Source organism: Candidatus Methylospira mobilis (assembly GCF_009498235.1).
Lineage (GTDB): Bacteria > Pseudomonadota > Gammaproteobacteria > Methylococcales > Methylococcaceae > Methylospira > Methylospira mobilis.
Window position 1 is genome coordinate 1493389 of sequence record NZ_CP044205.1, and the last position, 57671, is coordinate 1551059.

A 57671-nucleotide genomic window follows, 5' to 3' on the forward strand; every position below is an offset into this window, starting at 1 on the left:
TTAAGCCCTGAAACGTTGCAGTCCATTACAGGCGATTTTAAACAGTTTGTAATGAGCGCCTATGATGCCGACGAGTTTAATTTCTACGCTGAAGCGCACTTGCCTAAAATAAAAAGCTATATCAGCAAGAAGACCGGCGATTTTATAGAGCGCAAGCCGCACATTCATATCGTTATCCCGGAAAAAAACCTATTGAGCGGACAACGCTTGAATCCGTTAGGGCGGGTTGCGTATCAGACAAAATTCCTTGAGGCCTTCCAGGAGCATGCCAATGCAAAATACGGGCTGGCAAGCCCAAAGGACAACCGCCGCTGTGAATTCACCGGTGAGAGCGAGATAATCAGCCGTTACAAGGGTGATTTATTTAAAGGCAACGCTCAGGCATTAAAAGAGCGTATATTGTCTGCTGTGTTGGAACGGAAAATAACAGACTACGCTACGTTTAAATCCATGCTCACTGAGCACGGCGCAACACGTACCAGAAATGCGGGAACTGATCGTGAATATGAAAATATAAAGCCCCCTGAACATATCAAAGGCGTCAATCTAAAAGATTACGTGTTTAGCCCTGAGTTCATACAGAAGTCGCATGCCGATAAACTTAAATTAATTACCGATGAAATCATTAATCGGTATCATAGTCAGCAACATACGCGCGATACCGAGCAAAAATATATAGACACCCTGAACGAATGGCGCGATGTTCGAGCGCCGGAAATCAAATACATCAACAGCGGACAGCGCAAGCTTTACACCGCGTTCAAAAAAGCAAATATCGATGAAAAGCGCGTAATTCTTGCAGAACGCGCGGCTAAATTTTACAAAAAGCACAGGCCAGAACAAAATCTAACGATTCACGAGAAGGAAATAACCAATGAGCGACCAGACTACGAACGCATCAACGCCGACCGAATTAGAAACGGGCAACGAGCCGCCCTTGTATATCAGTCCGGTCTTGATGCAGCTCGACGACAAGCACCGCCCCAAGCCCTCGCCGGCGTGCGCAACCTGTCCAGCGGCCATATGGTACATACAGGAAACGAAACTCCACTGCTATTGCAAGCAAATGCACGCGATAGTCTGGCGCAAGGTCGATCAACCGATATTGAAATGCGACGGGCGCGAGCTGGCTATTCTGGCAATGCTGGAGAGCAAGAGGTAGCGCATACAGCGAACAGGGGTGCTGACGGCGTTATAAACCAGCTTCAATACGAGCGCCAAGAATTATTACGTGCCGACCTGGACGAATTCCGGCAGATCAAGCTCGAATTAGACGCGCAGCAATTACTCGATCATTTGAGCCAGACGCACGGCGTTATCCCAGAAAAGTATGAGATTACCCAAGGCAATGACGGCGGCGACCGCATCAAGGCCGGTTCACGCAATCTGAACGTATCCGATTTTCTCACCAGGGAAATGCACCTTTCCTTCGCCGAGGCCGCGCCGATCCTTAAACGCGAATACGAACGACAACAAGCCCAGAAAACAGACAAACCTTTGCCCGCGCGTGAACTGCCAGCGGCTCGGGATCGGCAGCGTCAGATCGAGCAGCCCATAAAGACCGGAAAGACCGGGCATGCCGTGCAGCAAGCCATAGCCGAAGACAAAGAGCAGAACACTTTGACGGCGAATAGTAAAACTTCCCAGCGGGATAAGGACTATCTTGTTTACAGAGCGCAACAGCGCGACGAAACGGCGCTGGCGGAGTTGCGTCGGCAAAGTATTGCCAGGCGCACAACTCAACTTAACGGTATCAAGGAGGGAGTAAAACGTGATAGTGAAGACGAAGAGGCGGAAGCGCTGGCCGCGCCAATTCTGCGCCGTATCCCATTCACGGTCGATCAACACGGCAACGTGACGTATTACGCTGACGAGGCCAAACAACGGGCGCTGGTCATTGACAGCGCCGAACACGTTGGCGTTAAAGATACCGAGGACACCCGCGCAATTAAAATCGCTTTGCGGCTGGCCGTGCAGAAATGGGGGGCAAACATTGAGGCTATCGGTAGCGATGAATTCAAGGAACGTTGCGCCCGCGTGGCCGCTGACATGGGGCTGGATATCAAATTTAAAGAGGAAATCGCCGACACTGACATTGCACAGAGTAAAACAGGGCCGGAACCGGTTGCACCTGATGTAACAAAGGACGATCAAACCAATGACGATGATGATTCTCCACGAATGTAAATTCGTGGATATACCCACTTTGGCAGTCTCATGGAGGTCAGAAACTTAGGCGGGATTTTGATCTTGGATGCCATAAAAAATCGTTGGAATGTAGCGTTAATTAGTACACTTCACAGTGCTGTTGCTAATATACGCATTCTTTAATAACATGCTTTAAATTATATGCATGCGAAATATTTTCATAAACGATGAATTACAAGCGGTGCCTCGTCATTATTTAGCAATATCTTTTAAATCATTATGTTGAAAAATTATGGGCGTCAAGACATAACCGCTTCCAGTAGCAATAATAACTGGAATGTAGTAGTAATTAATTGAACTGACACCGCAGTCAAGTCGCTGCGGGATTGGGCTTAACAGGGTGGTGAAAAACTCCAAAAACACACCTTATCTTGTATGAAGTTACTGATAAACACACAATGTGTGGTATGAAAATCGAGTTTTTCACCACCCTGTTAAGGAGTTGTCGCAATGCCTCGTACAAAACAAAAACTGCAAGTGTCGCCGTCCGTACGCACCGAGGCCGAGTTGGAGAGCAGGAAGGCAGCGGCGCTGTCCGCTGCCTTCCCCAATATTCCCCGCGAGCAACTGGTCGAGCAGCGGCGTTTCACCGTGCGCCTTGGTCACGAAACACATGAGTTCGACAGCGCTGCCCAGTGGGAGAAGGCTGGCCGCGCGGATGTAATCGTGCTTCATAGTGGACGGCCGTTGGCCGTACTGGAACTCAAGCGAGAGGATCTTGCGCTGACTCATGCTGACTATGAGCAAGCGCAAAGCTACGCGAACCAGTTGACGCCACGACCTCCTCTTGTCGTTGTCACGAATGGGCGGGATACCCGCATCTACGACGCCAATACAGGTCAACTTTGGTCCGGCGAGCAAGATGCCGCCAATGCGGTAGCCCGTCTGCTTGCCAATGCCGCCACGTTGGCGGCGGCGGATATGCGGTGGGCGACTGAAGCTTTGATGGGGAGGGAAACCGGAGTCTGGGTTCCCATCGTGCGATCTGCAACTGCAAAGCTCCTGGCCGAAATGACAGATCCACCCAGCCAGTCCGATCGCGCCTTCGCCGAGCTTCTGCTGTTCCCTCGTCTCAGTACCTTTGCCGCAATCAAATCAGCGCAAGCCGGGACGACCTTCACGATCGTCGAAGGTGCAGCACAGAGCGGCAAGAGCAGTTGTCTGCGTGAACTCGCCTTGCTCACTCGGGACGGTGAAGACTTGGCCGTCCTGATGTTGCGAGGCTCAGGGCCGGGACTGTTTCAGTCGCTGGCCAACCTGTTCGCCATCGAGCTTGAATGGAATCTCACCGCGAACGATGCCAGCCAGTGGCTGCGGCGGATGTCTACCGGGCCAGTGGGGCCGGCACTATTGCTTGCCATCGACGACGTGGAGCCAGGAACGTCAATGGCGGCCGATCTGGAGGAGCTGGCGACTCTGCGACCTGGCAACACGCTCAATGTCATTCTGACTACTAATCGCGCGGTACGGCTGATCAAGGCTCAAAACGGTCGCACGCAGACGGCGGTGGGAGATCGAGCAAAGGTCATCGAGATCGGCCCCTTGAGGTTGGAAGAGTTTCAAAGTGCGCAGCGCGCTCTTGCCAATCACAAAATTCACTTCCAGCAAGGCGCGGAGTACGCAGTGGACTACCGTGCGCCTTGGGTACTTCGCACGATTTACGACGATGCAGCCAGTAACCCACGGTACCAAGACCCTGACAGCGCCATGCTTCTTCCTCCGATGCTTGGCTTGGAGCTTGTGCAAGCTGCGCGCCGGAGCTACGCCCATCAGGCGGACCTGCTTCGCGGCTATCGGGTGCTCGCGCGTTGCACTCTTGCCGATGAGGGCGCCCGTTCGGCCGAACTGGCCTTGGCAGCATCGAATGGGTTCGTCGTGCGACAAGATGCTCTTTCCGACGAAGCTCGCCATGCGGTGGCCGAACTCAAATCCCAAGGTGCCGTGCGCACCTATCGTCACGCAGGCAGTGAAGATGTCGTGGTACCGACCATTCCTGCCGCATTCCTTTCGGAACTTGCCGATGCCGCAGGCGACGAACTTGCGCACCGCGCCGCAGTAGACCCGCAGGAAGCCGGCACTTGGCTTGGCAACCGCTTGGCCGCTGTTTATCTCGGGGACTTGATTGGTGCGCAGGCGATTCGCTGCATGGCGGAGAAAACAGGTGGATTCAGTTCTGGAATCATCGACGGCCTTCTTGCCATCGAGCCCACGGAGGTGCCCGTCGAAAATGCGCTGGTCGCGACGGCTGCACCGGACGGTCGGTTGATTCATCTGAAGGTAGAAGGTGAAAAGGCCTGGCTGTCCAATCGCCATGGCGACGTTATGGGCGAATCCATCGATCTCGGAGAGGAGCGTCCGCACATGCTTGGTAACACGGCGGCTTGGATGATCCTTGGACAACTTGCTAGGCTTCCCGCAACGGCGGTTGGCGATGACAGCCAACGCATAGACGCGTTTGTTTTGCTGAACATCGGCCAGTGTCCATTTCCATTGTTACGCGCAAACGAAGAGGGACTGGGCCATCTTGTGCACGACCTCGGCGACCACGGTCGCGTCCTTTGCCACGATCAAGGCCCCGTCGAGACAGCAACACACGCGATGGCCGATTTATTTTCACGTCCGTGGACACACGCAGACGAGTGGGTGGATGCCGCGATCGAAACCGGGTCTCTACCACTTTTGCATCGTTTGACTATTGCGCTGCGCACCGTGCAACTGCGCACCATACCTGATCTTTCCGAATGGGCCGATGTGACGCTCAAGGAGCGCGTTCTCCCCACGCTCACCGCCGCCCTTCGAGCGTCAGTCGGCGGCGAAGACGTAGGCGTACATTGACCACAAGCATATATGCCCCTGGACGCCCTGGCGTTTCGCCGTCGGACTTACCGGCTGCGCGAGTTCGAGTATCTGGTGGCGAAATTCCTCCGGTATGGAAGTCTGGATTTGGGCATGGTGAACACCTTGTTTTTGAAGGATGGGGAGACCACGGAAACGGGGCAGTTTCAATCTCGATTTATGACTGCCAGGTGCTTGTAATCTATGCGTGCGATGTTGCTCTCTGAATTTCCAATTTCTGTGCTCGAACTCCATACTTGGTCGTGCTGGCGAAGGTTTTGGAAGCGGCCGCCAGCGCTTGTACGGAAGCGGTGTGAAGCTTGGTGCGAGCTATTGGGACTCAAGGAGGCGGAAAAAAATGTGCGCCTCAACACTCCGAAATCAAAGATTTTTGAGGACTCACGCCGTCGATGGGACATTCTGGACGGTCTTGATCGCGGCAACTTTACTTTGCGGAGCCGCTTTCCGGTCGCAGCCTGGGGCGCTAAGGAGGCTTTCCATAGTCCTTATGGATCGCTAGTGCAAGTGACGATGGTGCCTCACTTTGAATGCGATGCAAGCGATATAGAGGGAATCTCCTCAAGTAAATCGGCAGACATGCCGCACGAAAGTGTGGATGTCTTTGGTGCCTACTATATTGATGAGCAGAATCGATATGCTAGAAAAGGAAAGCCCCCGCTCAGACTGGATGATGCGAGCTTAAAAGAGCTTTGTTCACATGGCGAAATCCGGCTACTGCACGGACGTGGCTCCGACACGTTTAGCGTGCGAGCTTGGGATGGCCGTTTGTTCATTGACAACAGTGGCGGATCTCACCATCTCGCGGGTGCCGTGCATGTCGCCAAACGTATTGGCGCGCGCATTCCCCTCTCCTCGAAACTCTACCTCTACCAGCTCAACCATTTGTCTGTGCAATGGCTGCTCGATGGATTTTATCTGGTATTGCTCCCCAATGATTTGGCCAGACAGATGCTATGGACTGTGAAGAGCCTGGTAGGTTCTGGTTCAAACATGGAGTTCCCATCTGTACTGGCCGAAGGCACGCTTTTGGCATTTCCTCGGGGTTCGCAAATAGCCGAGTGCGTGATGGCAGAACTATTGAGTCAGGGTCACCATGATTTAGGCAATGATTTGAGGGAGGCGCTGACTGCTCAACAGCGGTACTTGACTGAATCGACGACTCCATGGACAAAACTATTTTCATCCCCAACCTGCTGACGATGCTCTAAATGCGTGTGGTCACATCGTTAACCGCCGAGCACCTGATCGGTAACATTGTCGGCTCATACTGGCACCGCCTCGGCAAGAACAGTCGCCCGGTATTTCTCTGGCAGGGCTTTCGGGGTCAGCACGTTCACCGGCACACCGAGTTGTGCAAGCCTTATTGGTGTTTGTTATCCGCACTAAAAAGCAATAAGCCCCGTTATAAATACGGTATATTTTACGGTATGAATATAATATAAAAAAATAAAATATAGTAAACTCAATGTGCTTATATATTAATTCGATTCCGACCCTCGCCGATAACCCGCAAGAAGGTAAGGCTTGCGGGTTTTTTATTTCCTCACGCTGTATTAAACCTCAAAACACCAGCATGATGCTGATACCACATCAACAGCTCAGCAATGATGCGCTGCAAGGCGTAATCGAGGAATTCGTGACGCGCGACGGTATTGATTACGGCGAGTTTGAGACCCCGCTGGCGATCAAGGTCGCTCATGTAAAAATGCAGCTCGATCAGGGGGGGCTGGTCATTATCTTTAACGAGGATGAAGAAAGCATTACTATTGTTTCCCGAAAACAACTACCGCCTTTTTTGACGGAAAACTGAAAGTTCTGGCTCAGCATGCATGTTTGCCGGACGTTGATGGCGACATGAAGCTTTTAAGCGGCGCATGCCAATCAAAACCCTGCAAAAACCTGAACCGGCGGGATTATGCGTGTCTGGAGCGATTTAAAAAAACTTTTAACGGGCGGTGGTCTTCTGCTTTTGTCGATGGCTGCATGCGTGGCGTGTACTCCTGCGTTTCATCGGACGGATGCAGCGGTCATGCCTGCAAGCCTGAAATCTTCTCATTTTTCCGCCAAAGATCAAGCTGTGCTGCCGGTTCGCCGCTGGTTGCCGGAAAACGGGCAAATTAAAGCAGTGATAGTGGCGGTTCACGGCTTTAACGATTACAGCAATTTTTTTGATAGCGCAGGCCGTTACCTCAGTCAACGAGGTATCGCCTGTTACGCTTACGACCAACGCGGCTTCGGTTTCGCGCCCGGTTGGGGGTTGTGGGCCGGCGCTGATGCCTATGGCGACGATCTGACGGACTTTAGCAGGGAGGTTCGTAAACATCACCCCGATGTTCCGCTTTATGTGCTCGGAGAAAGCATGGGAGGAGCGGTGGTCATCGCATCGATGACGAGCTGGAATCCGCCCGATGCCGATGGCGTTATCCTGGTGGCTCCGGCAGTCTGGGGAAGAAAAACCATGCCCTGGTACCAAAGCCGTTTATTATCCGTTGCGACAGCCGTCATGCCCGAGCTTCGTTTGACAGGTGAAGGTTTGCGCATCATGCCGTCCGACAATATCGATATGCTGAGAAAATTCAGCCGCGACCCCAAGGTGATCAAAGCCACCCGTATCGATACGATCAGCGGGCTCACTGATTTAATGGATGCCGCGCTGGATAGGGCGGGCGATATAAAATTTCCTGCCATGGTTTTATATGGCGAGAAAGATCAGCTGATTCCAAAAGAGCCGATGACGATGATGCTGGAAAAAATGCCGCCAGGCACGCAAGTGCGGATTTATCCGCAAGGCTATCATATGCTGTTGCGCGATCTTCATGCGGATATTCCCTTGGCAGATATTCTGGCTTGGATCGAGCGGCGTCAGCCTCTAAATTCCACGATGCATTAAACTGGATAATCGGGGCTGTCCGGCCGGTGAATAATTGGTGAGCGGCTAACAATAAAACCCTGGCAATTTTCGCATGGTTTTTTTATTGACGCGAAGGGCTGCGTTCGAGTTCGGCGGCGTTTTCCGTTTTGTGTTCTAACCCCACTGCGGAAGCCGGTTGTAAATCGCGTATTCATCGGTGTAAACCTGTGTGTCTGGCGCAATGGTCGCCTGGATGATGGGCTGAATTGAGGTTTGCCGAACATTTTCCATCATCCGTATTACGACTTCGCCACTGCGTTGAATCATTACGAAAACCGGCGGCTTTTCACTCGCCAATGTGCCGCGTCCGCGAGCGCCTTGCAACGGGCGACGCCGGCCTGACCGGCCCGCCCTGAGTACCGCATCGGGATGGCCTTTGTGGCCTGCCGCGATATAGACCTCATCGCACTCCACTTCACCTGATAACGTTACCGGCGTTTTTTTAATCAACCCTTCCCCGTAACCGGCTGGTCATTGACTGAACATCGTCTTTATTCAAATCCGGTTCTTTGGCTATCTGCTGGTTGGATAGATTTAACCACATGAAGTATAAGTATAAAATCCATGTTTTTAACGGTTGATGATGGCCCTCTAAAATCGTTCCGGTTAAATAGTAGAGCATATGTCCACCTATAGAGAACTGCAGAAACAAATCGCCGTACTCACCGCACAAGCTGAGGCAATGAAAGCAAAGGTGTTGGCCGAAATAATTGCCGTTCTCAAAGAGACAATACAGAAATACGGCATTACTGCCGCTCAATTGGGTTTTCGTGCGGAAGATCGCAAGTCCTCGTCCGTTTTTTAGCGGCGCAGTTCTGCGGTCCAGGAACCGACGCTACCAGGGGCGGTGCCGGGCGACCGCCAAAGTGGTTACAGCATTACTTGCAGCTTGGCCGTAGCAAAGAGGAGTTCAAAATTTAGTCAACAATATGAAAATAATATGCACCAATTCTGTGCGTTGACAGCCGGCTCCCTGTTTAGCCCCCCGTTTTTATTTTTGTGCTCTACAGGACGCATTAATGCTGGAGCCATGTACTACGGCCTGTAGCGCACTCCCTGCGCTAGAGCTTGAAAAGGCCTGAATCCTGTTCGGGGGTTCCGGCCTTTTTGCATAGGGCTATTCAAACAGGGATTATCATGCTCCGAGGGGGATGGTGCGGAACATGGCACCGTTCTGCGGTTTTACCTGGGAACGAGGTCTCAGCCAACCATGATTGCAATGACTTCAAATGCCGTGGTTTCAGTGCCTGCGTTGCCATAACTGGCTGCACTTTATTGGTGCGTATAATTGTGGCGCATTTGATGGCAAATATGCCAATCGCTTAATACATGTCTGATTTATAGTGTGGTCTGCTTATTGCATCACTGCCGGGTATGAGCCATCAACATCGTGTTTTTTTCCTGCGACGCATACTGGACAACCTGACGGATGCCGTTTTGTTGTTTGATGCCTCGCTGTCGCTTGTGTATATCAATACGCCTGGCGAAGTGCTGTTTGCCGTCAGCGCCAGACAGATTCTCGGACTCAAGGCGCAGCAGGTATTTTTGTTTAGCAATCAGGGAATAGAGAGCGACCTGCTGCGAGCGATGGAAAGCGGCGTTACATTGACGCGCCGCAATATTCTGCTGTCCCTGCCGGTGCATTCGGTCACGGTAAATGCCAGTATGACGCCGGTATTGGACGATACTGCACCGTCCCTTTTGGTGCAATTGCAGCAGGTGGACCGGCATCTGCGTATTTCAATGGAAGAGCAGCTTGTCGCGCAGCAGAACGCCTCGAAAATGCTGTTGCGTGGGCTGGCGCATGAAATAAAAAACCCGCTTGGCGGTTTACGCGGTGCCGCGCAGTTGCTGGACGGCGAATTGATTGATGCGGAGTTGCGAGAGTATACGCGCATTATTATCGATGAATCCGATCGCTTGCAGTCCCTGGTCGATCGCATGCTGGCGTCCAACAAGCCCGCCTTGAAGAGCTTGCTGAACATACATAAGGTACTGGAGCGCGTAAGGCAACTGGTTCAGGTCGAGGTGGCGTCCACCGTGAAATTGATTCGGGATTACGACCCCAGTATTCCTTTGGTGTATGGCGATAGCGATCAACTTATTCAGGCGATACTTAACGTTGTGCGTAACGCGGCCCAGGCGGTCATGAGTCATGGAGAAATTATTATCCGTACGCGCGTATGCCGTCAGGTTACGTTGAATAACAAACGCCACCCTTTGGCGGCGAAAATCGACGTGATCGATAACGGCCCCGGTGTCAAGCCGGAGCTGCTGAACCAGATTTTCTATCCGATGGTAACCGGACGCGCCGAGGGTACCGGGCTGGGATTATCCATAGCGCAGACGCTGATCAGTCAGCATGGGGGGCTGATCGAGTGTGCAAGTAATCCAGGGCACACTATCTTTTCCGTTTTTCTTCCTGTGGAGACGCAACATGAGTAATTCAGGCCAAGTCTGGGTTGTGGATGATGACCGTTCCATACGCTGGGTGCTGGAGCGGGCGTTACAGAAAGCGGGCATACTGCCGCGCTGTTTTTCGAGTGCGGGTCAGTTGCTTGACGCCCTGGAAACTTCCACCCCCGATGCCATTTTGACCGATATACGCATGCCCGGCATAGATGGTCTGGCGCTGTTGGAACGGCTTAAAGCCTCTTATCCCGCCATCCCGGTTATCATCATGACGGCGCACTCCGATCTCGAGAGCGCTGTTTCCGCCTTCCATGGCGGTGCTTTTGAATATCTGCCCAAACCATTCGATCTGGACGACGCGGTCGATCTGATCCGCCGCGCCTGCAGCCAGGGCCGGCGGCAGCGTCAGGAGCGCAGCGAGATTTCGGATCTGGCCCCAGCCAAAACCCCGGAAATTATCGGCGAGGCGCCGGCGATGCAGGAAGTATTCCGCGCTATCGCGCGTCTGGCGCGTTCGCATATCACGGTGTTGATCAACGGCGAGTCCGGCACCGGCAAGGAGTTGGTGGCAAGGGCTCTGCACCGGCACAGTCCGCGCGCCAACAAGGCGTTTATCGCGCTGAATATGGCCGCGATACCGCGCGACCTGCTGGAGTCTGAGCTGTTCGGGCATGAGCGCGGCGCATTCACCGGCGCGCAATCGCGGCGCGCCGGGCGTTTCGAGCAGGCCGACGGCGGCACGCTGTTTCTGGATGAAATCGGCGACATGCCCGCCGAGCTGCAAACGCGTTTATTGCGCGTGCTGGCGGACGGCGAATTCTTTTCGGTGGGCGCGCATACGCCGACGCGCGTCGACGTGCGCATCATCGCCGCCACGCATCAAAACCTCGAAACCCTGGTTGCACAGGGACGTTTCCGCGAGGATTTGTTTCACCGCCTGAACGTGATACGCGTGCATATTCCGCCGATGCGCGAACGGCGCCAGGATATCCCGTTGCTGCTCAGGCACTTCCTGCTGGAAGCCAGCCGGGAGCTGGGCGTGGACGCAAAGGTACTATTGCCCGACGTCGAAGAATACCTGTGCCGGCTCGATTGGCCTGGTAACGTCAGACAGCTCGAGAACACCTGCCGCTGGATTACGGTGATGGCGGCGGGGCGCGAGGTGCATCTCGACGACCTTCCACCCGAATTGCTGCAGATCCGGCAGCATGAAACCGTTGCATTGGCGGAGGGCGGCTGGGAAGCAGCTTTCAAGCGCTGGGTATACGACAGTCTGAGCCGGGGCGGACACAATGTCGCCAAGGACGCCATAGACGTTTCGGAGGGTATACTGATTACTACCGCGCTACAGTTTACGCGCGGGCGCAGACAGGAGGCGGCAAAGCTGCTGGGCTACGGCAGGAATACGCTGACGCGAAAAATCAGCGAATTGAAACTGGATGTATGACCGTCAGCCGGCCGTCATGTTTATGACCTGGTTGGCGTTCACACTAATGTGACAATGATATGCTATAAATAAATAAACCCAAACTGCTGCGCGGTCCGGTTTAGCCGGATGGAACATGCGGGTGTAAATATTTGGTAACTATTCAACTCAATTGGCCCTGCATGGAGAAAAATCAGTCATGCTGGCGGGAGAGTGCCGGTATTCTGTCGACAAGGGCGTTAACTCTGATGCCGGCCATGGGGTGGTCCGGGTTCCCCGGCAATCCCTGCCGGAACGACGCGTTGTCCAAGTCAACACGGTTGCTGAATAGTTGCAAGTTTGTTTGTTGAGTATTTCAAGTAACTAATCTGTACGCATTTATCAGGAAAGCAAAATGCCCATTAGAACATTGATCAAGAGCCAACCGAAAGCCAATTTTACCGACATACGCCCGTTGGGCAAAGACGCCAAAAATATGGCGGCGGACATACACCGTTATTTCAACTATACGCTGGGCCGCGACAAGTACTGCAAGTCAGCTCATTATACCTATAATGCGCTGGCGCTTGCAGTCAGGGACCGCCTGATGGAGGGCTGGAAAAAAACGCATTACGCTTATCGCGGCGAGAGTCCGCGTCAAACATTTTATCTGTCCATGGAATTTTTAATGGGGCGCACCCTGGGCAACGCCATGCTGAACCTGGGTTTGGAAGAGCCGATACACAAGGCCTTGCATAAGTTCGGACTCGATCTCGAAGAGCTCGCCGAAGTCGAGCATGACGCCGGGTTGGGTAATGGCGGTCTGGGGCGGCTGGCCGCCTGTTTTATCGATAGCTGCGCGACGCTGCAGTTGCCGGTAATCGGCTACGGCCTGCGTTACGAATACGGCATGTTTCGTCAGCGTATCGATAACGGATACCAGGCTGAAGAACCCGATCACTGGTTGCGCGCCGGTAACGTCTGGGAACTGGAACGGCCTGAGTTAACGGTCCGTGTCCATTTCTACGGACACACGGAAACCTATGCCGATCACGCGCATCACCGGCGGTTGCGCTGGGTGGAAACGCAGGATGTCCTGGTTGTCCCCTATGATATTCCGGTACCCGGATACCGCAACGATACGGTTAATACCTTGCGCTTGTGGAAAACGGTCGCGACCGACGAATTTGATTTGAACGAATTTAACGCCGGTGATTATGCCGGTTCCGTTGCCGGCAAAAACAGCGCTGAAAATATCTCCATGGTGCTGTATCCGAACGACGCCAGCGAATGCGGTAAGGAATTGCGTTTGCGCCAGCAATACGTGCTGGCGTCGGCCAGTTTGCAGGATGTCGTGCGTAAGTGGGTGATTCGCCATGGGCATGGTGAGGATTTTACTCATTTTGCAGAACAAAACTGTTTTCAGTTGAATGATACCCACCCCAGTATCGCAGTAGCTGAGCTGATGCGCATCCTGATGGATGAACACCTGTTGTCCTGGGATGCCGCCTGGAAAATCACGACATCAACCATGGCTTACACCAATCATACCTTGCTCCCCGAAGCGCTGGAAAAATGGTCGGTCGGTTTGATGCGTTATCTGTTGCCGCGCCTTATGGAAATAATTTTTGAAATCAATGCGCGGTTCCTGGCCGAGGTTGCGCAGAATTGGCCGGGCGACAGCGAACGTCTGGCGCGCATGTCTCTGATAGAGGAAGATGGTGATCAAAAGGTGCGCATGGCCTATCTGGCTATCGTTGGCAGTTATTCCGTCAATGGCGTGGCCGAGTTGCATTCCAACCTGCTTAAACAGGGATTGTTCAAGGATTTTTATGAGTTGTGGCCTGACAAGTTCAATAATAAAACCAATGGAATAACGCCGCGGCGCTGGCTGGGTGGATGCAACCCCAAGCTGGCGGAATTGATAACGGCCAACATCGGCGATGGCTGGACGCACGATCTGACGGAGTTGAAGAAACTGGCTCCGCTGGTCGACGACGCGGCGTTCCGCGAGCGTTGGCGCACGGTTAAACGCGTCAACAAACAACGGTTGCTGGAGACTATCCATGCCAGTTTCGAGACGGTGGATGCAGCGAGCGGTGCTTCGGCACGCAGCAGCTCGGGAGAATGGGAGGATAGCGGCAGCTTGGGTTTGCATCTGACTGTCGGGGTGGACGCCATGTTCGATGTTCAGGTCAAACGCATACATGAGTATAAACGCCAACTCCTGAATGTTTTGCATGTGATCCACTTATACGATCGCATCAAGCACGGCGAGATTGCGAACTGGACGCCGCGGTTGGTGCTGTTTGGCGGCAAGGCGGCGCCCGGCTACGCCATGGCCAAAAAAATTATCAAGCTCATTAATAATGTTGCGCATATTGTGAACCACGATCCGGCGACAGCGGGTTTGTTGAGCGTCGTGTTTTTGCCGAATTACCGTGTGTCCGCCATGGAGGTAATCGCCGCCGCCGCCGATCTTTCCGAGCAGATATCGACTGCGGGCAAGGAAGCGTCGGGTACCGGTAATATGAAGTTCATGATGAACGGCGCGTTAACCATGGGAACGCTGGACGGCGCCAATATTGAGATACTCGAGGAAGTGGGAGGTGATAATTTCTTTTTATTTGGATTGACTGCGCAGCAGGTTGAAAAACTGAGGCCGCATTACGATCCCAGGCATATCATTGCCGACGATGACGATTTTTCACGCGTCATGCATTTGCTGGAGTCCAGTTATTTCAACCAGTTCGAGCCGGGGATTTTCGATGACATTATTAATGTGATCAAGAGTCCGAAGGATCCGTGGATGACTGCGGCCGATTTTCCCGCTTACGTTCAGGCGCAACGCCATGCGGCGGAAGCATTTCTGGATGTAGATCGCTGGACGCAGATGAGCATACTCAATTGCGCCGCCAGCGGGAAATTCTCTTCCGATCGCACGATTGCCGAATACAACCGGGACATCTGGAAATTGACGCCGGTGAAACCGGTTGGAGATCAGGAAATCTGATTTTTACACCGTCGTAGTTTTTTGTGTTCGACATAATTCTGTACGAGCCGGAGATACCTCCGAATACCGGAAATATCATCCGGCTCGCCGCCAATATGGGGGCCGGACTTCATCTGATTCAGCCGCTCGCCTTCGAGCTTGATGACAAGAAGTTAAGGCGGGCAGGGCTGGATTATAGAGAGTGGGCGAGAGTCCGGGTGCATGCCGGTCTGGATGCCTGTCTGCAGACGCTGGAAGCTGTCCAGTTGTTTGCATTGACCACCAAGGCTGCAAGATGTTATTCCGACGCGTCGTTTGTATCGGGAGCGGCGTTTTTATTCGGTCCGGAATCGAGAGGCTTGCCCGGCAGGGTATTGGAGGCTATGCCTGAGTCCTCGCGATTACGGGTTCCAATGGTTGCTGAAAGCCGTAGCCTGAATCTTTCCAATACGGTTGCAGTAGTGCTTTACGAAGCCTGGAGACAGAATGGGTTTGCAGGCGGGGTTTAAGCAGCGGACGATTCGGCTGGTGGAATGAATCAGCGCTTTCCTGACTCGTCCATCCGCTCTTGGATCGACCTCGCACAAAATCCTCGGCTGAAACTTTGTAGGTGCGCGGACTACGGCGCCTGAATAGTTTTGGGGTTTTGTCAGGGTTGAGGTGCAGGTACAGCGTAGACAGCTTTAAATTGGATATATATGCTTTTTCTGTTCGCTTTTCGGTAAACTCGGGGCGAACGGGTTTCATTATCCCGACAGCATGACGGTCGGTCCAGCGGTCAGCCTCTCAATTTGTTCTCAGGTTTCTGCTCTCTCATCAATAAGTTATGCGCCGCCTCTCTGGGGGTAAGGCCTTCGTGCAACACCTTGTAAACCTGTTCGGTGATTGGCATTTCCACGCCATGCTGTTGCGCAAGCCGGTAAATGCCGGCGCTGGCGTCTATGCCTTCGATTTCCTGACCGATGCTTCGAATCACGTCGTCAAAAGGCAGTCCCTTGCCGACGCCCAAGCCGAAACGCCGGTTTCTTGACTGGTTGTCGGTGCAGGTAAGAATAAGATCGCCAACGCCGGCCAGTCCCATCAGCGTTTCCGGTCTCGCGCCCAGGGCCAATCCCAACGGCATCATTTCCGCCAGTCCGCGCGTAATCAGTGCGGAACGGGCATTGGCTCCGAATCCCAGCCCCTCGGCCATGCCTACAGCGATGGCCAGCACATTTTTGATTGCGCCGCCGAGTTGCGCGCCTATCATATCGGTGGTGGTGTAAGCGCGAAAGGCCGGCCCATGCAGCATCGAAGCGAGTTCCATGGCAAAGCTTTCATTTTCCGAGGCTACCGTCGCTGCGGTGGGTTGATCGTTTGCAACTTCTCTGGCGAATGTAGGGCCGGAGATAAAGGCAAAATCTCTGCCCTTTCCCAATTCTTCCCTGGCGACGATGTGCAGAAGTTTTCCGCTCGACAGCTCGATGCCTTTGGTCGCCCAGGCAACACGGGTAATATCGCCGATCAGTGGGGCAATGGCTTGCAGGGTTTCACGGAAAGAACGGCTGGGAACGACTATCAGTATGGTGTGGTTGCAGGAAGCCGCTACAGCGAGATCGGATGTAACGGTCAGGTTGTCGGGAAACGCCGATTGCGGCAGGTAACGTTCGTTGCTGCGGTCTTTATGCAGTTGATCCATGTGCGTTTGCTGGTGTCCCCACAGCGTAACCTTCAGGCCGTTGCGCGCCAGCAAAAGCGCGAGCGCGGTTCCCCACGAACCCGCCCCGAGTACCGTAATGCTGTTGTTATCCGGATCCGAGCGGCAGATTCTGTCAGCCTCGCCTGCAACCTCTATATATGGTCTATTGTGCATGATATATGCCGTTGATCCGGGCAGGCTGCCCCTTCATCAGTTAAGCGTTTTGTTGTGAAAGGCCGCCGTATTCCCTGCCTGCCCTTCTTCCTGAAGCTTTTGCATGTGCTGCATGTAAAGCGCATCAAAATTAACCGGCGCCAACAGCATCGGCGGAAAGCCTCCTTTGGTAACGAGATCCGATACGACCTCGCGTCCATAGGGGAATAGAATGTTGGGGCAATAGCTGCCGACCATCTGCGACAATTCCTGCTGGTCGAATCCGGAAAGCGTAAATACGCCGGCCTGGGTGATTTCGGCAAGGTAGGCGGTAGCTTCCGCTATTTTGACGGTAACCGTGATGGTTAACGCGACTTCGAACAGGTTCTCCTGTAATATCTGGGCGTTGCTGGCAAGACTGACCTCTACTTCCGGCTCCCATGCATGGGTGAAAATGGCAGGAGAATTGGGTGTCTCGAAAGAAATGTCCTTGATATACAGTTTCTGCAATGCAAAATTTTTTTCTTCATCGGCCATAATTTGTCGGTGTCCTTGGGTTGTGGCGGCTGTATAGCCGGGTTATTTTTTACGTTTCCTGTTGATCGGAAGTTTGGCGTCCTCCCATGCGAGCATACCGCCTTTCATGTCGTAAACCTGTGTAAATCCTGCCTTATGCAGTTTTTTGCAGGCACTGGCGGAGCGGGTGCCCTGCTGGCAGGTAATGATAACCGGAGTCTGTTTATGAGGTTCCAACTCGAAGAGTTTTCCGTCCAAAGACGACAGTGGTATATGCAGAGCGTTTTCGATGTGTCCCTTGGCAAACTCGGCAGTTTCCCTGACATCAATAATAATGGCATCGTCGCTATTCAGCAGCGCTACGGCGCCGTTAGGCGTCGTAGTCCGGTAGCGGCGGGTAAGGCTGTCGAAAATATCCTGTACCAACAGCAGGGTGACTATAAGCAGGCCGCCTGCGAGCATCCAGTGATTGCCGGCAAATTCCAGTATTCTTTCTATATTCATGGTTTATTTTTGTTTGTGGGTATTCGGATGCTTTCCGGGACCGGCGGCTTTTCCTGGTCTAATTCTTGCAAAACAGCTCTTTGAGTAGTTGTATTAGCCTGAGGGTTCCGGGGTCCTTGATAAAATAAAAAACCTTGTTGGCGTCCTTGCGCGTGGAGAGTATGCCTCGTCCACGCAACACTCCCAGGTGCTGGGAAATATTGCTTTGCGATGTACCCACCTTATCGACGATGTCCAGAACACTGAGCTCGTCTTTACCCAAGGTGCATAGAATTTTCAGCCTGAGCGGGTGCGACATGCTTTTCAAGCATAGGGCCGCTTCCTCTACATCGGCATCATTGGTAATGATGGGTATGCTGGGCATGTTCACGTCGGGCAGATCAGGTATTATAGTATAACAGAGTAGGTTGCGATGAGTCAGGCTTCGGAAGCGGGGCTCTGCAAGATTACCGCTGCAGTTAAAAAAGCATTATACTTGAACGCTATAACTGACGGAAATAAATGCTACTGATTTTAAGGGCAACTATTCTGATCGCGCTTATGCATGCGCCTGCCGCATTTGCAGGCGAGGGCGGTCTGCTCGACCGGGTAAAGTCCAAAATCAGTGAGTTGCGATCCTTGCTTCGAGGCGCTGAATCCGACGAAAGTCCTTCGGTGGCTCAATTGAGAGATATCGAGCGCCGCTACGGCGACGCAGCGCGTTTATCGGCCGAGCTGAAGACCAAACTGGATATGCAGACTGAAACCTTGCGTATGCTCAGGCAAAAAAAAACGCGTTTGGGCGGCAAAGTGCTGGAGCACGACCGCGAATTGATGGTTCAGGCGCGCGCCGCCTATCGTTTGGGAAAACACGAACAGCTTAAATTGTTGTTGGGGCAGCAGGACTTCTCCGTGTACGGACGCATGTTGGGGTATTATGCCGCATTGACACAGGCGCGTATGCGTGAAGTGCAAAAGCTTAAGGATATGCTGGTCAAAGCCGATGCGCTGGAAACGGCGATTGTAGCGGATACCGGCAGATTAGAGGAAACGCGCTTCCAGCTCCATGCTCAGATCGAACAGTTGCAACAGATTAAAATAGCACGGCAGGAAATCGTTGCGCGCCTGCACAAGGACCCGGCAAACAGGGCTCGGGCCGAGGAACTGGCGACCAGCGGTAAGCGTCTGCAATCCGTGCTGGGCGACATAAAACCCGGCGAGACCGCGGAAGCAGCGCCGGGCGCGGGCTGGCCTGTAAATGGCCGCATATTGGCAAACTATGGCGCACAGCGCGACGGCGGGCGCTGGGATGGCGTATTGATTGGCGCGCCGGAAGGCAGCCCGGTGCGCGCGGTTTCCAATGGGCAGGTGGTTTATTCCGACTGGTTGCGCGGTTACGGCTTGCTGATTATCGTAGATCACGGCAACCGCTACATGAGTTTGTACGCGTTTAATCAGACGCTCTACAAAAAAGTGGGCGAGCAGGTGCGCAAGGGCGACGTACTGGCGCTGGTTGGAAACAGCGGTGGAAATGAAAGCCCCGGTCTGTATTTCGGCTTGCGTCAAAACGGCCGTCCGGTTGACCCGTTGCAATGGTGCGCGCAGAATTAAGCTGAATAATATGGTTAGGATATGGTCGAGAATAACTTCCCGGTTCGTGGTGAGCTTGTCGAACCATGAACGGCCCTTCGATAGATTCAGGGCAATGCCCTTCGACAGGCTCAGGGCGAACGGAGTTGATGGCTGATTCCGGAGGTTATTTTTTACCATATCCTTTAAGAGTTTTCTTTCGATGAGTTTATTGACGAGAATTATGTTGATGCCGAACACAAAGAGTGTGCGTTTGATTGGATTGGGAATGGCGCTTGGCGTTGCGGTTACCTGCGCAGGGTTAACTTTTGCCGACGATCCCGCCGACAGTAATTTACCTTTTGAAGGCTTGAAAACCTTTTCCGAGGTGTATGGAAGAATACGCCAGGATTATGTCGAAGCCGTTCCCGACAGTAAACTGCTGGAAAATGCGATTCGAGGCATGCTGGAGGGGCTGGATCCGCATTCCACTTACCTGGATCAGGAGCAATACAACGAATTAAAGGTCGGTACCACCGGGCAGTTTGGCGGTCTGGGCATTGAAGTCGGCATGGAGAACGGTTTTGTGAAGGTCATTTCGCCGATAGACGACACACCGGCGCAAAAGGCGGGCATCAAGGCGGGCGACCTGATCATTCGTCTGGATGACAAGCCGGTGAAGGGCTTGAGTCTGAACGACGCGGTTAAACTCATGCGCGGCGAGCCGGGCTCAAAAATTGTTTTAACCGTGGTGCGCGAAGGGCTGGAGCAACCGCTTAAAATCGACATAATACGCGACATTATCAAGGTTAAAAGCGTCAAAAGCCGAATGCTGGAAAAAGGCTACGGCTATGTGCGCATCAGCAGTTTCCAGGCTAAAACCGGAGAAAACGTAGAAGACGCGGTTGAAGACTTGAAAAAGGACGGGCCAATGAGCGGGTTGGTGCTCGATCTGCGCAACAACCCGGGCGGGGTATTAAATGCCGCCGTATCGGTCAGTGACGCATTTTTGAACGACGGACTGATCGTCTATACCGATGGGCGCATCGAAGACGCCAAGATGAAGTTCAACGCCACTCCGGGCGATATACTCAATGGCGCGCCGATCGTGGTGTTGACCAACGCCGGTTCGGCTTCGGCTTCAGAAATTGTGGCAGGAGCGTTGCAGGATCATAAACGCGCCATCATCATGGGCGAGAAAACCTTCGGCAAGGGCTCGGTGCAGACGGTATTGCCTACCAGTAACGGCGGCGCGGTCAAGTTGACCACAGCGCGTTATTACACGCCATCGGGACGCTCGATTCAGGCTGAAGGGATTACGCCGGATGTTCCTATTTCCAAGGTCAAGCTGGAAATGGCGCAGCAATCCGAATTTGGTCCGCTGAAAGAGGCAGATTTGCACAATCACCTTGGCAATGAAAAAGCGGTCAAAAAAGACGGAGTAAAAGCCGACGACAAAACCGAGGATGCATTGGCGGTACAGGATTATCCGCTGAATGAGGCGCTTAACCTGCTGAAAGGAATTAATATCGTGCGCCAGCACTGATTCCTGAGGGGATTCATTTTTGAACCCGTCTCCTTGCAGGGATAGGGATTTACAAAAGTCCTTTCCCCCAATGGCGTAGACGGATTATTGCAAGGCATGCCTTGCGCGGCCCGTAGCCGGACTGTGTGCAACACGGTCCGGATGCGCGGGGCTTGTTGGGGAACGAGAGGGTTGCAAAAACAATCGCCTGTGGAGTTGTGTAGATGCCTATGGCTTGCAGGAGATGTGGCGAGTGTTCCTTAAGATGTTTTCTTGATCCAGCTCAACTTCCTTTTAGTCAGCTAACGGCATACTGTTCGCCTGCATGCCTTTATGCAGACCACTCACACAATAATGAGGAGAGCAAGCTATGTCACTGATTACTTGGACGAAAGAGCAGTTTGGCACCAATGTTACCGTAGCTGACGACCAGCATAAGGTTCTTTTTGGCATGTTGAACGATCTGGATGCGGCCGTAGGCGCAGGCGATCGTTCCGTCATAGGCGCCAAGCTGGATGTCCTGCTCAAATTTGTAGTCGATCATTTTGCCGAGGAAGAGCGCTTGATGCAATCAACTTCTTATCCTGATTTCACTGCGCATAAGGCCGAGCATACCAAGCTGCTGGGAACCTGCGGCGATGTGGCTGCAAAGTTCAACCGTGGCGAGTTGCAAATTACTCACGACACCACTACGTTTGTAAAAGACTGGCTGGTGAATCATATCCCTGCTGTTGATATGAAGTATGGACCGCATTTGAATAGCAAAGGCATTAACTGATAGGCGTGTTTTAGCGCATTGCTTGGCCCGCTCTCGCCCCTTCGTCGTCGGGGCGAGCGCGGGCAATCGCTCACTGACCCGCGGTGTTCGGCGCGTTGCTTTCCACCCGATTTACAGCCCGATGCAATACGGCTTCCAGGTTGTCCAGGCCAACATCAGCCCAATGGACGGGCATTCCCAGCTTTCCTCCGATTTCCTGCGCCTGCGTAGTGAAATCTCCGGAGCAGGGCGTGCGTAAACATAATAAGTACTTGCTGCTGATCTGAAATATTTCGCGCACCACATCGGGCTTGCCGCCGAAGGTCTCGCCTATTACCTCGTCCCAGCGCAAAGCCCAGTCTTCCATCAGGAAAAATGCGCCTTTGGACAATTCATCCATAAACATTGCTCTGCCCAGCAACATTTCCACGCAGTTTTGCCCTTCGGTGCGAAAAGCGTGTGCGGCTTCCAGCAGATTTTCCATGCGCGGATGACAACAACCGTAAAATACGGCGATGTCGCGCCCCTTGTTGCGTTCGAAACCTCGTTGCAGCGCATACTCCAGGCGCTCGAAATTGACATGCAGGGAAGAATCGAGAAAATCCGTATCCACCAGCCAGTCGTTTTTTTCAATCAGAAATCGAATTTCTCGCTGCAGGATACCGCAACCGAGCAACACGCTGTTTTTGTTATTCATGGCGCCACATAATCCGCACGGCCAAATTCTTTTGCCGCCGCGATCATCGCCATAATGTTTTTCTCTGGAATGCCATATGGCATCACTACCGTGCCAAAAAAGAACTTGTGTCCCGTCCGTAAGCCGCCCTGCACGATACGCTTCACTTCGGCGCGAATCTCGTCCGGAGACCAGTCGATCAGTCTGATATCGTTAATCACCCCGGCGCACAACCCGCGCCCATTGATGATGCGCATGGATTCGCCGATGTCTTCGAGCGGGCCGGGGTAATAGGTTTGTATTCCTACCTCGCGTATCACCTGGTCAGCCACGCTGTTAAGGCGTGCGCCGCCGACGTAATAGACCACGCCGTCAACTCCGCCCGGTTCGAGGTCGCGCCGCATCCATTTGAGCGACAAATCCTGAAACAGCCGCATCGAAATGATATCGGTCGAACCGTAAGGATCTGCATACACCAGAACGTCGGCTCCGGCCTGACGATAGGCCTCGATTTCCTTGCGGAAAAAATCCGAGCATTTTTCCAGCAGCAGATCGCGTACGTCCTTATCGCCTATCATCAGCAGTTCCATCCACTTTTCCATGCTCATCAGAATGGCGGGGAGCGACATTGATGCGGTGAGATAGGCGCAGATGGGTACTTTTCCGCCCACTTCGCGCTTCAGGATATTCAGGCATCTGGCGGTTTCGGCGAAAGCCGGAAGCACGCTGATGTCATCCGGCACCTGCAGTCTGGCTATGTCGTCATAAGACTTGATGATAAAGTCTTCCACATTGGGCGGACCGTCCTGTGCGTAGCGGATTTTTTCGCATCCGAGCAGTTCAGCCTCCTTGCCCACGTAAAACAGACTCCAGACGTTGTCGTGGCCGAATTTTTCCAGCATTTTGAGCTGCGCTTCCGCTACGTTTTCGCCGCTGGAAAAGTATTCCTCAATCGACAAGCCCAATTCGCGCGCGCCCTGGTCAAGCAGGTTGCAGAATACCGGGATATGATCGATGATTTTGCCGTTGACCGCCGCTAGCAGTCTCTCCATGCTAGTTGTCATTGCGCTTAACCTCTTCGATGCAATCCATAATGATCCTGGAGGCCGATACGCCGTTTTCGGCCCAGCCATCGGCCTCTACGAACTTGTATAAGTTCGTATCGTAGCGAAAAGGGGCACCGCCCACCACCAATTTGATTTTAGGTTCCAGTCCGCGCTCCCTTAGCAGTCTGCGTACTTTGAGCGCGCCGTTTTCTCCCCGGGCGGTATGCACCATCATAGCGGATACACCGATTACCTGCGCATTGCGGGCTATGGCCTCATCGACAAACTTTTCTGCCGGCACATTCACGCCCAGATCGATCACCGATATCATCTGCGCCTTCAGACAGCCGATAACTATGCGCTTGCCCAAAGTATGCAGATCGCCCGACGCCGTGCCTATAACTACACAACCAATGGGTTCGGGCGGTGTTTTGAACAGAAGCAGCATTTTTTCGGTAACATCCGCCGCAATTTGGGAAGTCATGAAGTGCTGGGCCAGGTTGGTGTCGAACCCTTCACTGATGGCCTTGACCATCAGATCCATACCGGGAATGACGACCTTGAAGACAATCTCCTCCGGGCTCACGCCTTGCGCAACCGCCTCCGTTACTACCTGCAGCGCGCGAACACGATCCGTATCGAACACGGCCTCATTGTAGGCCTTGATTACCTCGTCCAGCATCTCAATCAACTCCCGAGTCATGATGCGTCCCGCATGGGTTGAAGATAAAGGTTTTCCACGAACAAATGTTCGAAAGCCGCATCTTCCGCCAGATTGTGTATCCTGGCAAGCGATTGCACAGTTTGCAACAACTCCTCCGCTGCGTCGGACACAAGCAGCGCCTCGCAACCCGCCAGGACGATATTGCCTTCGAGCATCACTTTGTCTGCGGCTATGCCGGGTATCAGCCCTATTTCCCGCGCATTGCCCACATCCAGCAAACGTCCGAACGCGCCGCAAACGGTCACGCGTTCCAACTCCGAAGGCCTGATGCCCGACAGCTCGCAAAGCCAGCGGATGCCGGCGGCTATCGCCGCCTTGGCGCGCTGAAACGCATCGATATCCCGCTTTCTCAGCATTATCGGCTCGTCAATATCGCTCAGTACATAACCTTCATCGATACCGTCCCGGAAACGTCCGACCTTGTCCAATTTACCGGTACGACGCAGCCAGGCTATGATGTCCACCAACCCTGAACCGCACACCCCCGCAGGCTGGACATCGCCCAGCACACTCATAGCCAGGGTTCCATTGTCATCCTGCCAGACGCGGTAAATTGCGCCGGTTTCGCCCGGCATGCCGCAGCTGATACCGCAACCTTCGAACGCAGGTCCGCCGGCTGTTGATGTCACATGGAGCAAGCGCCCGTCCCATAATGCTATCTCGGAGTTGGTGCCGAAATCGATCAGCAACGAATAAGCCGGCTGCGCGATGAGATGTGTGGCGATTACTCCCGCCAGCAAATCGGAACCGATGAAGCCGCCCAGGGGCGGCACAAAGCGGATGACGGCCGGCCCTGATACTTGCCAGACTGCGCGCAAAAAATCAACATCATCGGGCTGACAATCTATCCTTCGCGTCCAGTATTCAGTCTGTAATAGCAAATCGTAATTTTTTCCGGCCAGCAGGCTCAGCATGGCGGTATTCCCTACTATCGCAAGCTTGCCGATAGCATTGAGCCGGATGGCCGCAACGGACGCCATTTCCGCCAATGCTGCGCCGATAGCCTGTTGCGCCAGAGCGCCGATTGCCTGTGCCTGAGATAATGAATGGGAGGCTGCGGTCAAGCGCGCCAATACGTCCGTTCCGTAACCAATTTGTGGATTCAGGCCGACACGTCCGGCTATGCGTTTACCTTCTGCAAGACTCCACAGGCTAAGACGTATATGCGTCGTACCCAGATCGATCGCGACGCCGTAGGGCGCATCGCTATCGCTGCTTTGCTGCACGGGTGGATAAGCGGTCGGGGTGTATTCGTCTTCACGCAGGGCTCGCCATTGTGTCTGTGCAACGGGGGGCGCCAGAATCACGTGAAGTCCTGCGTCCGGCCTGATCTGGCAGGCCAGTCGCAAACCTTCGCCGCGATGCGGATAGGAAAGACACAAGAGTTCGCCAGTGGTGAACGGGATAGCGGCGCTTTCCGTCAATATGACCCGGCACAGTCCGCAGAGGGCCTTGCCGTCGCATGCCGACGGCAAGGGTATGCCGGCGGAAATCAGTATATCCCGCAGTGTCGGGCCGGCGCAAAATGGAATGCGATGTTCGCCATCGGCCATCTGCACCGCGATGACCGGTAACGCAGTATCGTCAGTCTGGGCGTTTCGCATATTGATGTTCATTGTAAATCTTTTCGCCGCGTGCTGGAAATCCGCGCAATGCAATAAAAGTTGCGGGGTAGGGCTGAAAAGCAGTATGGCCCTTGGCGGGGTGTTTTTTGTTCCTGGGGCGCTGCGCAGCTGACCAGGCCGGAAGATTGGCTACGCGCCCAATTTGGCGCATTAAATCTTTACCGCTACGATTTAAGATAAAAAACGCGCGCCACTCTTGCGATATTAATAGTTGGCCAGATCAACCGGCGCTTGCGGCACCTGCCAGATCTCATCGCAATATTCGCGGATAGCCCGGTCGGAAGAGAACTTGCCGGATCGGGCGGTATTGAGTATGGACATGCGCGTCCAATGATCGGCATCGTTCCACGCGGCGCCGACTCTGTCCTGGCAGGCCATATAATCGGCATAATCGGCCAGCACCAGGAAAGGGTCGGAATTGAGCAAATTTTCATACACGGAGCGGAAGATTTCCTTATCGCCATTGCTGAAGTGTCCGGACGCGATCAACTGTAAAATCTCGGCCAACTGCGGGTTGCTCTCGACAAAAGATGCCGGACGATAGCCCTCGCGCTTCACTTTTTCCACTTCGTGTACCGTCAGACCGAACAGAAAGAAATTTTCAGGTCCCGCTTCTTCCCGTATCTCGACGTTGGCGCCGTCCAGCGTCCCGATGGTGATCGCGCCGTTCATCATGAACTTCATGTTGCCGGTGCCGGAGGCTTCCTTGCCTGCAGTGGAAATTTGCTCGGATACATCGGCAGCCGGGTAGATTAACTGGGAGTTTTTTACGTTGAAATCAGGGATGAAAGCTACGCGCAGGAATCGCCGGGCAATGGGATCGTTATTCACCTGTTCCGCAACCGAGTTGATAAGTTTGATCATGCGTTTGGCCATGAAATAACCGGGCGCCGCTTTCCCGCCGAAAATGAATGCACGCTGCGGGATAATGAGCTGCGGATTTTTCTTCAGACGGCAATACAGTGAAATGATATGCAGGATGTTGAGATGCTGACGCTTATACTCATGGATGCGTTTGACATGGACATCGAACAGCCATCCGGGATCGAGTTCGATATGGGTATTTTTCCAGACGTAGTAGGCCAGACGCTCCTTGTTCTCCTGCTTGACGGCGCGCCAGTCCTTGCAAAACGCCACATCTTCCGCATAGGCTTCGAGTTTTCCGAGTTCAACCAGGCTGGTAGTCCAGCCATCGCCGATGGTGCGTGTAATCAGGCCACCGAGCTTCGGATTGGATAGCTGCAGGAAACGGCGCGGCGTGACGCCGTTGGTCTTATTGCTGAAGCGCTCCGGCCATATCTCGTAGAAGTCTTTCAAAACGCTGGTTTTCAGCAATTCGGTATGCAGCGCCGCTACGCCGTTAATGGCGTGACTGCCCACAGCCGCCAGATGGGCCATACGTACATGCTTATCGCCATACGGATCGATCAGGGACATGCGCGAGATTATGTTTTCATCACCGGGAAAACGTTGCCGAACCTGTTCCAGAAAGCGCGCATTGATTTCATAAATGATTTCCAGGTGCCTCGGCAACAGTTCGGCCAGCAAAGGCACCGACCAGGTTTCCAGCGCTTCCGGCAGCAATGTATGGTTGGTGTAGCCGAAACAGCGTTGCGTGATATCCCAGGCCTCGTTCCAGGAAAGCTGGCGCTCATCGACCAGCAGCCGCATCATTTCAGGCACGGCCAGCGAAGGGTGCGTGTCGTTAAGCTGGAAAATGAAGTACGCGGGGAAATCCCGCACCATGATATGTCCCAAATCGAGCAGGCTCAGGCGATCCTGCAGCGAGCAGGAAACCAGGAAGTATTGTTGCTCCAGGCGCAGCCGCTTGCCGACATCCGCCTCATCGTTCGGATAAAGCACCTTGGTGATGGTTTCGGAGGTAATTTTATCGTTCACCGCCCGATAATAGTCTCCATGGTTAAAAGCCTGAAAATCGAATGAGTCTATCGCCTCGGCGCCCCACAGTCGCAACGTGTTGCAGGTATTTACCCGGTAACCGAGTATAGGCGTGTCATAGGCAATTCCCCTCACCACGCGATGCGGCACCCAGCGTTTACGCAGCGGTTCCTTTCCGTCTCCGGGGTAGTTTTCGGTATGGCCGCCGAAGCCGACGATAAAGGAAACTTCAGGTTTGGCGATTTCCCAGGGATTTCCATGACGCAACCATTTATCGGTGATTTCGACCTGCCAGCCGTCCTTGATGAGCTGTTCGAAAATACCGAACTCATAGCGGATGCCATAGCCGATGGCAGGCCGCTCCAGCGTGGCCAGCGACTCCAGGTAGCAGGCGGCAAGCCTGCCCAAGCCGCCATTTCCAAGTCCGGGCTCGGCATCCAGAGCCACCAGCTCATCGTAATCCAGGCCGAGAGATACGATCGCTTCACGCACTGCCTGCTCTATCCCCAGGTTGAGCAGGTTGTTGCCAAGGTGCGGTCCCAGCAAAAACTCCGCAGACAGGTAGCAAACCATTTTCAGGCCGGGCTTGTGGTTGACATAGGTGCGCATGGAACTCAGCCAGCGATGCTGCAGCCTGTCGCGTATCGCGTAGGAAAGCGCTTTGTAATAATCGTGTTTGTCCGCGACTTCAGGCATGCGTCCGATGGAATAAATCAGATGTTCGACTATTCCGCGCTTCAGACTTCCCGTGTTCAATTCGGTACGGCTGGCTTCATCGCGTTCCGCAACCATCTCTTCCAGGTGGTTGCGGAGACGGTCTACTTCCAGATGGGTGCGAACGCGGGCAAGCAGTTCTTCGCGTTGATAGGGCTTGGTGACAAAATCCACTGCTCCCAATCCGAAGCCTTGCACTTTTTCCTCTGTTTCGGATAGTGCGCTGATGAATATTACCGGCACGTCACGGGTTTTAGGGTGCGATTTGAGTCTGTCGCATACCTCGAAGCCATTCATATCCGGCATGCGAATATCGAGCAGTACGAGCTCGGGCGGATTGCTGACGGCGGATTTCAAGGCCAGTTCCCCGTTAATCGCGGAACGCACTTCATAACCTTCATCCTTGAGCAAATCCGACAGCAGCTTTAGAGATGCCGGTGTATCATCCACGGCGAGAATGTTGCCTTTGCTTGCCATATCGACCTAATCTCCCTTAGTTGGTATCCAGCACCTTTATAATCGCAGGATAATCGAAGTTTTCCACGATACGAGCCAGCGCTTTTTGCAGTTTCGTGTCGTAAGACGCAACTTGTTCAATGACGAGCGCAATGCGTTCGCTTTCCAGGCTTTCCAGGGCGTTCTTCAACTCCTGCCGTAACGCCTTGGGTAGTATGGATAAGCTTTCCCGTGTTAGCTTCGGGACGTTTATGGTCTCGGTGCCGGGTATGTCCTTGTAAATGTATTTTACCCCTAACTGTTTGGACAGGCACTCGTAGATTTCGTTAAAGCGGTAAGGCTTGCGCACAAAATCGTCCATGCCCGCATTGAGCAGTTCGGCGCGTTGTTCCTTAAATGCCGACGCTGTAACAGCGGCAATTTTCACCTCCCTGCCGCCCGGAAGCGCGCGAATAATCTGCATTGCTTTCAGCCCGTCCATCACCGGCATTTGGCGATCCATCCAGATAAAATGCGGCCGCCAGCTCTGAAACAGCGCCACGCCCTGCTCACCGTTATCGGCCGCCTTGACCTTGAAGCCGACGGATTCCAGCAGTTTGACCAGCAGCAACTGATTCTCGACCTGATCTTCGACGATCAATATGCGGTATTCGGTCTGCCCCGGAGCCAAGCCCACCACGTCGCCTTTCTCCGCCTTCGGTTTGGCGATATCGGCTTTCGTAACTTCCGTCAACGGTAACTCGACATGAAACAGCGTACCTATGCCCGGCGTGCTTACCAGGCTGAGGTTGCCACCCATGAGTTGCACGAACTGGCGGGTAATGGTCAGCCCCAGTCCGGTCCCCTTGTTGTCGCCTCGTTCCGCCAGTTGCACGAAGGGTTCGAAGATGCGCTGCTGATCTTCCGCAGCGATGCCGGGACCGGAGTCCTCTACTTCGATTATCAGATGCGAAATCCTGTTGCTTTTCGTACCCAGGCGGATGGTCACGCCTCCCTCATGGGTAAACTTGATGGCGTTTCCTACCAGATTGATCAACACTTGACGCAAGCGGGCTTCGTCTCCGGATATATAGCGCGGAAAGCATGACGATTGGTCGATCAGCAGGCGCAGGCCTTTTTCACGTGCGCGCAGGTTCATCATGTCCGTTACTTCACGCACCATGCCGCCCAAATCGAACGGCGCGTTTTCCAGTTGCACGCGGCCGGCTTCGATCTTGGCCATTTCCAGGACATCGTTGATCAGCGTCAGCAGATGCCCGCCGCTACGGTTGATGATATCGAGGTTCTGCCGCTGGTATTCCGGAGTACGGGGATCCTTGCGCATGATGCCGGAAAACCCGAGGATGGCGTTCAGCGGCGTGCGCAGTTCGTGGCTCATATTGGCCAAAAATACGCTTTTTGCCTGATTGGCCGCTTCCGCTGCATTGCGCGCCAATACCAGATCCGCTGTGCGCTGCTGCACTTCGTCCTCAAGGTGGTCCTTATAGCGCCTCAGTTCTTCCTCGTTCCTTTTGCGCGCGGTAATGTCCGTCCTCAGAAAAAGAAAACTGGAAATATTGCCCTCATCGTCATAGATCGGCGAAGCGCTGATGAATTCCCAATATAGCGCGCCGTCTTTATGGCGGTTCTGCACCATCCCGTTCCATTGTTTGCCCGCCTCCAAACGCTTGCGGATTTCATTGAACTCGTCATCGCCGATATCGGTCGAAATCAGTTCTCGTTGCGTCTTGCCGTAAGCTTCGACGAATGCGTGGCCGGTAATTTGTGTATAGGCCTGATTGGTATAAATCAGCCTGCCTTGCAAATCGGTGATAAGCATCCCTGTAGGATTCTGTTCCACGGCCTGGGCCAGCCGGTTGATTTCGGTTTCGAACAGGTGATGATCGGTAACGTCGCGGTTGCTTACGCGCTGCCCCCGGTAGCTTCCGTCAGACCCAAACACCGGTTGGCAACAATGCGCTATCCAGCGGATTTCTCCGTCGCGACGGATGATGCGGAAATCCGCTCTGCCCGGTTCTTTGTTCGAAGCGTCGTGGCGATGGTTTTTCATCGGCAGCTTGTCGTCGGGATGGGTGATGCGTGTCAGCAGATCCGGTGTGGTGATAAATTCGTCCGGGGCGTAGCCGGTTACCCGCTCGCACGACGGCGACATATAAAGCATTTCATGGCTATTCCCCTCCCAGTACTCCCAATCGTAGGTATAGTCGGCGACGGTATGGAACCTTTCCTCTTCTTGCGCCAGCTTTTTCATTGCGTTCATTTGGCGCAGCCAAATACGGGTGAGCAAGTATGATGCGCCGGGGAAAAATAAGATGAGAAGGATCGCTGCCAAATTCTGCGCCGCGGCATCGGCATGATTCTGGAGCGAGTTAAGGCTTCGATATAGTGTAAACGCCACGGCGGCAATGACCAGCAGGTTGGTCAGGACGACGCCGGCGATCAAACGCCTGATATGGCAGGCTGCATATAAGGCGGCCCCGTTTGCATGGGCTATGTTCGGCACGTTTGATCAGCCCTCGCGGTTCTACCTGGAATGATTGACATTAGGAAGTAGAGTATGCCCATTTTCGCAATATTATCAGGCATTTGATGTGCCAGATTACGGCAATGACAGGTGTTAGTATACCTGAAAGCGTGCGGAAAATTCCGATGACGTGATTTCAAAACCGCGTTGGCTTTATTTGCCTGTCATCACTACTGCAACGCCGGTGGGAAGTAAGGCGCCTCCTTCAGGTAATTTCAGGCAATCAAGATAGGATCGATCTACAAAGCATCATGAAACGTAAGCGCTCATATTGTGATGCAATCGGTTTCCGGACCTGCGCCGTTGGCATAAGCTGTTCGTAGCTGGCCTGTCGATGAGTGAATGAACCGGGTGGGGTTGCCCGTTGTCCTTCGGCTCCGGGTCTACAGGTATGTCTGTCGAGACGCGCGGAAGCGTGTCGGTAAGTCAACTGCTCCGCGCATCCTTACCTGTAGCCCCTTTTTCAACTTCACGCCCGGCGGTGCTGAGTAGTTATAAAAATACATTAATCAACGGCACTGCCCTTCAGACCACGCCAAAAATCTTGCAGGCTAGTTCGGGTGTCTTGAGGTCGTCAATCAGGGCGTCTATAAACCTTTCGGCATATCTTTTTTCTTCTTTCCGCAGGCTCCAGTAGATACGTTCGTATGCCTGGTTGAAGTGGAGAATTTCATTAAAACCATAAGGCCGCTCAAGCTTGTAAAAAAAAGCCTGTAATTCGGTAAACTCTGGGGAATAGACCGGCAACGCTCTGATTTCATACATGGCAACCGCTCCTTAATCTAAGGTTTGAGTGACTTAAGAGGTACCGCCGAATTTGCTGGGTTCAACGGGGCTGTGCGTGCGTAGTCGGCGGGATGCAGTAATCAGGATGAGGCGGGCGTTCCGGACCGCCGCCCCCTGCCTTAAAACCGGTAGCTGAATAGTTACCGGTCATGTTTCTATTGTTAATGAGGACTCCTGACTACAACATAACCCATTTGGAGTAAATTGTTTGACAATTATAATAATACATACGGGACTGTGCCGCTGTCCGTGCGGCAGCGCGCATAGGGGCGCAACGCTTTGTAAATCGGACGTTCATGCTGTAAACGGTTACCGTGCACATCGCGAAGCGAACAGCCAACCGCCTCTCCCGCTGGGAGACGCCGGGTGAGGGAAACCGGGCATGGCGCATGCGTTTGCATGATACGGGGCGATGCTTGCGCCATGACCGGTTAAGCGGACAGCATTGGTTTTCGAGGTTACAGAAGTAAAAGGAAAGATCACAAGGATATACACATCGGAGCCGACGGGGAGTAATGAGCGGCTGTTCGGTCTACGTCTTAGCATTGCATGGCGGGCCCGCTCAAAATCAACCTTACCAGATCAGTTTGGCTATGCGTATTGGTTTTCCTGAATGCCTGTTTCAATTGCACCCGGATCGTATTGACGCTTCTACGATGCTCTTTGGCAATCGAGTCCACCGTTGACCCCATTGCCAGACCTCTGGCGATTTGAGCCTCGGCCAACGACAAGCCATACAGATTGGCCAATACCGTACTGGATAAGCGTGTGTTATTTTCAGGATCGCAGATAAACAGCACGGCGCAAGGTATTTCATAAAACGAAAGCTGCCCGCTGGGCAACGGTGTGATATGTATCCATAACGGATGTTCGGAGCCTGAGCGCGTCAATTTCATTACCGTGCCCATGCCTTGCCCCAATACCGTAGACTTGAGCTTTTTACCTCGCCGTTCCGGGAGGCTATGCCGGAATCCATATTCTTTGACCTGTTCCGGGCGTGGCGTGAAGGATAGTTTTGCAGTCATGTTGCTTACTAACTCGCTCGGCACCTTGTTTTGTGCGCAGCCGTCAGGATCCTGCCCTTTGTCGGCTGGATACGGGCTACCCATAGCGCCGCCATGCGGGCTTGAGTCGACAGCTTTGGCTTCGCCCTGACCTGGCCTGGTTTTGATGGAATCCCTGATCAGTTTTTGCAGGGCTTTCGTCTCTCGCACTGATCCTGCTGCGATTGAACCTGATCCTTTGGCATCCAGGCTGAAGCCGTCATTTCTTTCGAGTATGCTTTCTGCCGCTCTGTTGTAGAACAGAACCTTACCGTTCTGATTCAGCAGAATGGCTCCCATAGGGAGTGCGTTCAGCGTTTCCAGAGAGCAGTCGCGCAGCGTCTGCGCTTCGACCCGCTTTATATACAAATTGCAGGCCCGATGCAGGTGAGGAATTAACTTCTGGTAACATTTCGGGTCCAATTGTTCCAGAAATTCGGACCAATATACCGGTGTTTCCTCTTCGCCGTAGATTTTTTCGATGAACTGTAGTAAATCTGACTCTTTCATATTGACGACTCTCCGGCTGATTTAAGGCCTTGTTAGTCTTGATTATTCATCTTCGAGGAAACTACACAGCAGTATGCCCGCTGCCTGGACCCTCACCCGGAATTGTCATCTTGGAATGCAGGAAGAGGCAACGGTTAAAATCGAAGTAATATTTGGTATGAAATGGATATTGGAAATACCCATTATGCTTGACGGAACTACCACCATATTCTGTAGACTGTGTGCAGAAGGTGCATCCCATGGCGAATATTGCATTCGACACGCACGAGTTCATCAAAACACTGCAGGAAGCGGTTTGAAATGCATTCAGGCAGATATCCGGCGAATCAGAGCTTGCTATAGGACAGGATATGGATGATTTGCGCCGCGACATGGAAGATACTAAAAACCCCGCAAGCACGGGGTTTTTAAAAAGAAAGGTACGGGGTGCAGCCATGAGGCGAGACTCCCTTGCTATTTGATTTTCCCTTCCTTGTAGATCACATGCTGGCGCACGACAGGGTCGTATTTTTTGATCTCCATCTTTTCCGGCATGGTGCGCTTGTTTTTGGTGGTCGTGTAGAAATGGCCGGTGCCTGCGCTGGATACGAGTTTGATTTTGTCACGCATGATTCAATCTCTCTATAATTAAACTGTTTCGCCGCGTTTGCGGATTTCGGCCAGTACCGCGTCGATACCGTTTTTATCGATAGTGCGCAGGCCCTGGCTGGAAACCTTGAGGCGCACCCAGCGGTTTTCGGTTTCCACCCAAAAACGGCGTTCGTGCAGGTTGGGGTTGAAAATTCTCTTGGTTTTGTTGTTAGCGTGCGAGACGTTATGGCCTACAATACGTCGCTTGCCTGTAACTTGGCATACTTTGGACATGGGGTAACCTCTGGAGTGGCGCTTTGGCGGGTAATCTATAAACCGCACTTTATATACCATAGAGACGGTGCAAGTCAAATCAAGTTTGTATGCGAGGTAAAGGATGTCTGTGAAGCTGGGGGTCATTATGGACCCTATCGAAGAAATCAATATAGACAAGGATACGACATTCGCCTTGCTGCTGGAGGCGCAGCGACGCGGCTGGGACTTGTTCTACATGGAAATGAAGGATCTTTATCTGCGCGACGGCGTAGCCGGCGCGCGCATGCGCAGTTTGCAACTGCAGCGCGAACATGCCGGATGGCACGAATTTACCGACGAGTGCGATATTCCGCTGCATGAGCTGGATGTCGTATTGATGCGCAAGGATCCTCCGTTCGATGCCGAATATATCTACGCGACGTATTTGCTGGAACGCGCGGAAGCCGGCGGCGTGTATGTGGTGAACCGTCCGCGTTCGCTGCGCGACGCCAACGAAAAACTGTTTACCGCCTGGTTTTCGCAGTGCTGCGCGCCGACGCTGGTTGCCAGAAAGTCTGCGCGTTTGCGCGGTTTTTTACAGGAACAGGGCGAGATCGTGCTGAAGCCGCTGGACGGCATGGGGGGCGCTTCCATTTTTCGGGTAAAGCCGTCCGATCCCAATTTGAGCGTGATACTGGAAACCATGACCCAGCACGATACGCGCTTCGTGATGGGGCAACGCTATCTGCCCGAAATCAGCGACGGCGATAAACGCATACTGGTGATTAATGGTGAGGCGGTGCCTTATGCGTTGGCAAGAATTCCGGCGCTGGGAGAGAGCCGCGGTAATCTGGCAGCCGGAGGCAAGGGCGTGGGGCGCGAGTTGAGCGAGCGCGACCGCTGGATAGTCGGGGAGGTGGGGCCGGTGTTGCGCGAAATGGGTCTGGTGTTTGTCGGACTGGACATTATCGGTGATTATCTGACGGAAATCAACGTTACCAGTCCGACCTGCGTACAGCAACTCGATACGATCTTCGGCCTGAATATCGCAGGGCAGTTGATGGATCACATAGAGCAGGTAGTAGAGGGTAGATGAGGCATCGCTTTAAATCGTATGTGGAAATGATGTCCGGCAACCGGTTTTCCGAATATGGGCTGCGTTGCTTAATACGGTTGCAGGCACGGTTCGAGCGCGCAAATTTATTGCCTTTCAGACTGGTGGCGGGCGCGGGTTATGCGTGGGGCAGGCAATGCAGTTTGTGCTGGGCGCTGGGTCTGGCGTTTATCGCTCATGTTATTGTGCTTTCCGCTGTTAATTTCAAAATGCCGGATGTCGAAGCGTCGCGATCGTCAACAAGGAGCTTTGAAATTACTGTGTTTCACCCCGTCGTGGAAGCCGTGCCGGAAGTTAAAAAAGCTCCCGTCCGTATCGCCAAGCCGCCGCGGCGCAAGGAACCCGTGAAGACAGCGGTCCCGATTAAGGAGGCGCCGCCGCCTGCGCCCAGGAATACGCTTGAAAAATTTCATCAGGCCAATCCTGCGCCGGAGGCAACGCTTGCTTCTCCGCCTCCGCTCCATCTCGATGCTTCACTATTGGCGCAGCAGGTTGCCGATTTGGGGCATGGTTACACGCAGCAACGCATCGAGAAAGCGCGGGAAAAGCGCATCGTCTATGTAAAAAACACCACTAAGGACCGCTACGAGGCGATGGAGTACGAGCGGGCTTGCTGGGAGAAAATAGAGCGTATTGGCAAGCTGAATTACCCGGATGCCGCGCGCGGTAAGGATTTGTCCGGCTCCTTGCGCATTGCGGTCGGCATTAATCAGGACGGCGGCGTCTATAGCGTCAAGATCCTGCAATCATCCGGTGAGCAGGTGCTGGATCAGGCGGCCATGCATATCGTACGCCTGGCCGCGCCGTTTGCGCCGTTGCCGGTCGTCTTGGGCCAGCAGGTGGATGTATTGGTGATAACCGGCGTATGGGATTGGCGTTTTCTCGATAACGGCAAGCCGACCGCGCGCTGAGATCCGAGATTTAACTCTGCGAGCACTGATTTGATCGGTTTTCCCCATGGGCTTGTTATAATAAATTGCGTAACTATTCAGCATACCGTTGGAGAGGAAGCGAGGCGAGTCAGGCGGGACCTTTTGCGCCCATGGATGGGCGTAGAGAGCTTCCATGGACGGACTTGCAGTGTGGTTAAGATTACTGACACGCTTCCGCGTGGTTAAACTCCCGACACGCTTCCGCGTGTCTCGACTGGCTTGCCTCTCTTCCGAAGGAGTTCGATCATGACTCAAAAGTACTCGCCGAATAGTTACCGATTTCCTAACTATTCAGCCCTCCGATATTCCGTTCGTCCTGAGCAGAGTGTAAGGAGCGAACGGAAAAAAGGGGGCTGGCGAGAGTTACCCGGTTTGTAAAATTGAAGCGCGCTGATTTCGAATAAATCAGCGCTTCCCTTGCAGATATAAACGGATATGTCGATACTGAACGCATGAAGATTAAGCAATGGGACACCTTGACCAATCATTTTTTGATTGCCATGCCCGGTATGGACGATCCTTTCTTCGCTAAAACGGTGACTTACTTATGTCAGCATAGTCTGGAAGGCGCGTTGGGTATCGTATTGAACCGGCCGTCGGAACTGACGCTCGCCGATGTCATGGAACAGATGAAAATAGATTTGCAGCAGGAAGACACCGGAAAAACGCCTATCTATCTGGGCGGTCCGATACAGCCGGACCGCGGTTTCGTTTTGCATGAGACCGGTCAAAGCTGGGATTCCACCTTGCGCGTTTCGTCCGAAATATCCATGACCACTTCGCGCGATATCCTCGAGGCCCTGGGTCAGGGCAAAGGACCGGCAAAAGTCTTGATTGCTTTGGGCTATGCAGGCTGGTCTCAGGGGCAGCTGGAGCGCGAGATCATCGAAAATGCCTGGCTGAATACCCCTGGAGACCAGTCCATCCTGTTCGATTATCCGCCCTCGCAACGCTGGAAAGCCGCAGCCGGTCTGGTCGGGGTCGATATCCGCCTGCTGACGACCCAGGCCGGGCATGCCTGAAGTCGAGCAGACGGCGCGGGATGGCGCTTATATCGGTTTTGATTTTGGCGAAAAGAATATCGGCGTCGCCGTCGGTCAGCGTATCACCGCGACCGCGACGCGCCTGGAAACCATACGCGTTGTCAGTAACGCCGCCAAGTGGGACGCCATTACCCGCCTGGTGAACGAATGGCGGCCCGTAGCGTTTGTGGTGGGTTTGGCTTATCAGCTTGATGGCAGCGAGAATCCGATTACCCAGCCGACCTTGCGTTTTTGCAGGCAACTGGACGGCCGCTATCGTTTGCCTGTTTACACCATGGATGAGACTTTATCCACCATGGAGTCAAAAGAGATTTTTTACCAATCGCGTACGCGCCGCTCCGAAAAGTTTATCGACTTCAAGGACGAATTTGCCGCTCAATTGATACTGCAAACCTGGTTGCGTCAACCTTTACCCGGAGGTGCCGGACATGTCTGAATCCCTGCCGCGGCTCGACGAGCTGCTGGAACGTCTCGAAAACGATATGCGCGTCGAAATCGAAAAGCGCGGGTTGAGCGACCCGGTCATGATCGGCGTGCTCAGCGGCGGCGCCTGGATCGCGCAGCAGTTGCACGGCCGTCTGGCGATACGCGAGCCGCTGGGTTTGCTGAACATCAATTTTTATCGCGACGATTTCTCCCAGATCGGCATGCATCCGCGCGTAACGCCGAGCAAGCTGCCGTTCAGAGTCGAAGGGCGCAATATTCTGTTGATCGACGATGTGCTGCATACCGGGCGCACCATACGCGCGGCGTTGAATGAAATTTTCGATTACGGGCGTCCGGCTCAGGTGGTGCTGGGCGTACTGGTGGCGCGCGATGGCCGCGAGATACCGGTACAGGCCGATTGCAGCGGCATGCGGTTGCGGCTGGAGCAAGGTCAAAAGATCAAGCTGTCGGGGCCGGAACCGCTCGAGCTTTTTATTATAAGCTCAAGCAATATCCACGAAAAACACGAACAAAAGCTGGAAGAGCGTTGATACAGATTAAGGCGTAAGTGATGAGCCATAGTAACTCGGCAGGAATACCTCAGGGACACTATCTGAAATCAACAACGGCATGGTTCGAGTCGTGAAGTATTTTCGTGTTTTTCGTGGACAACGATCTACAGCTGAAGCGAGGTTCAATGATCAGGGACATACAGTTTGACGATGCAGGCCGTTTGCGGCATTTTCTGACGCTGGAAGGATTGGCGCCGGCGTTGCTGTATCGCATCATGGACACCGCCGAGTCTTTTGTCAGCGTGACCGATCGCCAGATCAAGAAGGTGCCGTTGCTGCGCGGCAAAACCATCGTCAACCTTTTTTTTGAGAACAGCACGCGCACGCGCACCACATTCGAACTCGCGGCCAAACGCCTTTCCGCCGATGTATTGAGCATTAATATCGCTACATCGGCCACGTCCAAGGGGGAGGGTCTGCTCGACACCATCTGGAACCTGCAGGCCATGCATGTCGACATGTTCGTGGTCAGGCATGCGCACAGCGGCGCGGCTCATTTCATCGCGCAGCATGTCGAGCCGCATGTCAGTGTCATCAATGCCGGAGACGGGCGGCATGCGCATCCGACGCAAGCCATGCTGGATATGTTCACCATCCGCCGGATAAAGGGGGACTTTACCCCGCTGAGCGTTGCGATAGTCGGCGACATATTACATTCGCGCGTCGCGCGCTCGGAAATTCATGCACTGAAAATCCTCGGCGTTTCCGATATTCGCGTGATTGCGCCGCCGACCTTGTTGCCGGGAGGAATAGAACAGTCCGGCTTGCGCGTATTTCACGATCTTGATGCCGGTTTGCGCGACGTCGATGTCGTGATCATGCTGCGGTTACAGCGCGAACGTATGAGCGGAACCTTTTTGCCGAGTAAGCAGGAGTATTACCTGCGTTTCGGTTTGACCGAGGCGCGGCTGCGCCAGGCCAGACCGGACGCGATAGTCATGCATCCGGGGCCGATCAACCGCGGTGTGGAAATCGACTCGCGCGTCGCCGACGGCGTGCAGTCGGTGATTTTGCAGCAGGTCGGTTATGGCATTGCGATACGGATGGCGATATTGTCGATGGCAATGCACTCCGGGGACGCCGCCGCTGCTGCACGGGAGGCGTCATGAGTTACGATAGGATACTGATCGATCAAGGCCGCATTATCGATCCGGCTAATAACGTCGATGCCGTCGCGCCCTTGTATATCGCCGGTGGCCGCGTTGTTGCGCTTGGGCGCGCGCCTGACGGTTTCGAGCCCGACAGAGTGATCGACGCGCGCGACAGACTGGTCTGCCCGGGATTTGTCGATCTGTGCGCTCGCCTTCGCTCGCCCGACGTGGAGGATGCCGATGCTGAATTTGCCGAGTATCGCGCGGCGGCTGCGGGCGGCGTTACCACTATGCTGTGTCCGCCTGACGGAAGCCTGGTTATTGACAGTCCCGCCGTGGTCAGACTGCTGCGCGAACAGGCGCAAAATGCCGGATTGGGCAAGGTCTTACCGACAGGCGCGCTGACCAGGGGATTGAACGGCCAGGATCTCAGCGAAATGGGCGCGCTGCAGCAAGCGGGGTGTCTGGCGGTCGGCAACGGCGACGCGCCGGTTGCGAATGCGCTTGTCTGGCGCCGGGCGCTGGAATACGCGGGTTTTCACGGCTTGCTGGTCATTGCGCGTCCCGAAGACGTGTCCTTGAAAGGGGATGGCTGCGTACATGAGGGCTGGGTCGGCAGCGAACTGGGCTTGCCGGGTATTCCCGCGTGCGCGGAAACCGTCGCGCTGGCGCAATTGCTGGCCCTGGTGGAGCAAACCGGGGTGCGGGTGCATGTCAACCGTCTCAGCACTGCGCGCGCGGTGGATATGCTGGCTTTGGCCCAGGCGCAAGGTTTGCCGGTCAGCGCCGATATCGCCATTCACCATGCGCATTTGACCGAAGCCGCGGTAGGCAATTTCGACGCCAATGCGCATGCAGTGCCGCCGTTTCGGACCGTTGACGACCGCGCGGGCCTTATAAAGGGATTATCGCAAGGCGTTATCTGCGCGCTTTGTTCCGATCACCACCCGCTGGCGCTGGATGCGCGCCAGGATGCTTTTCAAGCCACGCTGCCCGGACTCGCATCGTTGCAGATGCTGTTGCCGCTGGCGTTGCGTCTGGTAGAAGAAAATGAGGTGACGTTGTCGCGCGCCATCGCATTATTGACCAGCGGTCCTGCCGGGGTGCTGGGAATAGAAGCCGGAACCTTAACCCCTGGCGTCAGCGCGGATGTGTGCGTGATCGATAGCGGGCGGGAATGGACAGTAAACGAATCGTTCTGGCTGAGTTGCGGACGCAATACCCCGTACTGGAATAAGGCGTTCAAGGGGCTGGTGACGCATACCCTGATTTCCGGGCGGCTGGCGTCGGAGCTGTGAGGCGGGTGGGGGCTGCGTATGGCAAAAAAGACAGATGCGGATGGTGCGGAAGTCAATGAAGCCCGTCTGTCCGGCAAGCGCATCAGCGAGTGGCCGGAAGATGAACGCCCGCGCGAAAAACTGCTGCGGCGCGGACCGGAGGCGCTGACCGACGCCGAATTGCTGGCGATCTTTTTACGCATAGGGACGCGCGGCAAAACCGCCGTGGATCTGGCGCGCGATTTGTTGCAGGAATACGGCTCGCTACGCGCGCTGCTGCATGCGCCGAGGGAGCGCTTTACTCAAAGCAAGGGCATGGGCGACGCCAAGTACACGCAACTGATGGCTGTGCTGGAAATGGGGCGCAGGCATCTGAAGGAAGAGCTGGGCCGGAACAATGCGCTTACCAGTCCGGATCTCACTCGCAATTATCTTACCGCGCTGATGGCGGGTTACAGCCACGAAGTTTTCGCCTGTTTGCTGCTGGACAATCAGCACCAGGTTATCCGCTTCGAACCTTTGTTCCGCGGCACTATAGACGCCGCCAGCGTTTATCCGCGCGAAGTCGTCAAACTGGCGCTCGATTACGGCGCGGCGGCAATCATTTTCGCCCATAACCACCCCTCTGGACTGACTCAGCCCAGCGAAGCCGACAAACAGATCACTCAACGGCTCAAGCAAGCGCTGGCGTTAATGGATATCCGCGTCCTCGATCATTTCATTATCGGCGACGGCGACCGCCCGTATTCCTTTGCGGAAAACGGTTTGCTGTAGCTGTGAAGTACCTGCTCAGTTCACTCAATCCTGCAAGGGCTACTGCGGCTCCGCTCCGTCGTCAGTCACTGCTTCCGGCGCCGCATCCCTATATTCGTGGCGCTGCGGATCGCGCTTGACTCTGATGTAAATGAGCCGCAGCCGTAAATACATTGCGATCCATTTCATCTGTTTCCATACGATCCCGGCAAAGAATTTCGGATAAAACAGCCCGAAAGGTTCGGTCGGAAGACCTGGCCGGCGGTCATGGCGGGACTTGAGGCGCAGGTAGCCTCCCTCCAGCGGATGGACTTTTTCTATATCGACGCAGCCCTTGAACCAGACAATATTGAATAAGGTATTGCCGGGGCTGCTTCCGGCCGCCATCGCCCGTCTGAGCACCGTTTCGATGTGCACCGGGCTGTAATACGCCTTCCATGCCGCCTGCGATACCTGTTCCCATTCCGCGCGCGACATCAGGGGATGGTCTATGACGACGTGATTGACGTCGTAATTGTTCAGGTCGGAGTTCATGTTAACGCCGGCCTCGGACAGTTTCTTATGATCCTCAGACCCCGGCAGCGGGGTAAGGGTGAAAAACTCAAGGAGATCGATGGGTAATTCTTCCTTTATAGTTTCTATATCGCGAAGAATGGCCTCCGGCGTATCCTTGGGAAAACCGAGGATGTAGCCGCAATAAGTCACTACCTTTGCGTGCTTCCATGCAAGCAGCATCTTGCGGTATTCGCTGATCCTGTTATCCTTTTTCCTTGCATCAAGCAGATTGGCGGGATTAATGTTCTCAAGGCCGATAAAAACGCGTTTGACCCCGGCTCGCGCTGCTTTTTCGATGAAGTTCGGTATCCGGTGGCAGAGGGTATCGACCTGGAGGCTGAAACTGATTTTCAGTTTTTCGACCTCGCGCAGATGAATCGGGCGATCCAGAATCGGTTCCCAGTTCTGGTTGCGCGCGAAGTTGTCGTCGCTGATGAAGAGGCGATGAAAGCCTTGCGCGACATTCGTGCGCACGCAACGTTCGACATCGTCCGGATGGCGATAACGAGATTTACGCCCCTGCACGTTGATGATGGTGCAGAACGAGCACAGAAAAGGACAGCCGCGCCCGGCGTCTATGCTCATATTCGAGCCTATGGTGCGCTTTATCCGTTCCGCGGGGAGCTGCGGTATTACAAGCCCCATTCAGATCCGGAAATTTGTTCAGATAATTGTAAATCGGTTGCAGCTGCCGGTTCCAGGCATCCAGCAGCACTTGTTCGATACGACCTTCGGCTTCGCCGACGAAAAGCGAAACACCCATCTCTTCGGCTCGGCGCACATCCGGGTCGCGCTCCTTGAGCATGGAGAGTGTGCCGGAGACGTGGAAGCCGCCGGGCGACCATGACGCCGCGCTGCCGCAACGGCGCTGCGATGTCGAGCGCGCGCGGAAACTGATTCGACTGTACGCCGACCAGCATCACCATTCCGGCGCCGGCCTCTTCCAGCAGCGCGGCAATCTGCTCCGTGCCGATACGCGTATTGGTTTCGTCGAAGGCGTGTATGTCGATTTGGACGTTGTTGCCGAGCGCTTTGCGTTCGGCGCAATCCATCGCCAGACCATAAAGTACCGCCAGCGAGTTCGATGGAATGGATGAGCGTAGCCATTGAATTACGTAACCGTCATCATCGTAGTGCGATGGCTTGATGAGCAGGAGGCAGAAGCGCTCGCGCGGTTTCGGCTCTGATACTGATATTATCTTGAACTGTTAAGATTATATTTTTTTATATGCAGCTATGCCCGACATTGTTGCCCGCTCCTGCAAAGTGTTTCAGCCGAAAGCATTTGCGCGCCGCCACTTTAAGCGCAACTACCATGTTCTGATTCCGCTTGCTGAATAATTGCTGCGTATTTGGGGGGGAGTTTCTGCGGGAGCCAACGCTCAGGAACCCGCAGCCGGCTCGACAGGCAGCGTCTTTATCGTTTTCTTTTGGCGGCGCTTGGCTTTCTCCGGGTATACGGAAGTTGCCGTATTGCTGCCGCTGAGTGCCGGGGTGCATGAGCCGGATAGGGGAAGCGATCCATCTTGCGCAGTACCGGGAATATAGCCATCCACAAGACGGTGACGGTCAGGGTGACCGCTCCTCCCGCCACTACAGCCGGCACCAGTCCCAGCAGTACCACGCTGACTCCGGATTCGAATTCGCCCAGTTCGTTCGACGCGCCGATGAATACCGCATTGACGGCGCTTACGCGGCCTCGAATCGCATCGGGGGTTTCGAACTGTACCAGTATCTGTCGAATATACACGCTGACCATATCGCCTGCGCCGAGCAGAAACAAGGCGGCCAGCGACAGGCCGAAGTTCCCGGAAAGTCCGAATACGATGGTAGACAAACCGAACAGCGCGACGCCGCCGAACATCCAGCGTCCGACATGGCGAGCGATCGGCGCCTGCGCCAGCGCGATTGCGGTCAATGCCGCGCCGAGACCGGGCGCTGTGCGCAGCAGGCCCAATCCGGTAGGGCCGACATGCAGAATATCGTTGGCATAGGCCGGCAACAGCGCGGTAGCGCCGCCGAACAGCACTGCGAAAAGGTCCAGGGAAATCGCGCCCAGCACCACAGGACGCGAGCGTACGAAGCGCAGGCCTTCGAGCAGGGTATGCAGGGTGACCGGTTCGCGGTCCGATTGCTTGACGTGCGCGACGCGAACCCGCATCATCATCACGGTAGCCAGCGCCATTATCACAGCGACTGCCGCGAATACTACCTCGGGACCGGCCAGATAAAGCAGGCCGCCGAGCGTCGGGCCGCAGATCACCGCGACGTGAAAAGTGGACGACCCGACCGCAACCGCATTGCTGAAATGTTCCTGGGACACCAGGCTCATGACGATAGCCTGTCCGGTGGGCATCATGAACGCGCGGGATGCGCCGTGCAGCGCCAATACCGCCAGCACCGGCCACACTTCATGCAGGCCGTTCAGGGTAAATGCAAGCAGGGTTAATGCGCATGCCAGGTCTATCGCAAAACAAATCACCAGTATCCAGCGCTTGTCGCAGCGATCCGCTACCTGTCCGGCAAACAACACCAACAGGGCAAACGGTAGAAACTGCGCCAGGCCGATCAGGCCCAGATCCAGCGCCTTGCCGGTAATGGCATAGATTTGCCAGCCTACCGCAATACTTTGCATCTGCAGCGCAATCTGGATCATGAAGCGCGCACTCAGAAATAGTGCGAAATTGCGATTACGTAGAGCGGAAAAGCCTTTGATTGATGATGGCATCAGTGGTTCGGACGCAGATGGGGTGCCGTGGGTGGGCTATTGCGGCAATGTGTTTGTGTAAAAAAACGATCAATCGATCAACCGGCTGGTTCGGTTATGCAGGCGAACCTGCCGGCACAGCGCTGTGCGACATGATACAACAATATACCGCCGGAATTGCAAAGGGTTTCGTTCCGGAAAACAGGGGGTCAATTCATTCCGTGCCTCAGTTAAAATGCTGGGGTTGGCCTATTAATCTAAGTCTGGCTCAACGCAATAAATACGTTACTATTGCAATAGCTGGACACGACGCCGGAGTTGCTGATGTGACTAATAAAGATATTTCGACGGTTCGCGTGCTGATTGCTGACGATCACACCATCGTGCGGGAAGGGTTGAAACAGCTGTTTTCGTTGACAACCGATATTGTCGTGGCGGGCGAAGCGGTAAATGGCCCTCAGGTTTGCGAAAGGATACAGCGCGGAAATTTCGACCTGATACTGCTGGATATGAGCCTGCCCGGTATCAATGGGGTGGAGCTGATTGCGCTGATTCGGGCTCAAGCGGCGCATTTACCGATACTTGTGCTCAGTATGCACAACGAGGTGCAGCTTGCGCGAGGCGCGCTTAACGCCGGAGCTTCCGGTTATCTAACCAAGGATAGCGATCCGGAAGTGCTGGTGGCGGCGATCCATAAGGTGATGGAAGGAGGCCGGGTTATCGATCATCAGTTGGCGGAGAGTATGGCTTTCGATGTCAGCCGTTGTCCTCAAAATCTGCCCCATCATCAGCTGTCCAAACGGGAGATGCAGATTTTGTGCCTGCTTGGCGGCGGTATGAGTGTCAACGAAATCGCAGAACGGCTTTTCATCAGTAACAAAACGGTAAGTACTCATAAAGCCCGTTTGATGCAAAAGATGAATATTGAAAACAATATTGAACTGGTGCGCTATGTCATCACCCATAACCTTACCGGTTAGGGTTTTCGCGCGTAGCTCAGCAGCCGGCGCAGGTGGGGATGCGCACGAGCACCACAGTTCCGGAGCCGGCTGAGCTGGAAACCGTCAGTTCGCCTCCCACGGCCATTGCACGCTCGCGTAGACCCATCAGACCATAGGACTGCTGTTTACGCGGCAATAGGGTATCGAAGCCGACACCGTTGTCTTCCACTTGCAACTGACATACATCCGCGGTGCAGTTCAGTGTGACTTGCACCCGGCTCGCTTGAGCATGCCGGGCGGCATTGGTCAGTGTTTCCTGTGCGATGCGGAACAGCGCGATAGCCTGTGCTTCCTGCGTGCAAAAATCATCCGGCGATGTGTTTAATTCACATGTAATGCCGGTTTGGCGGAAAAATTCGTGCGTCAGCCATTCCAGCGCCGGCACTATGCCCATATCAAGCACGGCAGGGCGCAATGCGGTCGATACGTCGCGCGTCACCTGTATGGTGTTATCCACCAGTTGCAGCAGATTGTCGGTCGCTTCCTTGAATAACGTATCCTCTTTGCCGAAGCGCATGAGCAGCAAGTTGACGTTAAGCCGCAACGCCATGAGCAGCTGGCCGAGTTCGTCATGCAGTTCGCGCGCAATGCGGTGGCGTTCTTCTTCGCGCGCTGCTTCCCTGTGGCGGGTCAGATCGCGCAGCATTGCGTGCGACTCCTGAAGTTGGCGTTCGGTGCGCTTGAGCGCGCTTATATCGTGGCCTATTGCAAATACGCCGTTGATTTCGCCGTCCGGCCCGTGTTCCGGCACGATTTGAACATCGTGGCTGGTGAGTTCGCCAGTGCCGGGATGCTGCCATTCCACCATTACTTTGCCTGTATTACCGCTGTCCATGACGTGGCGTAGCGCCGCCAGGTATTCCTTGTAGGGCATATTGGTAATGATGCGCCAATGTTCTTCCGGCGTCTCGCCGATGGCCTTGTCATAAGAAATTCCGGTATTGTACACATACGCCGGGTTGACATAGATGCGGCGGCACTCCAGATCATAACGCATGATGATGTCCGGCGAGTTTTCCGCCAGGGTGCGAAATTGCTGTTCGCTTTCGCGGAGGGCCAGCTCCATGCGCTTGCGCTCAATGGCGATCGCGGCAAAATGGCAGGCGCGGCGCACCCGCGCCAGATCTTCCTGAGTAGGGAAGGCCGGCCGGCGTTGGTAAATGCCGAAAGTACCCATTACCTTGCCGGTCGAATCAATTATGGGTTCGGACCAGCACGATTGCAGCCCGGCGGCGAGCGCCAGGTGTTTGTATGGCGCCCAGTATGGGTGGGTGTTCAGGTCATCGGTAATGACGGTTGCTCCGCGCCATGCCGCCGTACCGCAGGAGCCGATACCGTCGCCGGTTGGCATATCGTTGATTGCAATCAAATAGTCGGTCGGCAGCTTCGGCCCGAAGGCGCAATGCAGATGCTTGCCGTCAGGAGCCGCCAGCATGATGCTGCCTAGAAGTTTGGCGTTCGGTTCTTCGATATATTCCAGGATTAGTCTGAGCAGCTCGACTAAATCGGCGCCTTGAGCCAAGCGTTCGAAAATACGAATGCGGATGTTTTCCTGTCTTTCGCGGCGTATGCGGCTGGTTATATCGCGCCCGATGGCCAGCACGCCCTGGGGGCGGCCGTCGGCCCCGAGTTCTGCGACAAAACGCATATGGTAATGACTCGCGCCGCCATGACCGTCGGCCATGGACAGTTCCATTTCGCTCTCCAGTCCCTCGTCGAGTGCGGCTTGTATTCGGGACTGGTACTCGGCCCAGACGCTGCTGGAGGGGGTGTTTTCCCGCGGAGTCTTGCCGATCATTTGTTGCAATTCGAGACCTGCGCTCCTTCGTAATGTCGGGTTGACGTAGATTCTGCGACATTCCCGGTCGTAGCGGGCAATAATGTCGGGCGCATTTTCCGCGAGGGTGCGGAACTGCTGCTCGCTTTCACGCAGGGCTTTTTCCATGAGTTTGCGACGGGTGATATCGTGTCCTATGACCAGCACGCCCAGTATCGCGCCATGCGCATCGTGTTCCGGGACGAAGCGCACATGATGGTAGCGTTCTTCGCCGCCGATATCGATACGGATCATATCCATATCAGCTTCTGTTTCGTTATCGACCACGGTACGCAACATTTCCTGAAACTCAATCCAGCCGCGGGGAACATCATCCGTCATGGTCTTGCGCACGGGCCAAGAGGCTTTTTGCGCGGCCGGATTGGCATAGGTTCTTCGCAGTTGCAAATCATAGCGGGTGATGTGGTCCGGCGTATTTTCCGCAAGGCTGCGAAACTCGCGTTCCCGGATTTCCAGTAGTTCGTGTGCGCGCTTCCGCTCGCTGATATCGTACAGAAAGCCGTGCCAAAGAATGTTGCCGTCTTCCTGCTCTTGCGGAATCGACCGGCCTTCCAGCCATCTCACTCCCTTGCCGGGGTGAATGATGCGGAATTCATTGTGCCATGGCGTCAGCATGCGCGCCGATACGTCCAGGGCGTCGAGGTGTCCTGGCAGATCGTCGGGGTGAACGGAGGGTAGATAATCGATCGGCCAGCTGTCACGGCTAAGCCCGGTCACGTCTTCCAGGCGTGGCGATGCGTAAGTCAGGCGCCTGTGTCCGTCGGGCGTCAGCTCGACGCTGTAAATGAGTCCCGGCAATACTTCGGCGATATGCCTTAGTTGCGTTTCGAGCGATTCCGCCTGACGGTCGGCGGTGATATCGCGAGTGACGCCGACGATACGGTGCATGCGGCCGCTGCTATCCCGAACCGGAATCGCGGTCGAGTGATAAAAGCGGTGTTTGCCCTTCGTCAGGTCGGGTCCGATTTTTTCGTCCACAGGGACGCCGCTGGCGATGCAGCTGCGGTATTTGTCATTGAGCGTTTCGGCAAGCTCCGGCGATAGCGTTTCCTCTATGCATTTTCCTACCAGCTGCGCGCGGGGCAGTCCTCTGCAGCGTTCGAATGCCGGGTTCACGTCAATGTATCTGAAACGGTTGTCTTCGGTCGCTTCAAGTAAAAACAGCGCGTCCGAACAATACTCGAAGATGTCGCGGTAGCGGCGCTCGCTTTCCTGCAGCGCATGTTCCGCTTGTATGCGTTTGGTTTCACTGCTGAAGCGATTCAGCGCATAGCTGATATCCATGGCCATTTCAATCAGCAGGTTGCGCGCTGCTTCATCAAATGCGTCGACGCTGCCCGAGTAGACGGTCATGACGCCTGCCAGGATGTCATCCTGAAGCAACGGCAGAGACGCCGATGAACCCCAGTAATGGCACGAGCCGCATTGCCGCCAGGGCTCGGCTATCGGGTCGTTTAGAAAGTCCTGACACCAGACCGGTTTTCCCTCGCGGAGGACTACGCCGCATGGGCCGCGTCCCAAGGGGTTGTCGGCATCCGCCGATGTTTCAATATCATGCAGGTATTCAGTGCCCTCGCCATAACTTGCAACCGGCCGGATCCTGCCGGTATCCGGCTCTATAAGGCCGATCCAGGCCATTTTCATCTTGCCGAACAGCACGGCGTCCCGGCAGATTTGCGCGAATAGCTCCTCTGCATTGGCGCAGCGCACAATCGCTTGATTGCACTGGCTGAGCGCGGCGTAAAGATCGGTGAGTCTCTGAATTTTCTCTTCGGCAGCCTTGCGTCCGCTTATGTCGCGCGCCAGCGCGAAGCGGGTTTGTTTGCCTTCGTAGATGAAGCGCGAGGCATTGATCTCGACAGGGAACAGGCGGCCGTCCTTGGTTTTGTGCATGACTTCCAGGGTCGTAAATCCTGCGGTTTCGAGGTCGTGCTGTATTTTCTTGGAAAGCTCGTCGTTAAAACGGGGGGAGAAGTCAAATAGCGTCATCGACAGTAGTTCTTCGCGACTGTACCCGAGCGCGCGGCAAGCCTCCTGGTTGACATAACGGATGATTGAGCCGTCTTCGATCAAATAGGCGGCTTCCCGCACCTGATCCAGCGCAAAGTCCAATAGCTGGGCGCGGCTTTCGTTCTGTGTCTGCGCGGTCGTATCGCGCGCATTGCCGACTACGCCGATTACCTTGCCGTGCTGGTCAAACTCAGGGTAGTGGCTCACCTGGAATTTGCCGAGGCCGCCGGCCTTCGGCCATTGCACTTCCAGAGTGGTTGGCATGCCGGTCGCGATAGTTTTGCATACCGCATCGTATAGCGCCTGATTTTGTTCCGGGCAGCCGGGTAGCGGAATCTCGGGAGCGGTACGTCCCAGAATGGAATCGGCAGGCAAGCCGGATGCGGCGATGCGCGGGCTGATGTAGGTAAAGCGGCCCTCGGTATCGAAACGTACGATAAAGTCAGGGTGATTGTCTATCAGCAGTTGCAGGAGCTGCGCGCCTGCATGCAGTTGTTGTTGCGCGTTACGCAGCTGGAGATGCGTGCCGATGCGCGTAACGGCTTCGCGGAATTGCAGCGGTTTGCACAGGCAGTCGCAGGCGCCTGCTTCGAAATGCGCGTCTATCGATACAGCGGAATATGTATCGGTCAGAAAGATGACCGGTATTTCTCCGGCGGCCGTTATTGTTTTGAGTTGTTTGCAGCTTGCAAGGCCATCCATGCCGGCCGTTGTCGTGTCCAGCAGGATAAGTTCGGGCTGCGGTTGCAACGCAAGCCGCAAACCTGCTTCGTTATATGGCGCGACGGCAATCCGGTGGCCTCGCGTTTCCAGGGTTTCGGTTATATCTCGCAGGCTTTCCGGGTCATCCCCGATATACAAAATACAGGATATTTGTGCGCTCATGATGACCACTGTGTAAGGAAATGCCTATTTTTGCTAGGCAAGTAACTGCCATAAAATCAGATGTAGCCGATATTTATGTCTTAAAAACTTGTGCATTATATAACAACGCTGTAACCGCATATGACATTTCGAGTTTTTCAATGAAATTGAGCTCGTGTCCATAGAATGATCGTAAATGGTTTTGCCTCCGGACGCCAGATATTTGTCTGGAGAAATTGCGCATGACAGCCGCATATGCCCGGATTTTGGTGCGGAAAGTGCTTCGGCCTCGAGTGTTTCTCAGGCATAAGAACCCGCTCTAAATAAACGGTTGAATATTCCGTGTAATTTTAATTATACGGAAATAAGCTCGGAAATTAAGAAATATTTCATATCCGAAAAACAGGGGGATTTATCATGTTGAATTATTTATTTGGCGACGCGCCCAGTGCGAAAATGCAGGCTCGTATCGATGAGGTTGCAGGTATCCTGGAAACAATAGCTGCGCGCGATTTCGGCCGGACCATAGATGTTTCCGGCGCCGACGCTTTTGCTCCGGTGATGCGAATCATGAAAAAAGTCCAGGATGAAACTATAGCGCACAGCCGGCGGATCGACAGCATGGAAGCGGCTTTAAATACGGTCGGCGCCTGCGTGATGATAGCGGACGAAAACTTTAATATTACTTATATGAATCCAGCTCTCGTTTCGATGTTCAAGGCTGCCGAAGCGGATTTTCGCGCGTCGTTTCCGATGTTTGATGTCAGCCGTATTTTGGGCGCCAATATTGATATGTTTCATAAGGACCCCAGCCATCAGCGACGCATGCTGAACCAGCTGACCGGGCCGCATCAAACTGAAATCAGTATCGGCAAGCTGGGATTCGGCTTGCTGGCGAATCCGATTTTTAATGCGGAAGGACAGCGGATCGGCACAGTGGTCGAATGGACCAATGCTTCCGCCGAAGCCCGTTTTGACGTGCAGTTCAACCGCGTAATGGAGGACGTTCTGCAAGGGCGTCTCGCCGTTCGCGTCGATCTGGACAGCATTCCGACAAACGGTTCTTATCGCCACATTGCGGAAGGCGTTAATCTGATCCTGGACGCAGTGATAGCGCCGTTGAATATAGCTGCAGGCTATGTAGAGCGTATCGCCAGGGGCGACATACCGCCGAAGATTACCGACAGCTATAACGGCGATTTCAACAACATCAAAAACAACCTCAACACCTGCATCGATGCGCTGGGTGGTCTGATCGACAGCATGAATCATATGTCGAGCGAACATGATCGCGGAGATATCGACGCCCAGATGGACGTCGCCAGATTCAACGGTGCGTACCGGACCATGGCCGAGGGCGTGAACGCGATGGTGGCCGGACATATCGCGGTTAAAAAGAAAGCGATGGCTTGCGTCAAGGCGTTTGGCGAAGGAGACTTCGATGCGCCGCTGGAGCAGTTTCCAGGCAAGAAAGTATTTATAAATAACACGATAGAGCAGGTCCGAATCAATCTTAAAGCGCTGATTGCCGACGCAGACATGCTTTCCCGTGCAGCCGTCGAGGGCAAGCTGGCGACGCGCGCCGACGCCGGCAAGCATCAGGGCGACTTCCGCAAGATCGTACAGGGCGTCAACGACACGCTGGATGCGGTGATCGGGCCGTTGAACGTCGCCGCGGGTTACGTGGATCGTATCGCCCGGGGCGATATACCGCCGAAGATCGCCGACAGCTATAACGGCGATTTCAACAACATCAAAAACAACCTCAACACCTGCATCGATGCGCTGGGTGGTCTGGTCGACAGCATGAATCATATGTCGAGCGAACATGATCGCGGAGATATCGACGCCCAGATGGACGTCGCCAGATTCAACGGTGCGTACCGGACCATGGCCGAGGGCGTGAACGCGATGGTGGCCGGACATATCGCGGTTAAAAAGAAAGCGATGGCTTGCGTCAAGGCGTTTGGCGAAGGAGACTTCGATGCGCCGCTGGAGCAGTTTCCAGGCAAGAAAGTATTTATAAATAACACGATAGAGCAGGTCCGAATCAATCTTAAAGCGCTGATTGCCGACGCAGACATGCTTTCCCGTGCAGCCGTCGAGGGCAAGCTGGCGACGCGCGCCGACGCCGGCAAGCATCAGGGCGACTTCCGCAAGATCGTACAGGGCGTCAACGACACGCTGGATGCGGTGATCGGACCGGTCAACGAAGTGATGCGCGTGCTGACGGCGATGGAGCGCGGCGACATGACCCAGAGCATAAACGAGGAGTATCGCGGTCAGTTGCGCCAATTGCGCGATATAGTCAACAATACCGTAGACAAGCTGGCGCAAACCATCGGTCAAGTCGTTCTGGCCTCCGAAGCATTGGCGGATGCTACGGGCGAGGTCAGTTCCACCGCACAGTCCTTGGCGCAAGGGGCGAGCGAACAGGCTGCAAGCGTGGAGCAAACCAGCAGTGCGGTCGAGCAGATGAGCGGTTCCGTAATGCAGAATGCGGAAAATGCCAAAGTAACCGACGGTATGGCCAACAAGGCAGCCAAGGAGGCAAGCGAAGGCGGTGGGGCCGTGGCCCAGACCGTTGCCGCTATGAAGAGTATAGCCGGTAAAATCGGCATTATCGACGACATTGCCTATCAGACCAACCTGTTGGCGCTCAACGCGGCGATCGAAGCGGCTCGCGCCGGCGACCACGGGAAAGGCTTTGCCGTGGTCGCCGCGGAAGTGCGCAAACTGGCGGAACGCAGTCAGGTGGCGGCACAGGAAATTAGCGAACTGGCTGACAGCAGCGTGGCGATGGCGGAAAAGGCGGGGCACTTGCTGAGTGAAATCGTACCCAGCATTGCCAAAACTTCCGATTTGGTGCAGGAAATTGCGGCGGCGTCGGGAGAACAAACCACCGGTATTGGTCAGATCAACAATGCGATGACACAGCTTAGCCAAATCACGCAGCATAACGCCAGCGCTTCGGAACAACTGGCTGCAACTGCGGAGGACATGAGCGGGCAAGCCGGGCAGCTACAGAAACTGATGAGCTTCTTTTCGGTAAAAAATGATGCGCGGCTTGCCAGGCCTGGCCGGGAGGGAGCTTTGAAGTCCGATAAGCCGAAAGCGAAGCTTTCCAGGACCCATATCGGGGAGCCGGCATATGCCGTGATTGATGAGGGCGAGTTTGTGCGTTTTTAAGCAGTAAAGACCGGGAAGCGCCGATTGCGATGAGATTGTCTGGTAAAAATAATAATTAACAAATTGATTTTTTGGTTATTTAGCTTGATGATTCCTGATAATCGGTGCTTGACTTGCACTGAGGCGATGTTCGTCATTTAATTAGCGCTGCCTGTGCTTTTAAAACAGCTGTGAACCTAACCAACTGGAGCTTAAGTCTCCACGGAGTAACTAAAATGAATGCTCAGATTCAGCCTGTTCGGAGCGGTAATGGCGCTCTGGCAACCCAAGCAGCGCTACTCGCCGCTTCCGGGAATAGTAAACAGGAGCAGCACCAGTACCTTACTTTTGTGGTGGGGGGAGAAGCCTTCGCCATCGGAATTCTTCACATTAAGGAAATCATCGAATACGGGCAGTTGACCGAAGTCCCTCGTATGCCGATCTTTATTCGCGGCGTGATTAACTTGCGAGGCTCGGTGGTGCCGGTAATCGATTTGAAGGCGTGCCTGGGCAAGGCAATCAGCCAGATAACGCGCCGGAGTTGCATTATCATCGTTGAAGTCGACCACGAGGACGAAAAGCACGATATAGGCGTGCTGGTGGATGCGGTCAGCGCGGTACTGGAAATCCCGACTGGAGATATAGAACCTGCGCCGGCTTTCGGTGCGCGCATCCGCACTGATTACATCGCCGGTATGGGGAAGGTGGATGGAAAGTTTGTCATCCTGCTTAACATCGGCGCGGTGCTGTCGTTGGACGACATGGCCGCCCTGGCCAGTGTCGGCGATCAGGCCGATACGGTCGCTTCGCCGGAAGGCGCGAGGGCGTGAGGTATCCTTCCAGGGGCTGGGGGTAGATCGTGTGAAGGGAAGTATAATGTTCGAAACGAATTTTCTGGAGTATGACACATGGCAAAAACCATTTTAATCGTAGATGATTCCGCTTCTTTACGACAGGTAGTGAATATTTCGCTGACTGGCGCAGGATACGATGTTATTGAGGCTTATGATGGCGTGGATGGGTTGAGAAAGCTGGATGGGCGCAAGATCCATCTTATTATCAGCGATGTCAACATGCCTAATATGGATGGCATTACCTTTGTTGAAGAGGCTAAAAAACTTCCGAATTACAAGTTTACTCCAATAATCATGTTAACCACAGAAGCCGGTGAAGGAAAAAAGCAGGCAGGTCAATCCGCAGGCGTCAAGGCTTGGGTGGTTAAGCCGTTTCAGCCTGCACAGATGCTGACGGTAGTGTCCAAGCTGATTCTCCCTTAAGTGCGGCTTCGATCCGGTTTTTCTGCAGGCTCGGGACGAATCAGGGGGAACGTAAAATAGTAAGGCAAACACTGATTAAATCGTTTTTTGGCGCGTCATGCCAACCGGTTGATTTGATGGCGTTGCAGTCGGCGAATATTGCGTTAATCAGTGCTTCCCAAGATAGGTACGAATAGCTGCGTTGTATCATGAACGATGAACTTTGTTCAGCGTTTCCTTGGACAACGGGGATTAACCGGTATCGGCAATGACTAAGGGTGGGATGAAATTATGACCAGTTCAGCTGAAATAACAGGGCGTATCGCGCTCGAAGGTGAAATGACGATTTATACGGCTGCCGAATTGAAAGCGCGCTTGCTGAAGGCGCTTGAGGAAAACGAGGCGCTTGAGGTCGATTTATCCGGCGTCAGCGAATTGGATAGCGCCGGTTTACAACTTATGGTATTGCTCAAGCGCGAAGCCGGCGATCAAGGCAAAAGCGTGCGCTTTGCCGATCACAGTCAGGCGGTGCTCGATGTGCTGGATCTCACCGATGTGGGCAGCGTTTTCGGGGATCCTGTCCTGATCCGTTCGCAGGCTGCCTGAGGCTGCTTAAACTTTCAATATTCCGATTTCGAGGGAAAAGCCATGAATCTTGATGCCGCACTCAATACCTTCATTACCGAAAGCAGGGATTTACTGCGAGACATGGAGCAAGCTTTATTGCGCCTGGATACGGAACCGGGCAATGACGATATCATCAATGCCATTTTTCGCGCCGCGCATACTATCAAGGGTTCCGCTGGTTTATTCGGCCTCGATTTTATCGTAACCTTTACACATGCCGCCGAGAGTGTGCTGGACAAGGTGCGCGACGGCGAAATCGACATGGATGCCGGCCTGGTAGGCTTGTTTTTGAGCGTTTGCGACCACGAGCAGGTATTGATCGGCCTCGCCGCCAATCATGAAGCGCCGGATGACGATGTCCAGCGCGCCAGCGATGCGTTGACGGCAAAGCTCGAATGCCATCTCGGTAAAAAACCGTCGCCTGCTGAAGTATCGCCGGCGCAGATCGTCGCCGTCCCAGTGACGGCGGATGCCCGTATCGAGCGCGAGGAAAGCGAAATGGAAGTCGCGGCCAATCATTGGCATCTATCGTTGCGTTTCGGTCCCGATATACTTAGAAACGGGATGGATCCCCTGGCTTTTTTGCGCTATTTGAGTACGCTGGGGCGCATCGTTCACATCGTTACCTTGACCGATTTCCTGCCTTCCGCATCGGAAATGGATCCCGAAACCTGTTATCTGGGATTTGAGCTGGCGTTGGCCAGCGATGCGGATAAAGCCACCATAGAGGGCGCCTTCGAATTTGTGCGCGAAGACAGCCAAATACGTATTCTGCCGCCGCGCAGCAAAATTTCCGAATATCAACGTTTGATCGGCGCTCTGACATCCGAAGAAATGCGCTTGGGTGAAATTCTGGTTCAATGCGGCACGCTGACTCGGAGCGAGCTGGAAACCATGTTGCATCATCAGGCCAAAGTTCGAAAGAGTGGTGAGAATAAGCGACTGCTGGGCGAGGTTTTGATCGAGCAGAATCTGGTGCAGCCCCCCGTGGTCGATGCTGCGGTAGAGCAACAGAAAAAAGTTAAACAGAGTAAAAACACCGAAAACGTTTCCATTCGCGTCGATGCACAGAAGCTGGATCAGCTCATCAACCTGATCGGTGAGCTGATCATCGCCGGTGCCGGCGTCAACCTCTTTGCGGAAAAGGCCGGGATACCCGAGTTACAGGAGGCAACCTCCACCCTTTCAAGGCTGGTTGAAGACGTGCGCGATTCGGCATTGACTTTGCGCATGGTGCAGATCGGCGAAACGTTCAACCGTTTTCAGCGCGTTGTGCATGATGTCAGCAAGGACTTGGGTAAGGATATTCGTCTGGTCATAACCGGGGCGGAAACCGAGCTGGATAAGACTGTCGTAGAAAAAATCGGCGATCCGTTGACGCACCTGGTGCGCAACTCAATGGATCACGGTATCGAGGCAGCCGATGTGCGCGCGGCGCACGGCAAGCCGGCGCAGGGAACCTTGCAACTCCATGCCTACCATGATGCGGGCAGTATCGTCATCGAAGTTTCCGACGATGGCAGTGGCTTGAACAGGGAAAAGATATTGCGCAAAGCTATTGAGCGCGATCTGGTGAAGCCGGATCAGGCGTTGACCGATCAGGAGATTTATCAGCTCATTTTCGAACCGGGTTTTTCGACCGCGGATCAGGTGAGCAACCTTTCCGGGCGCGGCGTCGGGATGGATGTGGTGCGACGGAATATTCAGGCATTGCGCGGCAGCATCGACCTGGATTCGGTGGAAGGCGCGGGTACTACCATACGTGTTCGTTTACCGTTGACGCTGGCCATCATTGACGGTTTTCTGGTCGAGGTCGCGGGAGCGGCCTATGTCGTGCCTCTGGATATGGTATTGGAGTGCATGGAGCTGACTGATAGGGATCGCGAGGTCGATGTCGGTTATATCAACCTGCGCGGGGAAGTGCTGCCCTGTATTCGATTGCGCGAGCTATATGCTGTGGAAGGAACTCCGCCGCGCCGTGAAAATGTGGTGGTGGTGCAATACGGTACTCACCGTGCCGGATTTGTGGTGGATCGGCTGCTCGGCGAATTCCAGACTGTGATCAAGCCGATGGGCAAGCTGTTTAGCATGATCAAGGGCGTAGGCGGTTTTACCATCCTGGGTAGCGGTAAGGTTGCGCTGGTG

48 protein-coding genes (2 of these 48 only partly in view) are annotated in these 57671 nt (G+C 54.3%); 29 read left to right on the top strand and 19 right to left on the bottom strand.

Annotated features, from left to right (window positions below; translation table 11 throughout):
• The 5 genes from F6R98_RS06600 to F6R98_RS06625 all read left to right on the top strand — a co-directional run.
• Window positions 1-2187, top strand: partial view of an LPD7 domain-containing protein gene (locus F6R98_RS06600; protein WP_194270172.1) — the 3' portion only. Its footprint begins 57 nt before the window's first position; only the last 2187 of its 2244 coding nucleotides appear in the window; its start codon lies off the left edge, out of view; the stop codon is at window positions 2185-2187.
• A 471-nt stretch (window positions 2188-2658) separates the two neighbouring features.
• Window positions 2659-5043: a type I restriction enzyme HsdR N-terminal domain-containing protein gene (locus tag F6R98_RS06605; RefSeq protein WP_153248313.1), complete on the top strand. Its 2385-nt coding sequence runs from the start codon at window positions 2659-2661 to the stop codon at window positions 5041-5043.
• Between the two features lie 333 nt (window positions 5044-5376).
• Window positions 5377-6261, top strand: coding sequence for a DUF6685 family protein (locus F6R98_RS06610; RefSeq protein ID WP_153248314.1), 885 nt, complete (start codon window positions 5377-5379; stop codon window positions 6259-6261).
• A gap of 376 nt (window positions 6262-6637) precedes the next feature.
• Window positions 6638-6874: a YheU family protein gene (locus tag F6R98_RS06620; RefSeq protein ID WP_228125133.1), complete on the top strand. Its 237-nt coding sequence runs from the start codon at window positions 6638-6640 to the stop codon at window positions 6872-6874.
• 219 nt (window positions 6875-7093) lie between these two features.
• Window positions 7094-7954, top strand: a complete 861-nt coding sequence (locus F6R98_RS06625) for an alpha/beta hydrolase (RefSeq protein ID WP_194270173.1) — start codon at window positions 7094-7096, stop codon at window positions 7952-7954.
• A 135-nt stretch (window positions 7955-8089) separates the two neighbouring features.
• Here the strand turns inward: F6R98_RS06625 and F6R98_RS06630 are convergent, their stop codons facing one another.
• Window positions 8090-8425: a transposase gene (locus F6R98_RS06630; protein WP_153248316.1), complete on the bottom strand. Its 336-nt coding sequence runs from the start codon at window positions 8423-8425 to the stop codon at window positions 8090-8092.
• Between the two features lie 172 nt (window positions 8426-8597).
• Here F6R98_RS06630 and F6R98_RS06635 point away from each other — a divergent pair, with 172 nt between their 5' ends.
• The 6 genes from F6R98_RS06635 to F6R98_RS06655 all read left to right on the top strand — a co-directional run bounded on the left by F6R98_RS06635 (window position 8598) and on the right by F6R98_RS06655 (window position 15293).
• Window positions 8598-8780 (top strand): H-NS family nucleoid-associated regulatory protein, encoded by a 183-nt coding sequence (locus F6R98_RS06635; RefSeq protein ID WP_153248317.1) that lies wholly within the window; start codon window positions 8598-8600, stop codon window positions 8778-8780.
• Window positions 8735-8896, top strand: coding sequence for an H-NS family nucleoid-associated regulatory protein (locus F6R98_RS22725; protein ID WP_407079307.1), 162 nt, complete (start codon window positions 8735-8737; stop codon window positions 8894-8896). The genes F6R98_RS06635 and F6R98_RS22725 overlap by 46 nt, the downstream gene beginning before the upstream one ends.
• Window positions 8897-9349: 453 nt before the next feature.
• Window positions 9350-10420: a nitrogen regulation protein NR(II) gene (gene glnL, locus F6R98_RS06640; RefSeq protein WP_153248318.1), complete on the top strand. Its 1071-nt coding sequence runs from the start codon at window positions 9350-9352 to the stop codon at window positions 10418-10420.
• Window positions 10413-11834, top strand: a complete 1422-nt coding sequence (ntrC, locus tag F6R98_RS06645; RefSeq protein ID WP_153248319.1) for a nitrogen regulation protein NR(I) — start codon at window positions 10413-10415, stop codon at window positions 11832-11834. The genes glnL and ntrC overlap by 8 nt, the downstream gene beginning before the upstream one ends.
• 373 nt (window positions 11835-12207) lie before the next feature.
• A complete protein-coding gene (locus tag F6R98_RS06650) occupies window positions 12208-14805 on the top strand; it encodes a glycogen/starch/alpha-glucan phosphorylase (protein ID WP_153248320.1) in 2598 nt (865 codons plus the stop codon).
• Window positions 14806-14828: 23 nt separating this feature from the next.
• On the top strand, window positions 14829-15293 hold the full coding sequence (locus tag F6R98_RS06655) for a tRNA (cytidine(34)-2'-O)-methyltransferase (protein WP_153248321.1): 465 nt from the start codon (window positions 14829-14831) through the stop codon (window positions 15291-15293).
• 269 nt (window positions 15294-15562) lie between these two features.
• Here the strand turns inward: F6R98_RS06655 and F6R98_RS06660 are convergent, their stop codons facing one another.
• The 4 genes from F6R98_RS06660 to F6R98_RS06675 are packed head-to-tail and all read right to left on the bottom strand — an operon-like array spanning window position 15563 to window position 17999.
• Window positions 15563-16636: an NAD(P)H-dependent glycerol-3-phosphate dehydrogenase gene (locus tag F6R98_RS06660; RefSeq protein WP_153248322.1), complete on the bottom strand. Its 1074-nt coding sequence runs from the start codon at window positions 16634-16636 to the stop codon at window positions 15563-15565.
• A gap of 36 nt (window positions 16637-16672) precedes the next feature.
• A complete protein-coding gene (gene secB, locus F6R98_RS06665; protein WP_153248323.1) occupies window positions 16673-17152 on the bottom strand; it encodes a protein-export chaperone SecB in 480 nt (159 codons plus the stop codon).
• A 42-nt stretch (window positions 17153-17194) separates the two neighbouring features.
• Complete coding sequence (locus tag F6R98_RS06670) at window positions 17195-17635, bottom strand: rhodanese-like domain-containing protein (RefSeq protein ID WP_320412161.1); 441 nt, start codon at window positions 17633-17635, stop codon at window positions 17195-17197.
• 58 nt (window positions 17636-17693) lie between these two features.
• Complete coding sequence (locus F6R98_RS06675; protein WP_153248324.1) at window positions 17694-17999, bottom strand: ArsR/SmtB family transcription factor; 306 nt, start codon at window positions 17997-17999, stop codon at window positions 17694-17696.
• A 137-nt stretch (window positions 18000-18136) separates the two neighbouring features.
• On the opposite strand from F6R98_RS06675, the gene F6R98_RS06680 reads away from it, so the two are divergent.
• From F6R98_RS06680 to F6R98_RS06690, 3 genes are all read left to right on the top strand, one after another.
• Complete coding sequence (locus F6R98_RS06680; RefSeq protein WP_153248325.1) at window positions 18137-19225, top strand: murein hydrolase activator EnvC family protein; 1089 nt, start codon at window positions 18137-18139, stop codon at window positions 19223-19225.
• Between the two features lie 208 nt (window positions 19226-19433).
• Window positions 19434-20729: a S41 family peptidase gene (locus F6R98_RS06685; RefSeq protein ID WP_153248326.1), complete on the top strand. Its 1296-nt coding sequence runs from the start codon at window positions 19434-19436 to the stop codon at window positions 20727-20729.
• Between the two features lie 349 nt (window positions 20730-21078).
• Window positions 21079-21486, top strand: coding sequence for a bacteriohemerythrin (locus F6R98_RS06690; RefSeq protein ID WP_153248327.1), 408 nt, complete (start codon window positions 21079-21081; stop codon window positions 21484-21486).
• 70 nt (window positions 21487-21556) lie between these two features.
• Here the strand turns inward: F6R98_RS06690 and F6R98_RS06695 are convergent, their stop codons facing one another.
• The 10 genes from F6R98_RS06695 to rpmB all read right to left on the bottom strand — a co-directional run bounded on the left by F6R98_RS06695 (window position 21557) and on the right by rpmB (window position 34332).
• Window positions 21557-22162, bottom strand: coding sequence for a DUF1638 domain-containing protein (locus tag F6R98_RS06695; protein ID WP_153248328.1), 606 nt, complete (start codon window positions 22160-22162; stop codon window positions 21557-21559).
• Window positions 22159-23205 (bottom strand): uroporphyrinogen decarboxylase family protein, encoded by a 1047-nt coding sequence (locus tag F6R98_RS06700; protein ID WP_153248329.1) that lies wholly within the window; start codon window positions 23203-23205, stop codon window positions 22159-22161. The genes F6R98_RS06695 and F6R98_RS06700 overlap by 4 nt, the downstream gene beginning before the upstream one ends.
• A complete protein-coding gene (locus F6R98_RS06705) occupies window positions 23195-23890 on the bottom strand; it encodes a cobalamin B12-binding domain-containing protein (RefSeq protein ID WP_228125134.1) in 696 nt (231 codons plus the stop codon). The genes F6R98_RS06700 and F6R98_RS06705 overlap by 11 nt, the downstream gene beginning before the upstream one ends.
• Complete coding sequence (locus tag F6R98_RS06710; RefSeq protein ID WP_153248330.1) at window positions 23887-25527, bottom strand: ASKHA domain-containing protein; 1641 nt, start codon at window positions 25525-25527, stop codon at window positions 23887-23889. Before F6R98_RS06710 ends, F6R98_RS06705 begins: the two co-directional genes overlap by 4 nt.
• Window positions 25528-25740: 213 nt before the next feature.
• Window positions 25741-28626: a glycogen/starch/alpha-glucan family phosphorylase gene (gene glgP / locus F6R98_RS06715; RefSeq protein ID WP_153248331.1), complete on the bottom strand. Its 2886-nt coding sequence runs from the start codon at window positions 28624-28626 to the stop codon at window positions 25741-25743.
• Window positions 28627-28642: 16 nt separating this feature from the next.
• Window positions 28643-31108, bottom strand: a complete 2466-nt coding sequence (locus F6R98_RS06720) for a PAS domain-containing hybrid sensor histidine kinase/response regulator (RefSeq protein WP_153248332.1) — start codon at window positions 31106-31108, stop codon at window positions 28643-28645.
• A gap of 546 nt (window positions 31109-31654) precedes the next feature.
• On the bottom strand, window positions 31655-31894 hold the full coding sequence (locus F6R98_RS06725; RefSeq protein ID WP_153248333.1) for a hypothetical protein: 240 nt from the start codon (window positions 31892-31894) through the stop codon (window positions 31655-31657).
• A 560-nt stretch (window positions 31895-32454) separates the two neighbouring features.
• The gene (locus F6R98_RS06730) at window positions 32455-33468 is read right to left on the bottom strand and encodes a LuxR C-terminal-related transcriptional regulator (protein ID WP_153248334.1); all 1014 of its coding nucleotides are present in this window, start codon (window positions 33466-33468) and stop codon (window positions 32455-32457) included.
• Between the two features lie 453 nt (window positions 33469-33921).
• Entirely contained in the window at window positions 33922-34077 is a 156-nt protein-coding gene (rpmG, locus tag F6R98_RS06735) for a 50S ribosomal protein L33 (protein ID WP_153248335.1), read from the bottom strand.
• Between the two features lie 18 nt (window positions 34078-34095).
• The gene (gene rpmB, locus F6R98_RS06740) at window positions 34096-34332 is read right to left on the bottom strand and encodes a 50S ribosomal protein L28 (RefSeq protein ID WP_153248336.1); all 237 of its coding nucleotides are present in this window, start codon (window positions 34330-34332) and stop codon (window positions 34096-34098) included.
• Window positions 34333-34435: 103 nt separating this feature from the next.
• Here rpmB and gshB point away from each other — a divergent pair, with 103 nt between their 5' ends.
• The 8 genes from gshB (at window position 34436) to radC (ending at window position 41522) form a co-directional block, all read left to right on the top strand.
• Complete coding sequence (gene gshB / locus F6R98_RS06745; RefSeq protein ID WP_153248337.1) at window positions 34436-35389, top strand: glutathione synthase; 954 nt, start codon at window positions 34436-34438, stop codon at window positions 35387-35389.
• Window positions 35386-36318, top strand: a complete 933-nt coding sequence (locus tag F6R98_RS06750; protein ID WP_228125135.1) for an energy transducer TonB — start codon at window positions 35386-35388, stop codon at window positions 36316-36318. The genes gshB and F6R98_RS06750 overlap by 4 nt, the downstream gene beginning before the upstream one ends.
• 473 nt (window positions 36319-36791) lie before the next feature.
• Complete coding sequence (locus tag F6R98_RS06755) at window positions 36792-37361, top strand: YqgE/AlgH family protein (RefSeq protein ID WP_153248338.1); 570 nt, start codon at window positions 36792-36794, stop codon at window positions 37359-37361.
• The gene (ruvX, locus tag F6R98_RS06760; RefSeq protein WP_153248339.1) at window positions 37354-37818 is read left to right on the top strand and encodes a Holliday junction resolvase RuvX; all 465 of its coding nucleotides are present in this window, start codon (window positions 37354-37356) and stop codon (window positions 37816-37818) included. Before F6R98_RS06755 ends, ruvX begins: the two co-directional genes overlap by 8 nt.
• Window positions 37811-38359, top strand: coding sequence for a bifunctional pyr operon transcriptional regulator/uracil phosphoribosyltransferase PyrR (gene pyrR, locus F6R98_RS06765; RefSeq protein WP_153248340.1), 549 nt, complete (start codon window positions 37811-37813; stop codon window positions 38357-38359). The genes ruvX and pyrR overlap by 8 nt, the downstream gene beginning before the upstream one ends.
• Window positions 38360-38505: 146 nt before the next feature.
• Window positions 38506-39489 carry an aspartate carbamoyltransferase catalytic subunit gene (locus F6R98_RS06770; RefSeq protein ID WP_153248341.1) on the top strand — a complete coding sequence of 328 codons (984 nt, stop codon included), beginning with the start codon at window positions 38506-38508 and terminating at the stop codon, window positions 39487-39489.
• Window positions 39486-40769, top strand: a complete 1284-nt coding sequence (locus F6R98_RS06775) for a dihydroorotase (protein WP_153248342.1) — start codon at window positions 39486-39488, stop codon at window positions 40767-40769. The genes F6R98_RS06770 and F6R98_RS06775 overlap by 4 nt, the downstream gene beginning before the upstream one ends.
• Before the next feature lie 18 nt (window positions 40770-40787).
• Window positions 40788-41522, top strand: coding sequence for a RadC family protein (gene radC, locus F6R98_RS06780; RefSeq protein ID WP_153248343.1), 735 nt, complete (start codon window positions 40788-40790; stop codon window positions 41520-41522).
• A 39-nt stretch (window positions 41523-41561) separates the two neighbouring features.
• Here radC and F6R98_RS21920 read toward each other — a convergent pair whose 3' ends face one another.
• Window positions 41562-42641, bottom strand: coding sequence for a B12-binding domain-containing radical SAM protein (locus tag F6R98_RS21920; RefSeq protein WP_228125136.1), 1080 nt, complete (start codon window positions 42639-42641; stop codon window positions 41562-41564).
• Window positions 42568-42861, bottom strand: a complete 294-nt coding sequence (locus F6R98_RS21925) for a hypothetical protein (RefSeq protein ID WP_228125137.1) — start codon at window positions 42859-42861, stop codon at window positions 42568-42570. The genes F6R98_RS21920 and F6R98_RS21925 overlap by 74 nt, the downstream gene beginning before the upstream one ends.
• Window positions 42862-42868: 7 nt before the next feature.
• Here F6R98_RS21925 and F6R98_RS21930 point away from each other — a divergent pair, with 7 nt between their 5' ends.
• Window positions 42869-43153, top strand: a complete 285-nt coding sequence (locus tag F6R98_RS21930) for a hypothetical protein (protein ID WP_228125138.1) — start codon at window positions 42869-42871, stop codon at window positions 43151-43153.
• A 320-nt stretch (window positions 43154-43473) separates the two neighbouring features.
• Here the strand turns inward: F6R98_RS21930 and F6R98_RS06790 are convergent, their stop codons facing one another.
• Window positions 43474-44784, bottom strand: a complete 1311-nt coding sequence (locus tag F6R98_RS06790; RefSeq protein ID WP_153248344.1) for an MFS transporter — start codon at window positions 44782-44784, stop codon at window positions 43474-43476.
• A gap of 305 nt (window positions 44785-45089) precedes the next feature.
• Here F6R98_RS06790 and F6R98_RS06795 point away from each other — a divergent pair, with 305 nt between their 5' ends.
• Window positions 45090-45743, top strand: coding sequence for a response regulator transcription factor (locus tag F6R98_RS06795; RefSeq protein ID WP_228125139.1), 654 nt, complete (start codon window positions 45090-45092; stop codon window positions 45741-45743).
• 16 nt (window positions 45744-45759) lie between these two features.
• Here F6R98_RS06795 and F6R98_RS06800 read toward each other — a convergent pair whose 3' ends face one another.
• The gene (locus F6R98_RS06800; protein ID WP_153248345.1) at window positions 45760-50496 is read right to left on the bottom strand and encodes a PAS domain S-box protein; all 4737 of its coding nucleotides are present in this window, start codon (window positions 50494-50496) and stop codon (window positions 45760-45762) included.
• Window positions 50497-50892: 396 nt separating this feature from the next.
• On the opposite strand from F6R98_RS06800, the gene F6R98_RS06805 reads away from it, so the two are divergent.
• The 5 genes from F6R98_RS06805 to F6R98_RS06825 all read left to right on the top strand — a co-directional run.
• Window positions 50893-53664, top strand: a complete 2772-nt coding sequence (locus tag F6R98_RS06805; RefSeq protein WP_228125140.1) for a methyl-accepting chemotaxis protein — start codon at window positions 50893-50895, stop codon at window positions 53662-53664.
• A 215-nt stretch (window positions 53665-53879) separates the two neighbouring features.
• Window positions 53880-54473 (top strand): chemotaxis protein CheW, encoded by a 594-nt coding sequence (locus F6R98_RS06810; protein WP_153248346.1) that lies wholly within the window; start codon window positions 53880-53882, stop codon window positions 54471-54473.
• A gap of 78 nt (window positions 54474-54551) precedes the next feature.
• Window positions 54552-54920, top strand: coding sequence for a response regulator (locus F6R98_RS06815; protein ID WP_153248347.1), 369 nt, complete (start codon window positions 54552-54554; stop codon window positions 54918-54920).
• Between the two features lie 270 nt (window positions 54921-55190).
• Window positions 55191-55505, top strand: coding sequence for an STAS domain-containing protein (locus F6R98_RS06820; protein WP_153248348.1), 315 nt, complete (start codon window positions 55191-55193; stop codon window positions 55503-55505).
• Window positions 55506-55547: 42 nt separating this feature from the next.
• A protein-coding gene (locus F6R98_RS06825) for a chemotaxis protein CheA (RefSeq protein ID WP_153248349.1) crosses the window boundary here: on the top strand, window positions 55548-57671 show its 5' portion. 81 nt of this gene lie beyond the right edge of the window; 2124 of the gene's 2205 nt are visible here — the first part of the coding sequence; it begins with the start codon at window positions 55548-55550; its stop codon lies beyond the right edge, outside the window.

Coding starts and splice junctions, on each gene's coding strand:
- F6R98_RS06670 (WP_320412161.1), bottom strand. CDS start 17,635: ATGAATATAGAAAGAATACTGGAATTTGCCGGCAATCACTGGATGCTC.
- F6R98_RS06705 (WP_228125134.1), bottom strand. CDS start 23,890: ATGACTCGGGAGTTGATTGAGATGCTGGACGAGGTAATCAAGGCCTAC.
- F6R98_RS06750 (WP_228125135.1), top strand. CDS start 35,386: ATGAGGCATCGCTTTAAATCGTATGTGGAAATGATGTCCGGCAACCGG.
- F6R98_RS06790 (WP_153248344.1), bottom strand. CDS start 44,784: ATGCCATCATCAATCAAAGGCTTTTCCGCTCTACGTAATCGCAATTTC.
- F6R98_RS06690 (WP_153248327.1), top strand. CDS start 21,079: ATGTCACTGATTACTTGGACGAAAGAGCAGTTTGGCACCAATGTTACC.
- F6R98_RS06620 (WP_228125133.1), top strand. CDS start 6,638: ATGATGCTGATACCACATCAACAGCTCAGCAATGATGCGCTGCAAGGC.
- F6R98_RS06635 (WP_153248317.1), top strand. CDS start 8,598: ATGTCCACCTATAGAGAACTGCAGAAACAAATCGCCGTACTCACCGCA.
- F6R98_RS06650 (WP_153248320.1), top strand. CDS start 12,208: ATGCCCATTAGAACATTGATCAAGAGCCAACCGAAAGCCAATTTTACC.
- F6R98_RS21925 (WP_228125137.1), bottom strand. CDS start 42,861: ATGCTCAAGGAGCGCGACCCGGATGTGCGCCGAGCCGAAGAGATGGGT.
- F6R98_RS06685 (WP_153248326.1), top strand. CDS start 19,434: ATGCCGAACACAAAGAGTGTGCGTTTGATTGGATTGGGAATGGCGCTT.
- ruvX (WP_153248339.1), top strand. CDS start 37,354: ATGCCTGAAGTCGAGCAGACGGCGCGGGATGGCGCTTATATCGGTTTT.
- F6R98_RS21920 (WP_228125136.1), bottom strand. CDS start 42,641: ATGAGCATAGACGCCGGGCGCGGCTGTCCTTTTCTGTGCTCGTTCTGC.
- glgP (WP_153248331.1), bottom strand. CDS start 28,626: ATGGCAAGCAAAGGCAACATTCTCGCCGTGGATGATACACCGGCATCT.
- rpmB (WP_153248336.1), bottom strand. CDS start 34,332: ATGTCCAAAGTATGCCAAGTTACAGGCAAGCGACGTATTGTAGGCCAT.
- F6R98_RS06775 (WP_153248342.1), top strand. CDS start 39,486: ATGAGTTACGATAGGATACTGATCGATCAAGGCCGCATTATCGATCCG.
- F6R98_RS06810 (WP_153248346.1), top strand. CDS start 53,880: ATGAATGCTCAGATTCAGCCTGTTCGGAGCGGTAATGGCGCTCTGGCA.
- F6R98_RS06770 (WP_153248341.1), top strand. CDS start 38,506: ATGATCAGGGACATACAGTTTGACGATGCAGGCCGTTTGCGGCATTTT.
- secB (WP_153248323.1), bottom strand. CDS start 17,152: ATGGCCGATGAAGAAAAAAATTTTGCATTGCAGAAACTGTATATCAAG.
- F6R98_RS06710 (WP_153248330.1), bottom strand. CDS start 25,527: ATGAACATCAATATGCGAAACGCCCAGACTGACGATACTGCGTTACCG.
- F6R98_RS06625 (WP_194270173.1), top strand. CDS start 7,094: ATGCCTGCAAGCCTGAAATCTTCTCATTTTTCCGCCAAAGATCAAGCT.
- F6R98_RS06700 (WP_153248329.1), bottom strand. CDS start 23,205: ATGACAACTAGCATGGAGAGACTGCTAGCGGCGGTCAACGGCAAAATC.
- ntrC (WP_153248319.1), top strand. CDS start 10,413: ATGAGTAATTCAGGCCAAGTCTGGGTTGTGGATGATGACCGTTCCATA.
- F6R98_RS06820 (WP_153248348.1), top strand. CDS start 55,191: ATGACCAGTTCAGCTGAAATAACAGGGCGTATCGCGCTCGAAGGTGAA.
- F6R98_RS06605 (WP_153248313.1), top strand. CDS start 2,659: ATGCCTCGTACAAAACAAAAACTGCAAGTGTCGCCGTCCGTACGCACC.
- F6R98_RS06725 (WP_153248333.1), bottom strand. CDS start 31,894: ATGTATGAAATCAGAGCGTTGCCGGTCTATTCCCCAGAGTTTACCGAA.
- F6R98_RS06755 (WP_153248338.1), top strand. CDS start 36,792: ATGAAGATTAAGCAATGGGACACCTTGACCAATCATTTTTTGATTGCC.
- F6R98_RS06675 (WP_153248324.1), bottom strand. CDS start 17,999: ATGCCCAGCATACCCATCATTACCAATGATGCCGATGTAGAGGAAGCG.
- gshB (WP_153248337.1), top strand. CDS start 34,436: ATGTCTGTGAAGCTGGGGGTCATTATGGACCCTATCGAAGAAATCAAT.
- F6R98_RS06730 (WP_153248334.1), bottom strand. CDS start 33,468: ATGAAAGAGTCAGATTTACTACAGTTCATCGAAAAAATCTACGGCGAA.
- F6R98_RS06660 (WP_153248322.1), bottom strand. CDS start 16,636: ATGCACAATAGACCATATATAGAGGTTGCAGGCGAGGCTGACAGAATC.
- F6R98_RS06815 (WP_153248347.1), top strand. CDS start 54,552: ATGGCAAAAACCATTTTAATCGTAGATGATTCCGCTTCTTTACGACAG.
- pyrR (WP_153248340.1), top strand. CDS start 37,811: ATGTCTGAATCCCTGCCGCGGCTCGACGAGCTGCTGGAACGTCTCGAA.
- rpmG (WP_153248335.1), bottom strand. CDS start 34,077: ATGCGTGACAAAATCAAACTCGTATCCAGCGCAGGCACCGGCCATTTC.
- F6R98_RS06800 (WP_153248345.1), bottom strand. CDS start 50,496: ATGAGCGCACAAATATCCTGTATTTTGTATATCGGGGATGACCCGGAA.
- radC (WP_153248343.1), top strand. CDS start 40,788: ATGGCAAAAAAGACAGATGCGGATGGTGCGGAAGTCAATGAAGCCCGT.
- F6R98_RS06805 (WP_228125140.1), top strand. CDS start 50,893: ATGTTGAATTATTTATTTGGCGACGCGCCCAGTGCGAAAATGCAGGCT.
- glnL (WP_153248318.1), top strand. CDS start 9,350: ATGAGCCATCAACATCGTGTTTTTTTCCTGCGACGCATACTGGACAAC.
- F6R98_RS06695 (WP_153248328.1), bottom strand. CDS start 22,162: ATGAATAACAAAAACAGCGTGTTGCTCGGTTGCGGTATCCTGCAGCGA.
- F6R98_RS06680 (WP_153248325.1), top strand. CDS start 18,137: ATGCTACTGATTTTAAGGGCAACTATTCTGATCGCGCTTATGCATGCG.